General features: G+C 68.1%; 55 protein-coding genes and 1 tRNA gene (1 of these 56 cut by a window edge). 40 read left to right on the top strand and 16 right to left on the bottom strand.

All coding sequences use genetic code 11. The features are described 5' to 3' along the window. From V7D63_RS06505 to V7D63_RS06470, 8 genes are all read left to right on the top strand, one after another. Window positions 1-669, top strand: the 3' portion of a protein-coding gene (locus V7D63_RS06505) for a trypsin-like serine peptidase (protein WP_442882117.1). It extends 153 nt beyond the left edge of the window; 669 of the gene's 822 nt are visible here — the last part of the coding sequence; the start codon falls outside the window, past its left edge; it ends in the stop codon at window positions 667-669. Between the two features lie 190 nt (window positions 670-859). Next, on the top strand, window positions 860-1,333 hold the full coding sequence (rplM, locus tag V7D63_RS06500) for a 50S ribosomal protein L13 (protein WP_333591472.1): 474 nt from the start codon (window positions 860-862) through the stop codon (window positions 1,331-1,333). A 2-nt stretch (window positions 1,334-1,335) separates the two neighbouring features. Beyond that, complete coding sequence (gene rpsI / locus V7D63_RS06495; RefSeq protein WP_333591450.1) at window positions 1,336-1,827, top strand: 30S ribosomal protein S9; 492 nt, start codon at window positions 1,336-1,338, stop codon at window positions 1,825-1,827. Between the two features lie 150 nt (window positions 1,828-1,977). After that, entirely contained in the window at window positions 1,978-2,331 is a 354-nt protein-coding gene (locus tag V7D63_RS06490) for a DUF559 domain-containing protein (RefSeq protein ID WP_333591449.1), read from the top strand. A gap of 81 nt (window positions 2,332-2,412) precedes the next feature. Next, window positions 2,413-3,345, top strand: coding sequence for an N-acetyl-gamma-glutamyl-phosphate reductase (argC, locus tag V7D63_RS06485; RefSeq protein WP_333591448.1), 933 nt, complete (start codon window positions 2,413-2,415; stop codon window positions 3,343-3,345). A gap of 62 nt (window positions 3,346-3,407) precedes the next feature. Then, a complete protein-coding gene (msrB, locus tag V7D63_RS06480) occupies window positions 3,408-3,905 on the top strand; it encodes a peptide-methionine (R)-S-oxide reductase MsrB (RefSeq protein WP_333591447.1) in 498 nt (165 codons plus the stop codon). A gap of 41 nt (window positions 3,906-3,946) precedes the next feature. Next, a complete protein-coding gene (locus tag V7D63_RS06475) occupies window positions 3,947-4,252 on the top strand; it encodes an ETC complex I subunit (protein WP_333591446.1) in 306 nt (101 codons plus the stop codon). 190 nt (window positions 4,253-4,442) lie between these two features. Further along, a tRNA-Arg gene (locus tag V7D63_RS06470) sits at window positions 4,443-4,519 on the top strand. Here the strand turns inward: V7D63_RS06470 and metC are convergent. Continuing rightward, window positions 4,478-5,668: a cystathionine beta-lyase gene (metC, locus tag V7D63_RS06465; protein WP_333591471.1), complete on the bottom strand. Its 1,191-nt coding sequence runs from the start codon at window positions 5,666-5,668 to the stop codon at window positions 4,478-4,480. The genes V7D63_RS06470 and metC overlap by 42 nt on opposite strands. Window positions 5,669-5,748: 80 nt before the next feature. Here metC and V7D63_RS06460 point away from each other — a divergent pair, with 80 nt between their 5' ends. Next, on the top strand, window positions 5,749-6,858 hold the full coding sequence (locus V7D63_RS06460; protein WP_333591445.1) for an amino acid ABC transporter substrate-binding protein: 1,110 nt from the start codon (window positions 5,749-5,751) through the stop codon (window positions 6,856-6,858). Between the two features lie 85 nt (window positions 6,859-6,943). Continuing rightward, the gene (locus V7D63_RS06455; protein ID WP_333591444.1) at window positions 6,944-8,251 is read left to right on the top strand and encodes a dicarboxylate/amino acid:cation symporter; all 1,308 of its coding nucleotides are present in this window, start codon (window positions 6,944-6,946) and stop codon (window positions 8,249-8,251) included. Window positions 8,252-8,373: 122 nt separating this feature from the next. On the opposite strand, the gene sseA is transcribed toward V7D63_RS06455, so the two are convergent. Both sseA and V7D63_RS06445 read right to left on the bottom strand, forming a co-directional pair. Beyond that, window positions 8,374-9,207 (bottom strand): 3-mercaptopyruvate sulfurtransferase, encoded by an 834-nt coding sequence (gene sseA / locus V7D63_RS06450; protein WP_333591443.1) that lies wholly within the window; start codon window positions 9,205-9,207, stop codon window positions 8,374-8,376. After that, window positions 9,207-10,658 carry a cryptochrome/photolyase family protein gene (locus V7D63_RS06445; RefSeq protein WP_333591442.1) on the bottom strand — a complete coding sequence of 484 codons (1,452 nt, stop codon included), beginning with the start codon at window positions 10,656-10,658 and terminating at the stop codon, window positions 9,207-9,209. Before V7D63_RS06445 ends, sseA begins: the two co-directional genes overlap by 1 nt. A gap of 68 nt (window positions 10,659-10,726) precedes the next feature. On the opposite strand from V7D63_RS06445, the gene kdsA reads away from it, so the two are divergent. Genes kdsA through V7D63_RS06425 form a run of 4 tightly spaced genes read left to right on the top strand, consistent with a single transcriptional unit; the run spans window position 10,727 to window position 15,227 of the window. Continuing rightward, a complete protein-coding gene (gene kdsA, locus V7D63_RS06440) occupies window positions 10,727-11,647 on the top strand; it encodes a 3-deoxy-8-phosphooctulonate synthase (RefSeq protein ID WP_442882116.1) in 921 nt (306 codons plus the stop codon). An 18-nt stretch (window positions 11,648-11,665) separates the two neighbouring features. Continuing rightward, on the top strand, window positions 11,666-13,123 hold the full coding sequence (rfaE2, locus tag V7D63_RS06435) for a D-glycero-beta-D-manno-heptose 1-phosphate adenylyltransferase (protein ID WP_333591440.1): 1,458 nt from the start codon (window positions 11,666-11,668) through the stop codon (window positions 13,121-13,123). 8 nt (window positions 13,124-13,131) lie between these two features. Further along, window positions 13,132-14,121 (top strand): ADP-glyceromanno-heptose 6-epimerase, encoded by a 990-nt coding sequence (rfaD, locus tag V7D63_RS06430; protein ID WP_333591470.1) that lies wholly within the window; start codon window positions 13,132-13,134, stop codon window positions 14,119-14,121. After that, on the top strand, window positions 14,118-15,227 hold the full coding sequence (locus V7D63_RS06425; protein ID WP_333591439.1) for a DUF3089 domain-containing protein: 1,110 nt from the start codon (window positions 14,118-14,120) through the stop codon (window positions 15,225-15,227). Before rfaD ends, V7D63_RS06425 begins: the two co-directional genes overlap by 4 nt. Here V7D63_RS06425 and recG read toward each other — a convergent pair. Next, window positions 15,206-17,299 (bottom strand): ATP-dependent DNA helicase RecG, encoded by a 2,094-nt coding sequence (gene recG / locus V7D63_RS06420; RefSeq protein WP_333591438.1) that lies wholly within the window; start codon window positions 17,297-17,299, stop codon window positions 15,206-15,208. The genes V7D63_RS06425 and recG overlap by 22 nt on opposite strands. Before the next feature lie 82 nt (window positions 17,300-17,381). Between recG and V7D63_RS06415 the strand changes: the two genes are divergently transcribed. Further along, on the top strand, window positions 17,382-17,684 hold the full coding sequence (locus V7D63_RS06415) for an FAD assembly factor SdhE (RefSeq protein WP_333591437.1): 303 nt from the start codon (window positions 17,382-17,384) through the stop codon (window positions 17,682-17,684). Beyond that, window positions 17,684-21,127, top strand: coding sequence for a transcription-repair coupling factor (mfd, locus tag V7D63_RS06410; RefSeq protein ID WP_333591436.1), 3,444 nt, complete (start codon window positions 17,684-17,686; stop codon window positions 21,125-21,127). The genes V7D63_RS06415 and mfd overlap by 1 nt, the downstream gene beginning before the upstream one ends. 16 nt (window positions 21,128-21,143) lie before the next feature. On the opposite strand, the gene V7D63_RS06405 is transcribed toward mfd, so the two are convergent. Next, window positions 21,144-22,451, bottom strand: a complete 1,308-nt coding sequence (locus tag V7D63_RS06405; RefSeq protein ID WP_333591435.1) for a diguanylate cyclase domain-containing protein — start codon at window positions 22,449-22,451, stop codon at window positions 21,144-21,146. Window positions 22,452-22,613: 162 nt separating this feature from the next. Between V7D63_RS06405 and V7D63_RS06400 the strand changes: the two genes are divergently transcribed. After that, complete coding sequence (locus tag V7D63_RS06400) at window positions 22,614-23,564, top strand: YihY/virulence factor BrkB family protein (RefSeq protein ID WP_333591434.1); 951 nt, start codon at window positions 22,614-22,616, stop codon at window positions 23,562-23,564. Here V7D63_RS06400 and V7D63_RS06395 read toward each other — a convergent pair. Next, complete coding sequence (locus V7D63_RS06395) at window positions 23,530-23,772, bottom strand: sulfurtransferase TusA family protein (protein WP_442882115.1); 243 nt, start codon at window positions 23,770-23,772, stop codon at window positions 23,530-23,532. The two genes, V7D63_RS06400 and V7D63_RS06395, sit on opposite strands and share 35 nt — an antisense overlap. Next, window positions 23,769-24,260 carry a CinA family protein gene (locus V7D63_RS06390; protein WP_333591433.1) on the bottom strand — a complete coding sequence of 164 codons (492 nt, stop codon included), beginning with the start codon at window positions 24,258-24,260 and terminating at the stop codon, window positions 23,769-23,771. The genes V7D63_RS06395 and V7D63_RS06390 overlap by 4 nt, the downstream gene beginning before the upstream one ends. Window positions 24,261-24,342: 82 nt before the next feature. Here V7D63_RS06390 and V7D63_RS06385 point away from each other — a divergent pair, with 82 nt between their 5' ends. Next, entirely contained in the window at window positions 24,343-26,616 is a 2,274-nt protein-coding gene (locus V7D63_RS06385) for a spermidine synthase (protein ID WP_333591432.1), read from the top strand. A gap of 145 nt (window positions 26,617-26,761) precedes the next feature. On the opposite strand, the gene V7D63_RS06380 is transcribed toward V7D63_RS06385, so the two are convergent. Further along, window positions 26,762-27,904, bottom strand: coding sequence for a bifunctional 2-C-methyl-D-erythritol 4-phosphate cytidylyltransferase/2-C-methyl-D-erythritol 2,4-cyclodiphosphate synthase (locus V7D63_RS06380; RefSeq protein ID WP_333591431.1), 1,143 nt, complete (start codon window positions 27,902-27,904; stop codon window positions 26,762-26,764). Window positions 27,905-28,011: 107 nt separating this feature from the next. Between V7D63_RS06380 and V7D63_RS06375 the strand changes: the two genes are divergently transcribed. The 9 genes from V7D63_RS06375 (at window position 28,012) to V7D63_RS06335 (ending at window position 37,302) form a co-directional block, all read left to right on the top strand. Further along, the gene (locus V7D63_RS06375) at window positions 28,012-28,431 is read left to right on the top strand and encodes an MAPEG family protein (RefSeq protein ID WP_333591430.1); all 420 of its coding nucleotides are present in this window, start codon (window positions 28,012-28,014) and stop codon (window positions 28,429-28,431) included. A 41-nt stretch (window positions 28,432-28,472) separates the two neighbouring features. Next, entirely contained in the window at window positions 28,473-29,528 is a 1,056-nt protein-coding gene (gene dusB, locus V7D63_RS06370; protein WP_333591429.1) for a tRNA dihydrouridine synthase DusB, read from the top strand. Then, complete coding sequence (locus V7D63_RS06365) at window positions 29,525-31,786, top strand: sensor histidine kinase NtrY-like (RefSeq protein ID WP_333591428.1); 2,262 nt, start codon at window positions 29,525-29,527, stop codon at window positions 31,784-31,786. Before dusB ends, V7D63_RS06365 begins: the two co-directional genes overlap by 4 nt. An 11-nt stretch (window positions 31,787-31,797) precedes the next feature. Beyond that, window positions 31,798-33,201, top strand: a complete 1,404-nt coding sequence (gene ntrX, locus V7D63_RS06360; protein WP_333591427.1) for a nitrogen assimilation response regulator NtrX — start codon at window positions 31,798-31,800, stop codon at window positions 33,199-33,201. Then, entirely contained in the window at window positions 33,201-34,064 is an 864-nt protein-coding gene (locus V7D63_RS06355) for a D-amino-acid transaminase (protein WP_333591426.1), read from the top strand. The genes ntrX and V7D63_RS06355 overlap by 1 nt, the downstream gene beginning before the upstream one ends. Before the next feature lie 92 nt (window positions 34,065-34,156). Further along, on the top strand, window positions 34,157-34,402 hold the full coding sequence (hfq, locus tag V7D63_RS06350) for an RNA chaperone Hfq (RefSeq protein ID WP_298697520.1): 246 nt from the start codon (window positions 34,157-34,159) through the stop codon (window positions 34,400-34,402). A gap of 196 nt (window positions 34,403-34,598) precedes the next feature. Beyond that, the gene (gene hflX, locus V7D63_RS06345; protein ID WP_333591425.1) at window positions 34,599-35,903 is read left to right on the top strand and encodes a GTPase HflX; all 1,305 of its coding nucleotides are present in this window, start codon (window positions 34,599-34,601) and stop codon (window positions 35,901-35,903) included. A gap of 128 nt (window positions 35,904-36,031) precedes the next feature. Then, the gene (locus V7D63_RS06340; protein ID WP_333591424.1) at window positions 36,032-36,502 is read left to right on the top strand and encodes a DUF6998 domain-containing protein; all 471 of its coding nucleotides are present in this window, start codon (window positions 36,032-36,034) and stop codon (window positions 36,500-36,502) included. Window positions 36,503-36,759: 257 nt separating this feature from the next. After that, on the top strand, window positions 36,760-37,302 hold the full coding sequence (locus V7D63_RS06335; protein ID WP_333591423.1) for a hypothetical protein: 543 nt from the start codon (window positions 36,760-36,762) through the stop codon (window positions 37,300-37,302). 30 nt (window positions 37,303-37,332) lie between these two features. Here the strand turns inward: V7D63_RS06335 and mazG are convergent, their stop codons facing one another. Both mazG and V7D63_RS06325 read right to left on the bottom strand, forming a co-directional pair. Next, window positions 37,333-38,136, bottom strand: coding sequence for a nucleoside triphosphate pyrophosphohydrolase (gene mazG / locus V7D63_RS06330; protein ID WP_333591422.1), 804 nt, complete (start codon window positions 38,134-38,136; stop codon window positions 37,333-37,335). Then, window positions 38,133-39,488 (bottom strand): MFS transporter, encoded by a 1,356-nt coding sequence (locus V7D63_RS06325; RefSeq protein ID WP_333591421.1) that lies wholly within the window; start codon window positions 39,486-39,488, stop codon window positions 38,133-38,135. Before V7D63_RS06325 ends, mazG begins: the two co-directional genes overlap by 4 nt. Window positions 39,489-39,597: 109 nt before the next feature. Between V7D63_RS06325 and V7D63_RS06320 the strand changes: the two genes are divergently transcribed. From V7D63_RS06320 to ygiD, 4 genes are all read left to right on the top strand, one after another. After that, window positions 39,598-40,443: a D-alanyl-D-alanine carboxypeptidase family protein gene (locus V7D63_RS06320; protein ID WP_333591420.1), complete on the top strand. Its 846-nt coding sequence runs from the start codon at window positions 39,598-39,600 to the stop codon at window positions 40,441-40,443. Beyond that, window positions 40,440-40,907, top strand: coding sequence for a hypothetical protein (locus tag V7D63_RS06315; protein ID WP_333591419.1), 468 nt, complete (start codon window positions 40,440-40,442; stop codon window positions 40,905-40,907). The genes V7D63_RS06320 and V7D63_RS06315 overlap by 4 nt, the downstream gene beginning before the upstream one ends. A gap of 84 nt (window positions 40,908-40,991) precedes the next feature. After that, window positions 40,992-41,600, top strand: coding sequence for an NAD(P)H:quinone oxidoreductase (gene wrbA, locus V7D63_RS06310; protein ID WP_333591418.1), 609 nt, complete (start codon window positions 40,992-40,994; stop codon window positions 41,598-41,600). Continuing rightward, complete coding sequence (gene ygiD, locus V7D63_RS06305; protein WP_333591417.1) at window positions 41,597-42,352, top strand: 4,5-DOPA dioxygenase extradiol; 756 nt, start codon at window positions 41,597-41,599, stop codon at window positions 42,350-42,352. The genes wrbA and ygiD overlap by 4 nt, the downstream gene beginning before the upstream one ends. Here ygiD and V7D63_RS06300 read toward each other — a convergent pair. From V7D63_RS06300 to V7D63_RS06290, 3 genes are all read right to left on the bottom strand, one after another. Continuing rightward, complete coding sequence (locus tag V7D63_RS06300) at window positions 42,349-42,624, bottom strand: hypothetical protein (protein ID WP_333591416.1); 276 nt, start codon at window positions 42,622-42,624, stop codon at window positions 42,349-42,351. The two genes, ygiD and V7D63_RS06300, sit on opposite strands and share 4 nt — an antisense overlap. A gap of 24 nt (window positions 42,625-42,648) precedes the next feature. Beyond that, window positions 42,649-43,044 carry a DoxX family protein gene (locus tag V7D63_RS06295; RefSeq protein WP_333591415.1) on the bottom strand — a complete coding sequence of 132 codons (396 nt, stop codon included), beginning with the start codon at window positions 43,042-43,044 and terminating at the stop codon, window positions 42,649-42,651. A gap of 72 nt (window positions 43,045-43,116) precedes the next feature. After that, window positions 43,117-44,670 carry an AMP-binding protein gene (locus tag V7D63_RS06290; RefSeq protein ID WP_333591414.1) on the bottom strand — a complete coding sequence of 518 codons (1,554 nt, stop codon included), beginning with the start codon at window positions 44,668-44,670 and terminating at the stop codon, window positions 43,117-43,119. 164 nt (window positions 44,671-44,834) lie between these two features. Here V7D63_RS06290 and lipA point away from each other — a divergent pair, with 164 nt between their 5' ends. The 3 genes from lipA to V7D63_RS06275 are packed head-to-tail and all read left to right on the top strand — an operon-like array spanning window position 44,835 to window position 47,257. Next, the gene (lipA, locus tag V7D63_RS06285) at window positions 44,835-45,797 is read left to right on the top strand and encodes a lipoyl synthase (RefSeq protein ID WP_333591413.1); all 963 of its coding nucleotides are present in this window, start codon (window positions 44,835-44,837) and stop codon (window positions 45,795-45,797) included. 7 nt (window positions 45,798-45,804) lie between these two features. Continuing rightward, the gene (locus V7D63_RS06280) at window positions 45,805-46,269 is read left to right on the top strand and encodes a type II toxin-antitoxin system RatA family toxin (RefSeq protein ID WP_333591412.1); all 465 of its coding nucleotides are present in this window, start codon (window positions 45,805-45,807) and stop codon (window positions 46,267-46,269) included. A gap of 49 nt (window positions 46,270-46,318) precedes the next feature. After that, window positions 46,319-47,257: an IS1595 family transposase gene (locus tag V7D63_RS06275; protein WP_333591411.1), complete on the top strand. Its 939-nt coding sequence runs from the start codon at window positions 46,319-46,321 to the stop codon at window positions 47,255-47,257. Between the two features lie 8 nt (window positions 47,258-47,265). On the opposite strand, the gene V7D63_RS06270 is transcribed toward V7D63_RS06275, so the two are convergent. Together V7D63_RS06270 and V7D63_RS06265 are read right to left on the bottom strand one after the other, a co-directional pair. Then, window positions 47,266-47,859 (bottom strand): hypothetical protein, encoded by a 594-nt coding sequence (locus V7D63_RS06270; RefSeq protein ID WP_333591410.1) that lies wholly within the window; start codon window positions 47,857-47,859, stop codon window positions 47,266-47,268. Then, on the bottom strand, window positions 47,856-48,968 hold the full coding sequence (locus V7D63_RS06265; protein ID WP_333591409.1) for a hypothetical protein: 1,113 nt from the start codon (window positions 48,966-48,968) through the stop codon (window positions 47,856-47,858). Before V7D63_RS06265 ends, V7D63_RS06270 begins: the two co-directional genes overlap by 4 nt. A 181-nt stretch (window positions 48,969-49,149) precedes the next feature. Between V7D63_RS06265 and V7D63_RS06260 the strand changes: the two genes are divergently transcribed. Further along, window positions 49,150-49,740: a hypothetical protein gene (locus V7D63_RS06260; protein WP_333591408.1), complete on the top strand. Its 591-nt coding sequence runs from the start codon at window positions 49,150-49,152 to the stop codon at window positions 49,738-49,740. 224 nt (window positions 49,741-49,964) lie between these two features. Here the strand turns inward: V7D63_RS06260 and V7D63_RS06255 are convergent, their stop codons facing one another. Then, window positions 49,965-51,959, bottom strand: coding sequence for a DEAD/DEAH box helicase (locus tag V7D63_RS06255; protein WP_333591407.1), 1,995 nt, complete (start codon window positions 51,957-51,959; stop codon window positions 49,965-49,967). 194 nt (window positions 51,960-52,153) lie between these two features. Between V7D63_RS06255 and V7D63_RS06250 the strand changes: the two genes are divergently transcribed. From V7D63_RS06250 to V7D63_RS06230, 5 genes are all read left to right on the top strand, one after another. Next, entirely contained in the window at window positions 52,154-53,266 is a 1,113-nt protein-coding gene (locus V7D63_RS06250) for an NAD(P)/FAD-dependent oxidoreductase (protein WP_333591406.1), read from the top strand. Beyond that, the gene (locus tag V7D63_RS06245) at window positions 53,259-53,789 is read left to right on the top strand and encodes a GNAT family N-acetyltransferase (RefSeq protein ID WP_333591405.1); all 531 of its coding nucleotides are present in this window, start codon (window positions 53,259-53,261) and stop codon (window positions 53,787-53,789) included. Before V7D63_RS06250 ends, V7D63_RS06245 begins: the two co-directional genes overlap by 8 nt. Window position 53,790: 1 nt before the next feature. After that, window positions 53,791-54,306 (top strand): GNAT family N-acetyltransferase, encoded by a 516-nt coding sequence (locus V7D63_RS06240; RefSeq protein ID WP_333591404.1) that lies wholly within the window; start codon window positions 53,791-53,793, stop codon window positions 54,304-54,306. A gap of 112 nt (window positions 54,307-54,418) precedes the next feature. After that, window positions 54,419-54,601, top strand: coding sequence for a 50S ribosomal protein L32 (gene rpmF, locus V7D63_RS06235; RefSeq protein ID WP_056449735.1), 183 nt, complete (start codon window positions 54,419-54,421; stop codon window positions 54,599-54,601). Window positions 54,602-54,737: 136 nt separating this feature from the next. Further along, window positions 54,738-55,328 (top strand): hypothetical protein, encoded by a 591-nt coding sequence (locus tag V7D63_RS06230; RefSeq protein ID WP_333591403.1) that lies wholly within the window; start codon window positions 54,738-54,740, stop codon window positions 55,326-55,328. Window positions 55,329-55,471 lie beyond the last annotated feature (143 nt).

Here is a 55,471-nt window from a genome sequence, read left to right as displayed (position 1 = left end):
ACCGGCTTTCTGATCGCGGCGCCCAGGCCCGACGGCACGCCGCGCACCGTTCTGGTCACCGCCGCCCATGTGCTGAACCAGATGGCCGACAAACAGGCGCGCATCGGCTGGCGCACGGCCCTGCCGGACGGGGCGTGGAAGTTCGAGCCGCGTCCCCTGGTCATCCGCGATTTCGACGATCAACCGCTGTGGGTGCGCCACCCCGACCGCGACATCGCGGTGATGGAGGTGCAGGCCCCGCCCGAGTTCGCCCGCGCCGCCATCCCCCTGGGCTGGCTGGCCGACGAGAACACCCTGGCGGCCTATCAGGTCGGGCCGGGCGACGAGCTGTTCGCCCTGGGCTTTCCGCGCGGCCTGTCGGCGAACCGGGCCGGGTTTCCGATCCTGCGCGTCGGACGGGTGGCGTCCTGGCCGCTGTCGCCCGTCGCGGCCTTTCCGACCTTCCTGCTGGATTTCACGGTCTTTCCCGGCAACTCCGGCGGGCCGGTGTTCTGGACCCCGGCGGCTCGCAGCGCCCCCGGCAAGCCCGAGCCGGATCACCCCTTCATCGCCGGCGTCCTGACCCAGGAGGTGCTGGTGGGGCAGGACCGGCTGGACCTGGGCGTCGTGATCCACGCCGTCTATGTGCGCCAGGCGATCGCCCTGCTGGACGCCCCGCCGTGGCCGTGAAAAGTCCGAAATGATCGGGTATTTTAATACCGTATATAGAAAACTGCGTAAAATCAATACTGTATAACGAATTACGCGGCGTGATCGGTGTTGACCGGGCCGTCCGCATCCTCTATCAGCGCGCCTTCCGCTCGTCCGACCTCCGGCCGGGCCAGAGTTTTCGCCTCCTCCCAAGGAACCCTCAGTCATGCTGAAGAGCACCACGGCTTCGCTGAAGCCGGCCGAGGTCGAGAAGAAGTGGATCCATATCGACGCCGAAGGCGTCGTGGTGGGCCGTCTCGCGACCTTCATCGCCAACCGCCTGCGCGGCAAGCACCTGCCGACCTACACTCCGCACGTCGATTGCGGCGACTATGTCGTCGTGACCAACGTCGACAAGGTGGTGTTCACCGGCAAGAAGAACACCGACAAGGTCTATTACCGCCACACCGGCCACCCGGGCGGCGTCAAGGAGACCACCCCGGCCAAGGTGCTGGGCGGCCGCTTCCCCGAGCGCGTGCTCGAAAAGGCCGTCGAGCGCATGCTGCCCAAGGAAAGCCCGCTGGCCCGCGCGCAGATGACGCATCTGCGCCTGTTCGCCGGCGCCGAGCACACCCATCAGGCCCAGAACCCGCAGACGATCGACTTCGCGTCGGCGTCGGCCAAGAACACCCGGAGCGTCTGAGCATGACCGACGTCGCCAACACCGAAGCCGCCACCGGCTTCGACGCCCTGAAGGGCATGTCCTCGGCCGCCGAAGACGCCGCCCCCGCCGTCCAGAAGCTGGACAAGCTGGGCCGCGCCTATTCGACCGGCAAGCGCAAAAACGCCATCGCCCGCGTGTGGGTGAAGCCGGGTTCGGGCAAGATCACCGTCAACGGCAAGGAGCTGGCCGCCTATTTCGCCCGCCCCGTGCTGCAGATGATGGTCGCCCAGCCGCTGACCGTCACCGACCGCGCGACCCAGTTCGACGTGATCTGCACGGTCGAGGGTTCGGGCCTGTCGGGCCAGGCCGGCGCCATCCGCCACGGCCTGTCGCACGCCCTGACGCACTATGAGCCGGAGCTGCGCAAGGTTCTGAAGCCGCACGGCTTCCTGACCCGCGACAGCCGCGTCGTCGAGCGCAAGAAGTACGGCCGCGCCAAGGCCCGCCGCAGCTTCCAGTTCTCGAAGCGCTAAGCCGTTTCACATCGGTTTGGATCAGGGCGCTTCGGGGAAACCCGAAGCGCCCTTTTTCTTTTGCCCTTCTCCCCTTGTGGGAGAAGGTGGCAGGCGAAGCCTGACGGATGAGGGGTCGCGCCAGCCTTTCCGTCGCGTTAGCGTCGGAAAATGGACGATTGGCTCACGGCTCGCGCCAAAGAGATGCGCCGTGCACCGGCGCTCTACGAGCGACGGCTTTGGCGGCTGCTCCGGGACCGACGACTGGAAACCCTGAAGTTCCGGCGACAGGTTGTGATCGGTCGCTACATCGCTGATTTCGTCTGTCTTCGTCACCGCTTGATCGTCGAGGCGGATGGTCCATCTCATGAAGATCGCGCAAGCCATGACGCCGAACGAGACGCTTGGTTCACCGACGAGAACTTTCTCGTGCTGAGGTTTTCCAACGGCCAGATCGAGAACCGACCATGGGAAGTCATTGACGCGATCACCACCGCCTCGAAGCGAATGCTCGCCACAGACTGACAGACCCGCGTAACCCCTCATCCGTCAGGCCTTGGGCCTGCCACCTTCTCCCGCAAGGGGAGAAGGGCTAGGAGCCTCGACATGACCCACACCCTCTTCATCGACGGCGAGGCCGGGACCACGGGGCTGGAGATCCGCGAGCGGGTCCAGGGCCGGGCGGATCTAGAGCTGATCCTGCTGGGCGGCCGCCGGCGCGACGTCGCGGCGCGGCGCGAGGCGCTGAACGGCGCCGACGCCGTCATCCTGTGCCTGCCCGACGATGCGGCCAGGGAAGCGGTGGCCATGATCGACAATCCGGCCGTGCGGGTCATCGACGCCTCGACCGCCTATCGCGTCGATCCCGCCTGGACCTACGGCTTTCCCGAACTGGCGCCCGGCTGGCGCGAGCGGATCGCGGCCTCGACCCGCGTCTCCAACCCCGGCTGCTATCCGACCGGCTTTCTGGGCCTGGTCGCGCCCCTGGTGCGCGCGGGCCTGATCCCCGCCGACTGGCCGGTCGCGGTCAACGCCGTCAGCGGCTACTCCGGCGGCGGCAAGGCCATGATCGCCGAGTTCGAGGACGGGACGCCCGACCCCTTCCGCGCCTATGGCCTGACGCTGAAGCACAAGCACGTGCCCGAGATGACGAAACACGCCGGATTGTCGCGCCCGGTGCTGTTCTCTCCGGCGGTAGGAAACTATCGCCAGGGGATGCTGGTCGAGGTTCCGTTGCACCTGTCGGCCCTGCCGGAGCGGCCGTCGATCGAGGTGATCCACGGCGCCCTGGTCGAAGCCTATGACGGCGCCCGCTTCGTCGAGGTCGCGGATCTGGAAGAGACCGAGACCCTGACCGGCCTGACGCCCGAGGGACTGAACGGGACCAACCGCCTGCGCCTGCACGTGTTCGGCGACCGCAACGGCGAACAGGCGCGGCTGGTCGCCCTGCTGGACAACCTGGGCAAGGGCGCCTCAGGCGCGGCGGTGCAGAACCTGAACCTGATGCTGGGCCTGGATGAGGGCGCGGGGCTGCAGTGATCCTTCTCCCCTAAGGGGAGAAGGACTTGAAACCGCCATCTGCATCCCGACGTATCTCCACCATGGAAACCCCGATCCAACGCCGTCATCTGCTGCTGGGTGTTGCGGCTACCGCCATGGGCGCCTGTTCGCCTGGCGCGGCCGATGCGTCCGAGGCGCAATACGCCGCCTCGCCCTTTCGCCGGATCAGCGACGTCGAATGGCGCCGTCGTCTGGACGACGCCTCGTGGCGGGTGCTGCGTCACGAATCCACCGAACGGCCCTTCACCAGCCCGCTGAACGACGAGCATCGGCGCGGGACCTTTTCCTGCAAGGGCTGCGGCCTGGCCCTGTTCCAGTCGCGGTGGAAATACGATTCGGGCACAGGCTGGCCCAGCTTTCACACCGCGATCCGCGAGAACATCGGGACCAAGACCGATTTCGCCATCGGCATCCCGCGCACCGAATACCATTGCGCCCGCTGCCTGGGGCATCAGGGGCATCTGTTCGACGACGGCCCGCGGCCGACCGGCAAACGCTATTGCAACAACGGCGTGGCCCTGACCTTCACGCCCGCCTGACCGGCTGCTATGCACCGGCCGTCCAAGACCTGAGGCCGCCCATGCTCGCTCGCATCTATCGCCCCGCCAAGACCGCCATGCAGTCGGGCAAGGCCAAGAGCCTCGATTGGCGGCTGGAGTTTGAACCGGCCTCGGCCCGGACCCTGGACCCCTTGATGGGCTGGACCTCCTCGACCGACATGAACGGCCAGGTGCGCCTGACCTTCGACAGCCAGGAAGAGGCCGTCGCCTACGCCGAACGCCACGGCATTCCGTTCAGACTGCATGAGCCGAACGATCCGCCGATGATCCTGAAGGCCTATGCCGACAATTTCGCCCCGGGCCGCAAACAGCCCTGGACGCATTGATTCTTGCTGCGCCTAACGCTCGCCGCGCGGCGGCTCGCTGCTTGAGGCGCGTGTTGTGCGCCTAACGCTCGCGACGCGGCCGCTCCGCTGCTTGAGGCGCGTGTTTGTGCGGCTGCCGCTCACGACGCGGCCGCTCGCCACTTGAGCCGCGACGGGGATTCCCCTAGCCACATCGCGTCTGCCTGTGCAGGCGCCCTTAGCTCAACCGGATAGAGCACCCGCCTTCTAAGCGGACGGTTGCAGGTTCGAGTCCTGCAGGGCGCGCCAGGCGGCGAGACCCGCTTCCAGATCGGCGATCAGGTCGGCGGGGTCCTCCAGGCCGATGTGCAGGCGGATCAACTGGCCCTCCAGTGCGGGCGGATGGGCGCGCTGGCTCAGTTGCGGCGTCTCGTGGGTGATCAGGCTTTCGTACCCGCCCCAGGAATAGCCCAGGCCGAACAGGCTCAGCGCCTGCATCAGGGCGTGCGCCTGGGCCGTCGTTCCGCCCTTCATCACCACGCTGAACAGCGAGGCCGCGCCGGAGTAGTCGCGCGTCCAGATCGCGTGGCCGGGATCGCGGGGCAGGGCGGGCCACAGGATGCGCGACACTTCCGATTGCGCCTCCAGCCAGTCGACGACGGCCCGCGCCGACCGGCCTTGCTCCGCATAGCGCACCGACAGGGTCCGCAGGCCCCGAAGGGCCAGCCAGGCGTCGTCGGGCGACACGTGCCAGCCCTGGTCCTCGATGGTCTCGGCGACGGCGCGGCCGATGTCGGGATCGATGACCGAGATCGCGCCCATCAGCAGGTCCGAATGGCCGCCGACATATTTGGTCAGCGGATGGATCGACACGTCCACGCCGTGCGCCAGCGGCCGAAAGGCCAGACCCGCGCCCCAGGCGTTGTCCATGGCCGTCAGCACGCCTCGCGCCCGGCAGGCGGCGGCCAGGGCGGCCACATCGACCATGTCGAAGGTCAGGCTGGTCGGGCTTTCGATCAGCAGCAGGCGGGTGCTCGCGTCGATCATGCCGACGATCTGCTCGGTCGAGGCGTCGGCCGGGTGAAAGCGGGCCGTGATCCCGCGTTGGGCCATCCAGCGCGTCAGGAAGCGGCGGGTCGGGCCATAGACGCCGTCGGTGGCCAGCACCGTGTCGCCCGGTTTCAACAGGGCCATCAGCGGCACGGTCACGGCGGCCAGGCCCGAGGGAACCAGCCAGGTCTCGGCCGCGCCCTCCAGATCGGCGATGGCGGATCGCAACGCCCGCGCCGCACCCGTGCCGTCCAGGCCATAGACGGGACCGTCGGTCGAATCCCACATCCTGGCCGGATCGTCGCTGAGCATGGTCGAGGCGCGCTCGATCGGCGGATTGACCGGGCGGCGGCCCCGGCCGCGCGCGGTGGCCGAGGCGATCAGGCGGGTTCGGTCGGAAAGCGGCACGCTTGTCCCCTCCAAGGGTTGCGGACGCGCCTTCAAAAGCCTCTAAAGCCACGGGGCGCAAGGCGAGCGAGGAGCGACGCATGCGAGGAACGCGATGGATGACGGCGGCGACGGCGGCGATCAGCGCCCTGTCCCTGGCGTCCTGCGAGCGCCCCGCCGAAGACCGAACCGCCGAGACCGCCGTGCGCACGGACGCCGGAAAATCCGACGCCGTCGAACGCATCGCCGCCGGCCCGACCCTGGCCGCGATCAAACGGCGCGGACGCCTGACCTGCGGCGTGCATGAGGGGCTGGTCGGTTTCGCCTATACCGACAATCGCGGGCGTTGGCGCGGGTTCGATGTCGACTTCTGCCGCGCCCTGGCCGCCGCCGTTCTGGGTGACGGGAACGCGGTGCGGTTCGTGCCGCTGAACGCGGCGCAGCGTCTGCCTGCGCTGCGCGACGGCCGCATCGACGTCCTGTGGCGCAACACCTCCTGGACGATGAGCCGCGAGGCGGGCGAGGGCTATGTCTTCGCGGGGGTCAACTATTACGACGGTCAGGGGTTCCTGGTGCGGCGCGCGCTGAACCTGTCCAGCGCGGCCGAACTGGACGGCGCCAGGGTCTGCGTCCAGGCCGGATCGACCACGCGGCTGAACGCCGACGACTATTTCCGCGCGCGCGGCATCACCTATACGCCGGTCGTGACGGCCAGCGAGGAAGAGGCGCGCCGGGCCTATGACCGCGAAGACTGCGACGCCGTCAGCGCCGACATCTCGGCCCTGGCCGCGGCGCGCTCGACCCTGTCGAACCCCCAGCTTCACGCCATCCTGCCCGACGTCGTCTCCAAGGAGGCGTTGGGACCGGTGGTGCGGCGCGGCGACGAACAATGGGTCTCTGTCGTGCGCTGGACGTTGAACGCCGTCATCCTGGCCGAAGAGCTGGGCGTGACCCAGGACAACGCCGCCGCCATGGCGCGGGAAAGCCGCGACCCGCGCGTGCGCCGCCTGCTGGGGACCGAGGGTGACTTCGGCCCGATGCTGACGCTTCGCAAGGACTGGGCGCTGAAAGCCATACAGACTACAGGCAATTACGGCGAGATTTTCGAGCGAAACATCGGCCCGCAATCGCCTCTCGACCTGGCGCGCGGCTTGAACGCACAATGGAACGCACGGCCGGGCGGGCTGATCTACGGCCTGCCGATTCGCTAGGCCGAAATCGGTTCGGTTGGACCCGCGTCCGACTGGGCTTAGATTTCTGTCCGACATAATGAGAGCCGGTCAAAAGGGGGAGCCGATGGAAACGACGAAGCGGGGCGGAATTCCGCTCTACGTATGGATGCTGTTGGGCTTCGCCGTCGGCTTGGGCGGCGGCCTGTACGTCAATCTGAACGGGCTTGAGGTCCTGCCGTGGGCGATGGACCTGATCCAGTCGGTCGGCCAGATCTTCCTGCGGCTGCTGTTCATGCTGGTCCTGCCGCTGCTGTTCGCGGCCCTGGTCACCGGCGTGGCCGAGATGGGCGATCTGAAGGCCCTGGGGCGGGTCGGCTGGAAGACCCTGCTGTTCACCATCATCGTCTCGGGCATCGCCGTGGCCATCGGCCTGGGCATGGTCAACTACTTCCGGCCCGGCGACGGAGTCGATCCGGCCCTGGCCCAGCGCCTGTTGGCCGAGGGCGCGGAAGGCGCCGCCGGCATCGTCGGCAATGCGCCCAAGAGCATCGAGGCCGGCCAGTTCTTCCTGGACATGATCCCCTCGAACGTCGTCGCGGCGGCGGCCGAGAACCAGATCCTGCCGGTGATGATCTTCGCCCTGTTCTTCGGCATCGGCCTGGTCATGGCCAAGTCGCGGGCGACCGACGTGCTCCAGGAGACGCTGCAAGGCGTGCTGGAGGTGATGATGAAGCTGATCAACATGGTCATCAAACTGGCCCCGATCGCCATCGCCTGCCTGATGTTCAACCTGGCCGCCGTGTTCGGCTGGGACCTGCTGGTCCGACTGGGCGCCTATGCCGCCGTGGCCGTGGGCGCCATGGCGATCCACATGTTCGTGGTCTATCCGCTGGCCGTATGGATCGGCGGCGGGATGAACCCGTTCCGCTTCTTCAACGGCGTGCGCGAGCCGATCGTGGTGGCCTTCTCGACCGCCTCGTCCAACGCCACCCTGCCGGTGTCGCTGCGGGTGGCCGAGACCCGGCTGGGTCTGCCGCGCCGCATCTCGCGTTTCGTCCTGACCGTCGGCGCCACGGCCAACCAGAACGGCACCGCCCTGTTCGAGGGGGTGACCGTGCTGTTCCTGGCCCAGTTCTTCAACGTCGACCTCAGCCTGCAGCAGCAGTTGATCGTCATGTTCGTCTGCATCCTGGGCGGCGTGGGCACGGCGGGCGTTCCGGCCGGTTCGCTGCCGGTCATCGCCCTGATCCTGGTCATGGTGGGCGTGCCGGCCGAGGGCATCGGCCTGATCCTGGGCGTCGACCGCTTCCTGGACATGTGCCGCACCACGCTGAACGTCACCGGCGACCTGGTCTGCGCCACCGTGGTGTCGCGCGGCGAAAAGGACGTCCCGGCCTCGGTCGGGCTGGTCCCGACGGCGCCGGGCGGCTAAACCGAAATCGGCCGAGTTGGACGTCGTCCAGCTCGGCTCAGATTTCGGTCCAGCATGATCCTGGAGCCTGGTTCACGGCATCGGCGGAATCGCGAAGCGATTCCCCCTCAACCGATCAGGCTCTAGGGACCCGTCACGACCGCCGTATCCTCGCGCCCGCCCCATTCGGCCCAACTGCCGTCGTACAGGCGCGAGGGGCGGCCCAACTCGGCCAGGCCCAGGCTCAGGATCGCCGCCGTGACGCCCGAGCCGCAGGTGGTGATGACCGGCCGCTCCAGATCGACGCCCGCGTCGCGGAACGCCGCCTCCAGGGCGTCGCCGCGTTTCATTGCGCCATCCGCCGCGATCACGTCTAAAAACGGCAGGTTCAGCGCCCCCGGCATATGGCCAGACCGCAGGCCCGCGCGCGGCTCGGCGGCCTCGCCTCCAAAACGGGCGGCGCTCCGGGCGTCCAGCACCTGAGCGCCCTGGGCGAGGGCGTCGCGCATCTGGCGGATATCGACGACGGCGTCGCGATCCAGAACCGCCCGGAACGTCGCGTGCGGGGTCGGCCGCGGCGCCCCGGTCTCGGTCGCCCGCCCCTCGGCCAGCCACTTGGGCAGGCCGCCGTCCAGGACCCTGACATTTCGCGCGCCCAGCGTTCGCAGCATCCACCAGACGCGCGGCGCCGAGCGTATGCCGACCGTGTCGTAAACGACGACCGTGTCACGCTCGCACACGCCCAGGCGTCCCATGCGCTCGCCGAAGACGTCGGGACTGGGCAGCATATGCGGCAGGGGGCTGTTCGCGTCCGAAGACGCCTCCAGATCGAAGAAGACCGCACCCGGAATTCGCGCCGCCTCGAAATCCGGCCGCCCGTCACGCCCGTCCAGATGCCAGGAGGCGTCGATGATCTTGAGACCCGGCTCGCCCAGGCGCGCCGCCAGGTCGGCGGTCGAGATCAGCGGGCTGGACATCACGGCTCCTCCGGTTTCCGGCTTACGGATTTCAACGCCGCCAGCGCGCGGTCGCGGGCCTGGGCGTGGTCGACGATCGGTCGCGGATAGTCATGCCCCAATCGCACGCCCGCGTCGCGCAGCACCGCGTCGGGCGCGGTCCAGGGCGCGTGAAGCCAACGGTCGGGCAGGCGGGCCAGCTCTGGAATCCAGCGGCGGACATAGCGCCCCTCGGGATCGAACTTCTGTCCCTGGGACACCGGATTGAAGATGCGGAAATAGGGCGCGGCGTCGGCGCCCGATCCTGCGACCCACTGCCAGTTCTGGATATTGCTGGCCAGATCGGCGTCGACCAGCGTGTCCCAGAACCAGGCCTCTCCGCGCCGCCAGTCGATCATCAGATCCTTCACCAGGAAGGAGGCGGCGATCATCCGCACCCGATTGTGCATCCAGCCCGTGGCCCAGAGCTGGCGCATGCCCGCATCGACCAGCGGATAGCCGGTTCGTCCCTGGGTCCAGGCCGCGAACCCCGCCGCATCGTCGCGCCACGGCATGGCGTCGTATTCGGGCCGGAAGGCGCGGTCGGCGACATAGGGGAAATGATGCAGCAGATGGGCCGAGAATTCGCGCCAGGCGATCTCCTTGACGAAGGTCTCGGCCTGGACTGCCGAAACCCGGCCTTCGGCGGCGGCGCGGCGCGCGGCGGCGACGGCCCGCCAGGGGCTGATCTCGCCGAAATGCAGATGCGGCGACAGGCGGCTGGTCGCGGGCTGGGCCGGGCGGTCTCGGCCGTCGGCATAGTCGGCCAGGCCGTGCGTCAGAAAGGCGGACAGGGCGGCGGCGGCGCCGTCTTCGCCCGGCGTCCAGTCGAAGCGCGTGGACCAGTCGGGCCGGGTCGGATGCAGATCCCAGTCGTCGATGCGGTCGCCGTCGATCCCGCTCGGCGTCACGATGGGGTCCGGCGCGGGCAGGGGCGGCGGCGTTTCGAGGGTCTCCATCAGGGCGCGAAAGAAGGGGGTGAAGACCTTGTACGGCCCGCCCGCGCCGGTCACCACCCCGCCCGGCCGACACAGCAATGCGCCGTTCCAACCCCGGCACTCGACGCCCTCGGCCTTCAAGGCGTGGGCGATGTCGGCGTCGCGCGCCGAGGCGTCCGGCTCGGACAGCCGGTTCATGAACACGGCGTCGGCGCCGGTTTCGTCGATCAGACGGCGCAGTTCGGCCTCGCCATCGCCCCGTCTCAGGATCAGCCGCGACCCGCGCGCGCGCAGCGCCGCGTCCAAGGCCCTCAGCGACTTGTCCAGCCACCACCACGACGCCGCTCCGGGCGCGCGGCCGTGGGCGGGATCGAGGATATAGACCGGCATGATCGGCCGCCCGGTCTGGACCGCATGGGCCAGGGCGGGGTTGTCCTCCAGCCGCAGATCGCGACGAAACCACAGGATGACGGGGCGATCAGCCTCTGTGGTCACGGGTCGTTTCCCCCTATAGCTTGAATCCTGACGCGCGCGGCGCCACCTGATCGCCGCACACCTACGCCATGACCCGCGTCCGCGCATTGATCCATACGAAAGTTCCGCCCGTGAGCCGTCCCAACGCCGTCATCGAACTGTCCCAGGGTCTCGCCCGCCCCGTCGTGATCGGCGGCGGCCGCCGCATCGTCTTCATCGCCGGTCCCTGCCAGTTGGAAAGCCGCCAGCACGCGCTGGAGATGGCCCATGCCCTGAAGGAGATCGGTGAACGGCTGAACGTCGGCATCATCTACAAGACCAGTTTCGACAAGGCGAACCGCACCAGCGCCAGCGCCGCGCGCGGCTTCGGCCTGGAAGGCTCGCTGCCGATCTTCGCTGAGATCCGCGACAGCGTCGGCCTGCCGGTCCTGACCGACGTGCATACCGAAGAACACTGCGCCATCGCCGCCCAGGTCGTGGACGTGCTTCAGATCCCGGCCTTCCTCAGCCGTCAGACCGACCTGCTGCTGGCCGCCGCCGCCACCGGCAAGGCGGTCAACATCAAGAAGGGCCAGTTCCTGGCCCCCTGGGACATGAAGAACGTCATCGCCAAGGTGGTCGGCGCGGGCAATCCCAACGTCATGGCCTGCGAACGCGGCGCCAGCTTCGGCTACAACACCCTGGTCAGCGACATGCGCGCCCTGCCGGTGCTGCGCGAGATCGGCTGTCCGGTCGTGTTCGACGCGACCCACAGCGTGCAGCAGCCGGGCGGCCAAGGCACGTCCTCGGGCGGCCAGCGCGAGTTCGTGCCGGTTCTGGCCCGGGCCGCCGTCTCAGTGGGCGTGGACGCCGTCTTCATGGAGACGCACCAGGACCCGGACAACGCCCCGTCGGACGGCCCGAACATGGTGCCGCTGGATCAATTCGAGGCCCTGGCGGCCCAGTTGATCGCCTTCGACGACCTGGCCATCGCCAGCGGCGTCAAGGGACCCGTCGCCAAGGCCGCCTGAATCCGCTAGTCGCAAGACATGGCCGACACCCAAGACCCGCCGTTGGACCTCGGCGCCCTGCAAGGGCTGCTGGATCGCATTCGCGGCGTCACGGTCGCCTGTGTCGGCGATCTGATGCTGGACCGCTTCGTCTATGGCGAGGTCGGACGCATCTCGCCCGAGGCGCCGATCCCGGTGCTGCGCGCCACCCGATCCATCGCCATGCCCGGCGCGGTGGGCAATGTCGCCCGCAATGTCGCGGCCCTGGGCGGGCGGGCGCGGCTGGCGGGCGTGGTCGGCCAGGATGCGGCGGGCCAGGAGCTGGCCGCCCTGATCGCGGCCGAACCCGGCATCGACGATTTCCTTGAGGCGCGGGCCGAGGCGGCGACCATCGTCAAGACGCGTTTCGTCGCCGCCGGTCAGCAGCTTCTGCGGCTGGACGATGAAGCGCAGGGACGACGTGAGATCGAGGCGAGCATCGCATTTTCAAATGCTTCGGTCATTCTTCTTTCGGATTACGCCAAGGGCGGCGTCGGTGAAAAGGCGATCCAGGCCGCCTTGGCCGGCGGCGCGCCGGTGATCGTCGATCCCAAGGGCCGTGACTTCGCCCGCTACGGCGCCGTCGATGTCATCAAGCCGAACGCGGGCGAACTGGCGGCGGCCACGGGCCTGCCGGTCGCGACCGACGCCGAGGTCGAGGCGGCGCTGAAGGCCCTGCTGGACGCCACGACCGCCAAGGCCGTGGTCGTGACCCGCGCGGGCAAGGGCATGAGCCTGATGCGGCGCGGCGGTCCCGTGCGGCATTTCCCTGGCCGGGCGCGCGAGGTGTTCGACGTGTCCGGCGCCGGCGACACCGGCCTGGCGGCGCTGGGCCTGGCGCTGGGTGCGGGCGCCTCGCTGGAACAGGCGACGGCCTTCGCCATCCTGGCCTCGGGCGTGGTGGTCGGAAAGGCCGGCACGGCCGTGGTCACGTCCGCCGAACTGATCGAGGCCGAGATGAGCCAGCACGCCCTGGCCGCCCACGCCAAGGTGACGCCGCTGGACGAACTGGCCGTCGAGGTCGAGACCTGGCGGCGTCAGGGCCTGAGGGTCGGCTTCACCAACGGCTGTTTCGACATCCTGCACCGCGGCCACGTCGCCTATCTGCAGCAGGCCCGTAGCTGGTGCGACCGCCTGATCGTGGCGCTGAACACCGACGCCTCGGTGCGGCGGTTGAAGGGCGACGGGCGTCCGGTCAATGACCTGGAGAGCCGCGCCGTGGTCCTGGGCGGCCTGGCCAGCGTGGACCGGGTGACGGCCTTCGACGATCCGACGCCCATCGCCCTGATCGAACGGCTGCGGCCCGACGTGCTGATCAAGGGGTCTGACTACACGCGTGAGGGCGTGATCGGCGGCGACCTGGTCGAAAGCTGGGGCGGCGAGGTCAGGCTGGCGGATTTCCGCGACGGCTTTTCGACCACCCGGACCATCGAGAAATTGTCAGGAGGCGCGGCGTGACCCGGCGGATGATGGTGGTGACCGGCGGCGCCGGTTTCATCGGCTCGAACATCGTCGCCCGGCTGGCGGCCGAGGACCGCTGGGACGTCGTCGTCTGCGACCGGCTGGAGACGGCCGATCTGGCCAAGTGGAAGAACATCGCCAAGAGCCGGATCGCCGACCTGTGGGCGCCCGAGGAGCTGTTCCAAAAGCTGGAGCAGCATGCCGAGATCGTGGACGCCGTGATCCACATGGGGGCCATATCCTCGACCACCGAGCCGGACGCCGACCTGATCCTGCGCACCAATTTCAGCCTGTCGCGCGACCTGTGGGACTGGTGCGCCATCCGCGACAAGCGGTTGATCTACGCCTCGTCCGCCGCGACCTACGGCGATGGAGAGCGGGGGTTCGAGGACGATGACGCAATTGACGCCTTGTCTTCGCTATGCCCGCTAAACGCTTACGGTTATTCAAAAAGATTGTTCGATGAATACGCCGTGCGCCAGGCGTCCGAGGGGCATGCTCCGCGTCAGTGGGCGGGGCTGAAATTCTTCAACGTCTATGGCCCGAACGAATATCATAAGGGCGGGATGAAGTCGGTCGTGACCCAGATCTGGCCCAAGGTGGCCGCGGGCGAGACGGTCAGCCTGTTCCGTTCGCACAATCCGAACTATCCCGACGGCGGCCAGTTGCGCGACTTCGTCTATGTCGACGACGTGGTCGACATCATCGACTGGCTGCTGGCCACGCCCCAGGTCAATGGGATCTTCAACGCCGGTTCCGGCCAGGCCCGGTCGTTCGCCGACCTGGCCCGCGCGACCTTCGCCGCCGCCGGGAAAGAGCCGTCGATCGCCTATGTCGACATGCCCGAGACGATCCGCGACCGGTACCAGTATTTCACCGAGGCGCGCATGGACCGCTTGCGCGCCCTGGGCTTTTCCGGCCAGTCGACGCCGCTGGAGGAGGGCGTGCGCCGCTACGTCCAGGGCTTCCTGTCCCAGCCGGACCCCTATCGATGAGACCGCCCCGGCTGACCCTGCGCCAGTGGGTCGGCTACGTCGGCTTCGCCGCCGTCCTGATCCTGACGGCCGCCGTCGCCGTGTGGCGGGGCGACATCCTGCGCGCCGGGTTGGACCCGCAGCAGCCGTTCCAGACCTATGAGCCGCCGCCGCCGGCCGCCTATGCCGACGCCCAGGCCTGGGCCATGCGGGACGTGCGGATCGACGGCGCGGGACCGGCGGCGGTCTTCTTCGTGCATCCGACCACCTTCGCGGCCGCCCGCCAGTGGAACGGCCCGATCGGCGACCCGCAGGCCGACGCCTATCTGCGGCGCGTGGTCCTGCCCAACTACGCCGGGCCGTTCGCCCACGCCGGATCGATCAGCGCGCCGCGCTATCGCCAGGCCAGCCTCTACGCCCGACTGACCCTGCGTGACGACGCGCGTGAGGCGCGGGCCTTCGCCTATGCCGATGTCGACGCCGCCTTCACCGCCTTCTTGGCCGCGCATCCCACCGGCCCGATCATCCTGGCGGGGGTGGAGCAGGGCGGGGAGCTGGTGGATCGGCTGTTGCGAAGCCGCATGGCGCCTGACGCCGCGCTGCGCGGACGCCTAGTGGCCGCCTATCTGATCGACACGGTGACGGCGCGGGACCGCGCGCCGATCCCGGCCTGTTCGACGCGGGTTCAGACCGGCTGCATGCTGGCCTGGTCGCAGGTGAACGACGGCGACGAGGGCGCGGCCAGGCGGCGGCTGCGTCGGGCGCTGGTCTGGGACGACCGTGGGCGGCTGGTCGATCTGGGCGGACGGGCGGCCCTGTGCGTCAACCCCGTCACCGGCTCGACCGATGCGGCGCCGGTCCAGGCCCGAAATCATCGCGGCGCCACCAACGCCACCGGCCTGGAATGGGGCGCCCGCCCGGCCTTGATGGCCCGCGAGATGGCCACCCAGTGCCGCGACGGACTGTTGCGCCACACCGCGCCGCGTCGCGAATCTTTCCGCGAGCAAGGGAATTGGACGGAACGCAGAATGGCGCGCCCTTACAACCTGTTCTATGGTGATATTGAAGCTGATGTTCAGACGCGGCTGAGCAATTGGCGGGCGGCTCAGTCGGTTCCGAGGCGCTGAGTCCGCCAGTCGAACAGGGCCTCCAGCACCTGCACCGCCCGGCCGCGCGGCGAGACCAGATCCGGGTCGCGATCCAGCAGCATCCGCGCATCGTCGGCCGCCGCCAGCATCAGCGACCGATGCCGGATCGGATCGGCGAAACGATAGGCCGGGAAGCCGCTCTGTTTCAGGCCCAGCGGATCGCCGCCGCCGCGCAGACGGAAGTCCGCCTCGGCGATCTCGAAGCCGTCCTCGCTGTGACGCAGCATGTCCAGCCGTTCCTTGGCCGTCTCGCCCAGGGTTCCGTCAGGTCCCGCGCCGTACAGCAGGATGCAGGCGCTGGCCTTGGCCCCGCGTCCGACCCGGCCGCGAAGCTGGTGCAGTTGGGCCAGGCCGAAACGGTCGGCGTGTTCGATCACCATGATGGTGGCGTTGGGCACGTCCACGCCCACCTCGACCACGGTCGTGGCGACCAGCAGCGGCAGGCGGCCGTCGGCGAAATCGGCCATGACCCGTTCCCGCTCCGCGCTGTCCATCCGGCCGTGCGCCAGCCCGACCTGGACGCCCAGGATGCGTCGCAGATCGCCGGCCCGCGCCTCGGCGGCGGCCAGGTCGCTGGCCTCGGACTCGGCGACCAGGGGGCATATCCAATAGGCCTGGGCGCCCGTGTCGAGCGCCGCCTTCAGCCGTTTCGCCACCTCGCCGATCCGGGCCAGGGGCAGGACCGCCGTGGTCACCGGCGTGCGGCCCGGCGGTTTCTCGGTCAGGCGCGAGACGTCCAGTTCGCCGTATTGGGTCAGCTCCAGCGTGCGCGGGATGGGCGTGGCCGACATGGTCAGCAGATGCACCCCGCCCAGGCGCGGATCGCCCTTGGCCTGCAGCCGCTGGCGCTCGCTGACGCCGAAACGGTGCTGTTCGTCGACGACGGCCAGGGCCAGCCGGTCGAACCGCACCGCGTCCTGGAACAGGGCGTGGGTGCCGATCACGACCTGGACCGAACCGTCCAGCAGGGCTTGCAGCTTCCGGCGCCGTTCCGCCGCCCCGTCGCGGCCGGTCAGCAGGATGGACGACACCCCCGCCGCCTCCAGCATCGGTCCCAGCCGCTGATGGTGCTGGCGGGCCAGGATCTCTGTCGGGGCCATCAGGGCCGCCTGGAAGCCGCTGGACGCCGCATCGGCCAGGGCCAGGGCCGCCGCCGCCGTCTTGCCGGAGCCGACGTCGCCCTGAAGCAGCCGCCCCATGCGCCAGCCCGAGGCCAGGTCGGCGCGGATTTCGGCTATCGCCTGGGTCTGGGCGCCGGTCAGTGTGAAGGGCAGGGCGGCCAGCAACCGTTCCGACGCCTCGCCCGGGGCGATGACCGGGGCCGGTTCGACCAGGCGTGCGCGGCGACGCCGGGCCAGGGCCAGTTGGTGCGCCAGCAGCTCGTCATAGGCCAGCCTCTGACGCGGCGGCGCCTCGTCGGACAGGTCGAACTCGCTCGTGGGGGCGTGCACGGTCTCCAGCGCGGCGCGCCAGCCGGTCCAGCCGCGCGCGGCCAGCCAGGCCGGGTCCTGCCATTCCGCCAGGTCCGGGGCGGTCGCCAGCGCCGCCTGCGCCAGTTTGCGCACCTGACGCGAGGTCAGGCCCTGCGTCGCCGGATAGACGGGTTCGGCGGCCGGAATCTCATCGGCGCGTTCGGGCGGCAGGATGTAGTCGGGGTGCGGAACCTGCACCTCGCTGTTGAACCGTTCGATCTTGCCGCTGACGACGCGCTCGGTCCCGCGCGGGGCCAGCCGCTCGATCTGCTGGGGCGAGCCGGCGAACCAGATCAGATGCACGAAGCCGGTGTCGTCCGACGCCCGCAGCCGGAACGGCGCGCCGATCTTGTGCGGCGGGATCAGCCGGTCGATCCGCAGGCGGAAAATTCCGACCTCGCCCTCGACGGCGTCGGCGGCGGTCATCGGGCGTCGCCGGATCACGCCCGTGGGCGTCAGAAAGACCAGGTCGCGCACCAACGGTCCCGCCAGCCGTTCGACCAGCGGGGCGACGCGCGGTCCCACGCCTTTCAGGCTGGTGACCGGCGCGAACAGGGGAAAGAGAATCTCCGGCCGCATTTCCGCGCCACCATAGCTGGCGAAACGTCCGGCGGAACGCTATCTGACGCGCCTTGATGATGAAACGGAGCGGGAAAACCGCGTGGCCGAGGATAACGCACGTCTGAACGAGAAACGCGGGCGCATCGCCTTCCGCGCCTGGCGTCGCGGCTTCCGCGAGGCGGACCTGGTGCTGGGTCCGTTCGTGGAGCGCGAAGGCCCGTCCCTGACCGAGGCCGAGCTGGACGAGCTGGAGGCCTTGCTGAACATCGACGACCAGTATCTGTACGCCTGGATCATCGGCCGCGAGCCGACCCCGGCCGAGCATGAGACCCCGTTGATGGCCCGCATCCGCGCCTTCATGCGCGACCATGTCGCCGCCGTGGTGGCCCAGGGCGCGGGCTGATGGACGGATCGGCCGCGCGGCGCATGGACGTGGAGCTGGGCGGCGCGCCCGAGGGGCTGGACGCCCTGATCGTGGCGCGGGCGCTGGCCGACGGCGGCCTGGGCCTGTTCGTCGCGCGGGATTTCCAGCGCGCGGGAAGCTTCACTCAGGCATTCCAGTTTTTCGCCCAAAATATTGAAATTCTGGAATACCCCGCCTGGGATTGCCTGCCCTATGATCGGCTGAGTCCGTCCGCCTCGGTGGCGGCCCAGCGGATGGCGACCCTGACGCGGCTGGCCGAACGCAAGGCGGGCGATCCGCCGCTGCTGGTCGTCGCCACCGTGGCCGGAGCGATCCAGCGCACCCCGCCCAAGGACGCCACCCGGCGCGCCGGCTTCTCGGCCCGTGTCGGCCAGGACCTCGATACGGCGGCGCTGGAGCGGTATTTCGCCGCCAACGGCTATGTCCGCGCCTCGACCGTGTCGGAACGTGGCGAGTTCGCGGTGCGCGGCGGGGTGATCGACGTCTTCCCGCCGGGCTTCGACGATCCGGTGCGGCTGGACCTGTTCGGTTCAGAGCTGGAGTCCATTCGCACCTTCGATCCCGAGACCCAGCGATCGACCGGCCAGCGCAAGGCCGTGGACCTGGCCCCGGTGTCGGAGATCCAGTTGGACGCCGACGCCGTGTCGCGGTTCCGCACCGGCTATCTGAACCTGTTCGGCGCGGGCGGCGACGATCCGCTCTATGTCTCGATCAGCGAGGGCGCGCGCCGCCAGGGCATGGAGCAGTGGCTGCCGCTGTTCTACGACCGGCTGGACACGCTGTTCGACTATCTGCCCGATGACGCCCAGGTGTTCCTGGACCACCAGGCGGAGGGCGCGCGCGGCGAGCGCTGGAGCCTGACCGAAGACGCCTATGAGGCGCGGCGCGAGGCGGCCAAGACCAAGGGCGCGGGCCTGTCGAACCGGGCCTTGGCGCCGCAGCGGCTTTACCTGACGCAGGAAGACTGGAACTCGGCCCTGGCCGGGCGCGACGTGCGCCGGTTCACGCCGTTCAGCGGCGAGGGTCAGGACGCGGGCGGACGGCTGGGCCGCACCTTCGCCGCCGAACGGGCGCAGGACAGCGTCAATCTGTTCGAGGCCGTGGCCCGCCACGCCGAGGCGCTGAAGGCCGAGGGCCGCCGCGTCCTGTTCGCCAGTTGGAGCGAAGGCTCGTCCGAGCGCCTGGCCGCCATGCTGGGCGACCATGGGCTGCAACACGTCATCGCCGTGCGCGACTGGCGCGACGTTCAGGCGGCGCCGCAGGGCGTCTATCTGCGCGGCGTCCTGCCGGTCGAGCACGGCTTCACCACCGACGACCTGGCCGTGGTGTCAGAAACCGACATCCTGGGCGACCGCCTGGCTCGGCCCAAGCGCAAGCGCCGGGCGTCGAACTTCCTGGCCGAGGCCTCGGCCCTGACGGCTGGCGATCTGGTCGTGCACCTGGATCACGGCATCGGCCGCTATGAGGGGCTGAAGACGCTGGACATCCAGCAGGCCCCGCACGACTGCCTGGAGATCCTCTACGCGGGCGAGAGCAAGCTGTTCCTGCCGGTCGAGAACATCGACCTTCTGACGCGCTACGGGACCGACAGCGACGGCGTGCAACTGGATCGGCTGGGCGGCGCCGGCTGGCAGGCGCGCAAGGCCAAGGCGAAGGAACGGCTGCGCGCCATGGCCGAGGGCCTGATCGCCCTGGCCGCCAAACGCGCCCTGCGCACGACCGAGTCCATCACCCCGTCGTCCGGCCTGTTCGACGAATTCTGCGCCCGCTTCCCGTACGAAGAGACCGAGGACCAGCTCAACGCCATCGGCGATGTGCTGGAGGATCTCGGCAAGGGCCAGCCGATGGATCGGCTGATCTGCGGCGACGTCGGCTTCGGCAAGACCGAGGTGGCCCTGCGCGCCGCCTTCGTGGTGGCCATGAGCGGCAAACAGGTGGCCGTGGTCGCCCCGACCACCCTGTTGGCGCGCCAGCATTTCAAGACCTTCTCGGAACGCTTCGCCGGTTGGCCGGTCAAGGTGCGCCACCTGTCGCGCATGGTCACCGCCAAGGATGCGGCTGAGACGCGCGTGGGTCTGAAGGACGGCTCGTTCGAGATCGTGGTCGGCACCCATGCGGTGCTGTCCGATCAGGTCGGCTTCCGCGACCTGGGCTTGGTCATCGTCGACGAGGAGCAGCATTTCGGCGTCAAGCACAAGGAGAAGCTGAAGACGCTGCGCGCCGACGTGCACCTGCTGACGCTCACCGCCACGCCGATCCCGCGCACCTTGCAGATGGCCCTGTCGGGCATCCGCGAGATGTCGATCATCGCCACCCCGCCGGTCGATCGCCTGGCCGTGCGCACCTATGTCACGCCGTGGGACCCGGTCTTGGTCCGCGAGGCCCTGCTGCGCGAGAAATATCGCGGCGGCCAGGCCTACTATGTCGCACCGCGCCTGAAGGATCTGCCGGACATCGAGCGGTTCCTGCGTGAACAGGTGCCCGAGGTGAAATTCGTCGTCGGCCACGGCCAGATGTCGCCGACCCAGCTCGAAGCCGTCATGACCGCCTTCTACGACGGCGAATACGATGTGCTGGTCTCGACCACCATCGTGGAGTCCGGTCTCGACATTCCGACCGCCAACACCCTGGTGGTGCACCGCGCCGACATGTTCGGTCTGGCTCAACTGTACCAGATCCGCGGCCGCGTCGGCCGGTCCAAGGCGCGGGCCTTCGCCTATCTGACGACCGACCCGACCAAGCCCATGACCCTGTCGGCCGAGCGGCGGCTGCAGGTGCTCCAGTCGCTGGACAATCTGGGGGCCGGTTTCCAGCTCGCCAGCCACGACCTGGACCAGCGCGGCGGCGGCAATCTGCTGGGCGACGAACAGTCGGGCCACATCCGCGAGGTCGGCGTCGAACTGTACCAACAGATGCTGGAGGACGCGGTCAACGAACTGCGCGAGGCGGGCGAGGGGGCGCCGGATCGAGGCTGGTCGCCAGCGATCAATGTCGGCGCATCCGTATTGATTCCAGAAAACTACGTCCCAGACCTGAACGTTCGTCTCAGCCTGTATCGCCGCCTGTCGGACGCCGAACGGATGGAGGACCGCGAGGCCCTGGCCGCCGAACTGATCGACCGCTTCGGCCCGCTGCCGGACGAGGCGAAGCAACTGCTCCGCATCGTCGGGATCAAGGCCGCCTGCCGCACCGCCTGCATCGAAAAGATCGACGTCGGGCCGTTGGGCGCCGTTCTGACCCTGCGCGACAACCGCTTCCCCAACCCGGTCGGTCTGGTCGGCCTGATCCAGAAGAACCACGCCTTCTGGAAGATCCGGCCGGATCAGAAGATCGTGGTCAAGGGCGACTGGCCCACGGCCGAGGATCGCTTGAAGGTCGCCGAACGCATCACCGCCGACCTGGCGCGCGTGGCGGGGGCCTGATCGGGGGCGGCGTCCGTCAGCTCGTCTCTATGTGACGGGCCAGATCCATCGACGCCCGTTCCAGCAGGGCGGCCGGGCTTTCCTCGGACCCCAGTTCGGCCACGCCGACATCGAACTCGACCACGAAGGGCGAACGGTCGGGTCCGGCGTCGAAGGCGGTGCAGCCGATCACGGCGGCGATGCGCTCGGCCGCCAGGCGCGCCGCCGGGCCGGGCGTGGCCGGCAGGGCCAGGGCGAAGACCTCGGGCGCCAGCCGCGCCGCCGTATCCTCGACGCGGACCAGGCGCGACACCATGGCCCCGATTTGGGGCATGGCCCGGTCCAGCCAGCCGCCGGCGCGGGCGTGACGCACCGCCTCGGTCTCGGCCACCCGCAGGACGCAGGCCGACATCGGCCGTTTGCGCGCCCGCGCGCCCAGGGCCAGCTTGGCCAGGTGGGCCGCGAACAGTTCGGGCGTGAACAGGCCGGTCGACGGGTCCATCAGGCCCGAGGCGCGCACCCCGTCCAGCGCCCGCCGCACCGCCTGGTCGCGGCGATGGGTGCGGGCCAGGCCCAGCACCCGCTCGGCCGTCTCGTCCTCGGACGTCTCGGCCGTGGCGACGTCGGCCAGGCCCCGGTTGTACAGTTCGCTCAGGTTTATCTCGCCAGTCCCGCGCAGATAGAGGACCAGGGGGATGTGATACAGGCGCGTGTTGCGCTTCATGCCCGAGGCGATGGACAGGGCCGGGGCGTGGTCTTCGGCGCCCCACAGCACCGCCGCGTCAAAGGCGCTCTCATGCAGATAGTCGAAGGCGGTATAGGGCGTCGGCGCCGCCACCACCTCGGCCCCGCGTTCGGTCAGGGCGTTGGACAGGGCCAGGAAGCGTCGATCCGGCGCCCCGGCGGCCAGGATGCGCGGCCGTGATTCGACCCCCGCGTCGGTCTTCAGCGCGACGCCGCGCGCGGCGAAGGTGGCCTGGCGCAGATTGAACTCTTCCTGGGCGATGGCGGCGCGATGCAACTGCTCCAACCGCAGGGCCGCCTGGGCCGGGTGCGGCGTCTGGCTCATCGTCAGGTCGGCGTCGGCCGCTTCGTCCGCGCCGATGACGATCACCGGCAGGCGGCGGGGCAGGGCGGCTTCACGCAGCCGGGCCACGACATCGTCGGCCAGGCCGTCCGCCTCGACCACGGCGGCTTCCAGAGGCAGGTCGCGCAAGGTGGCGGCGGCCGCCTGGATCGAATGGGCCGTCACCGTGCGCCAGCCCAGGGCGTCGAGACCCTGACACAACGGCCCGGCCCGATCATCGGTCGCGGCGACGACCAGAACGCGCGGATCGGACTCCAAGGGCGGCCTCCAGCAGCCCGCCGCCGACTCCCGGTGCGGGCGCGCGGACCATAGCGACGGCGTGCTTGCGGATGCAATGGCGTGTGAGGCGCGCCTGTTGATGACGCTTTCATGGCGCGCGAATTCCGTTAGACTCGTCAGGCGCTGTGTGGGGAAGCCGGCTTGAGTTCCAATGTAAGCGAGATCGCCTCGCCGTCCTTCTGGGGGCGGCTGGCCGTGCGGGCCTTCACCCGCAGTTGGGGCCGCGACGTCATGCTGTACACGGGCGGGGTGTCCTTCTTCGCCCTGCTGGCGGTGTTTCCGGCCATCGCCATCCTGATCGGCATCTACAAGGTCGGTTTGTCGATCGGCCCGGTCAGCCAGCAGGCGGCGGCCCTGGCCGACGTCTTGCCGCACGCGGCGCGGGCCATTTTCCTGGCCGAGATCGAACGTTTGGCCTCGACCTCGGCCGGCACGGTGTCGGCCCAGTCGGCCTTCGCCCTGATCATCGGCGCCTATGCTGCGCATCGTGGTTTCAAGGCATTGTTGGCCGGACTTAATCTCATACATGATGAAACTGAGCCGCACGGCTTCTTCCGGTTCAACCTGCTGGCCTTTTTCGTCGCCCTGTTCGCCTTCGGCCTGTTCACCCTGGTGTCCGGCGCCGTGGTCACCGCGCGGGTGATGATGCACGCGGGCAACGCCGCCGCGGGCGCGGCCGCCGCGGGCGCCGCTCCGGCGTCGGGCGGCCTGCCGCTGGACGGTCTCTTGCCGGCGCTCGGCCTGGCCCTGGGCCTGTCCATGCTCTACCGCTACGCCATGAGCCATCGGACGCGGGTGGCCTGGACGCCGTCGATCACCGGCGGGGTGGTGGCGACCCTGTTGTCGACGATCTCGTCGTGGCTGTGCGCCATCTATGTCGAGCAGATCGCCCAGCTCGGCGCGACCTACGGCTCGGTCGGCGCGGTCGTGGTGCTGCTGATCTGGCTGTCGTGGAACGTCAACGCCATCTTCTACGGCGGGGCCTTCGCCACCGAGATGGAGATCGCCTGGCGTTCGCGCGGCGCCCCCGATGTGGACGAGACCTCGGCCGAGGTGGTCAGTCTGTCGGCGCGGCGGGCGTCTCGACGGTGATCGCCAGGACGCCGTCGGTCTCTTCGACGCCGATCACCGACCCGCCGAGCTGATCGATCAGGAAGGGCGCGTCGATCCGCGCCATCGGATCGGTCGCCAACAGGGTCAGCCGCGCGCCGGGCGCGGCCGTTTCCATCGCCTTGCGCAGCCGCAGGGTCGGCACCGGGCATTTGTGGCCGCGTGCGTCGATGACCGTCGCGGCGATCACCCCAGCCGCTCCAACAGCATCACCAGCGCCTGTTCGACGCTGGCCCGGCGCACCGCCTCGCGGTCGATGTCGCCGAACCGGCGCTCGACGTGAACCAGGCCGCCGTCCGGTCCCGCCGTGGCGAAATGCACCAGGCCCACGGGCTTGTCGGCCGAGCCGCCGCCCGGCCCGGCCACGCCGGTGATCGCCACGGAGATCGCCGCGTCCGACTGTTCGACGGCGCCGCGCGCCATCTCCAGGGCGGTTTCGCGCGACACCGCGCCATGGGCGTTCAGCGTCGCCTCGGCCACGCCCAGCATCCGCGCCTTGGCGGCGTTGCTGTAGGTGACGAAGCCGCGATCCAGCGCCGCCGAAGATCCCGCGATCTCGGTGATCGCCCCCGCGACCAGGCCGCCGGTGCAGCTCTCGGCCGTGACGATCGTCAGGCCGCGTTCGGTCGCGCGGACGACGACGCGGCGGGCCAGGGATTCGATCTCTTCGGGAAACATCTTGGGCTATCCGCAAGCGTGGCGAGTCGGTCTAGCGTCCCATGATGGGCGCTGTCGACCGCGCCGACGCCAGGGGACCCGAATGACCGACGCCGTCGTGACCGCCGCGCCCGGAAAGGGCGACCGGCTGACGCCCGCCCTGTTCGCCCTGGCCATCTTCACCTCGGCCTCGCTGGTCTTCGTGGTCCAGCCGATGGTGGCCAAGCTGGTCCTGCCGATGCTGGGCGGATCGCCGTCGGTGTGGAACACCTCGATGGTCTTCTTCCAGGCGGCGCTTCTGGGCGGCTACGCCTATGCCCACGCCCTGCAACGGATCGGCTCGATCCGGGTGCAGGTGGGCGTGCATCTGGCCCTGTTGCTGGCGGCGGCCCTGTTCCTGCCGCTGCACATCTCGGGCGCCCTGGGCGAGCCGAACCCTTCGGCCCCGATCGGCTGGCTGTTGGCGACCCTGGCGCTGTCGGTCGGCGCGCCCTTCGCGGTGCTGTCGGCGACCGCGCCCCTGCTTCAGGCCTGGTACGCCCGTGTCCGCGCGGGGCATGAGGACGGCCAGAACCCCTATGTCCTGTACGCCGCCTCGAACCTGGGCAGTTTCCTGGCCCTGCTGTCCTATCCGCTGCTGATCGAGCCGCTGGCGACCCTGGGCGGTCAGCGCGGCGGCTGGAGCCTGGGATATGGCGTCTTCATCCTGATGGTCGCGGCCCTGGCCGTCGTGGTCTGGCGCAGCCGCGACGCGGCCGAAGAGCCGCCGCCCCTGGCCGTCAGCGCGCCCATCCCCTGGCTCGACAAGCTGAAACTGGTCCTGTTGGCCGCCGCGCCGTCCAGCCTGATGCTGGGCGTCACCGCCCATCTGTCGACCGACGTGGCCTCGGCGCCCTTTCTGTGGGTCGTGCCGCTGGCCCTGTATCTGCTGACCTTCGTCATCGCCTTCCAGAACAAGCCGGTCATCCCGATCTGGCTGACGCTGATGCTGCAAGGCACGCTGACGGCGGCCTGCATCATGCTGGTGGCCTTCCGCACCGGCTATTGGCCGATGTTGTTCGCCATCCATCTGGCGACCTTCTTCTTCACCGCCCTGATGTGCCATCAACTGCTGGCCGAGCGGCGGCCCGCGCCGGATCGCCTGACCGAATTCTATCTGCTGCTGTCGCTGGGCGGGGTGGTCGGCGGCGCCTTCACGGCCCTGCTGGCGCCGGTGATCTTCGATACGGTGTGGGAATATCCGCTGGTGCTGGTGCTGGTCGGCCTGGCCCGGCCGATGAAGCGGACCCCGGTCGAGAAGTCCGAGATCATCACCTTCGTCGTCGGCCTGCTGATCGCCGCGACGCCGCCGATCCTGTCGGCCGCCTTCCAGGCCGACTGGGACCTGGCCTGGGCCTTCAACCGCCATGTGCCGTGGGACATGCAGCAGTTGTCGATCGCCATCCTGGGCATGGCGGCGATCTGCGCCTTCCTGTTGCGCGACCGGACGCCGGCCTTCGTCATCCTGATCGCGGCCATGGCCCTGTCGTCGCAATACATCGCGCGCGGCTATGAGGCGAAACTGTCGGATCGCAGCTTCTTCGGCGTGTTGAAGGTGGCCGAGACCCAGGACCCGCGCATGGGCGGCGCGGTCCATGTGCTGATGCACGGCACCACCCTGCACGGCGCCCAGCCGCGCGATCCGGTGATGCGCTGCAATCCCACTCTCTATTATGCGCCGTCCACGCCGATCGGGCAGGTCAGCCTGGCCCAGCGCGACAAGCCCGGCGCCGTGATCGGCGTGGTGGGCCAGGGATCGGGCGCCCTGGCCGGCTACAAGCGCGCGACCGACACCCTGACCTTCTTCGAGATCGACCCGCTGGTGGACCGCATCTCGCGCGATCCGAAATGGTTCACCTTCATCTCCGACTGCGCCGACGGGCCGGTGCGCACCGTGCTGGGCGACGCGCGTCTGACGCTCGGCAAGGAGGCCAAGGGGACCTATGACCTGTTGGTCATCGACGCCTTCTCATCGGACGCGGTGCCCACGCACCTGCTGACCGAAGAGGCGATCAAACTGTATCTCAGCCTGCTGAAACCGGACGGCGTCGTCCTGTTGCACCTGTCGAACCGCAACCTGGAGATCACCCTGCCGGCCCAGGCCGCGGCCCAGGCCCTGCATGTCCCGGCCCTGCATCAGATCTATCGCGAAAGCGACCGTGCGCCCGAAATGGCCGAGGCCTCCACCGAGGCCCTGATCCTGTCGCCGACCGAGGCCGGGCTGGCGCGCTATCGCGACGACCCGCGCTGGAACCAGTTGCAGCAGACGCAGGTGCGGCCGTGGACTGACGACTACGTCAATCTGATCGGTTCGCTGTGGCGCCACATCACGCAGTGATTTGATCCGTCACCCTCGGGCTTGTCCCGAGGGCCTATCATTCCACGTCGCTCGACAGCGGATGGGAGAGACCGCTTTGCGCATCATCTTCGGTCCAGAGTGAAGTCGGCATGGGTCCTCGGGACAAGCCCGAGGATGACGGAGTTTATGAGATCGCTGGCAGTTCCACCGTCGCCACGGCCTGAGCCGCCAGGCCCTCGCCGCGCCCTGTGAAGCCCATGGCCTCGGTCGTGGTGGCCTTCACGCTGACGGCCGACAGCGGCAGGTCCAGCAGGGCGGCCAGCCGTTCACGCATCGCTTGACGGTGCGGCTTCACCTTGGGCCGTTCGCAGATCAGGGTCACGTCCACATTGACGATCCGCCCGCCGCGCGCCGCCACCAGACCGGCGGCGTGGGCCAAGAAGCGGTCGGAAGACGCCCCCTTCCATTGCGGGTCGGTCGGCGGGAAGTGATCGCCGATGTCGCCGTCGCCGATGGCGCCCAGGATGGCGTCGGTCAGGGCGTGCAGGCCCGCGTCGGCGTCGGAATGGCCGATCAGGGTCTGGTCGTGCGCGATCTCGACTCCGCACAGCCAGACCGAGCCGCCCGGTCCCCAGCGGTGGGCGTCGAAACCCATGCCGACGTGGGTCCGGCGCGCGATCAGGGCCTCGGCCATGGCGAAATCCTCGGGATAGGTCAGCTTCATCAGGCGCGGATCGCCCGCCACGGCGACGATGCGGGCCCCGTTTGCGCGCACGGCCTCGGCCTCGTCGGTCGGCGGCTCGGCGCCGGTCCAGGCGGCATGGGCGGCTTCGACCGTCGTGCGGCGAAAGGCCTGGGGCGTCTGGGCGCGGACCAGGCCGTCGCGGGCCACGCTGTCGCCGACGGCGCCGTCATCGACTTTTCGCAGACTGTCGGCCACGGCCAGGCCGGGCAGGGCGCCGTCGGCGGTCTCCAGCGCCGCCAGCAACCGCGCGATCACCTCGTCGGACAACAGGGGCCGCGCCGCGTCATGGATCAGCACCGGCTGGTCCGGCCCGCACGCCAGGGCCGCCAGCCCCGCGCGCACCGAGGCCGCCCGCGTCGCGCCGCCGGTCACGGCCCGCCAACCGCCCAAGCCGCTCAGCGCCGCGTCCAGCGCCGCCTGCGCCCCCGGTGCGATGACCACGATCACCTCGTCCGCCCCCGCCGCCGCCAGCGCCTCGACCGACCAGCGCACGACCGGACGTCCGGCCAGCGGCCGCCACTGTTTGCCGCCCCCGGCGCGAGACCCGCTTCCGGCGGCGACGATGACGGCTGAGAACTGCATGAGGCGCTTCTAACGTCCGGCTTCGCTCGTGACGAGGGGGCCTCCCGCACGCTTTACAGCCGTCCTGATCGCGCCCAGCCTCCGCCTTCCTGGGGGGAAGCGCGATGATGGAATCCATATTGGCGCCGGTGACGGCCCTGGTGCTGTGGTCGCTGGTCATCTGGGTGTGGATGTACGCCACGCGCCTGCCGGCCATGTCCCGGGCGCGGATCAAGCTGGATCCGACCCTACCGTCGGGACAGTTGCTCAGTGGACTGCCCCCCGACGTGCGCTGGAAGGCCGACAACTACAACCACCTGATGGAGCAGCCGACCCTCTTCTACGCCACGGCCCTGACGCTGGCCGTCGCCGGGGGCGGTCTGGACGCCGTCAACATCGGCCTGGCCTGGGCCTATGTCGGTCTCAGGGTGGCGCACAGCCTGGTTCAGACTACGGTCAATGTGATCGCGGTGCGGTTCGGGCTGTTCGTTCTGGCGACCCTGACCCTGGCGGCCCTGGCGCTGCGGACGGCGCTGGTCGTCTTCTGAGGCGTGGACCGGGGCGGGCGGACGCCCTATCTGGCTGCGGCATGAGCCGTGACCTTCAGATCGGAGACGTGACCATTCCCGGCCGGGTGCTGGCCGCGCCCATGACGGGGATCACCGACCTGCCGTTCCGTCGGCTGGCGGCGCGGCTGGGCGCGCCCTATGTCGCCACCGAAATGGTGGCCTCGGCCGAGCTGGCGCGCGGGCGGCCCGACGTGGTGCGGCGCGCGGCGGTGGGGCAGGGCCTGCCCCTGACGGTCATCCAACTGGTCGGCGCCGACGCGGGCAAGATGGCCCAGGGGGCGCGCATGGCGGAACAGGCGGGCGCCGACATCATCGACCTGAATTTCGGCTGCCCGGCCAAGGAGGTCACCGGCGCCGCCTGCGGTTCGGCCCTGATGCGCGACCCCGATCAGGCCTGCCGCATCATCGCGGCGGTCGTGGGCGCGGTCAGCCGTCCGGTCACGGTCAAGATGCGCCTGGGCTGGGACGAGACCACCCGCAACGCCGCCGACATCGCCCGCCGGGCCGAGAGCATCGGCGTCGCCGCCGTCACCGTGCACGGCCGTACGCGCAAGCAGTTCTACACCGGCGCCGCCGACTGGGCCGCCGTGGCAGAGGTCAAGGCGGCGGTCGGCGTTCCGGTCATCGTCAACGGCGACATCCTGAGCGCGGATGACGCGCGGGCGGCGCTGGCCGCCTCGGGCGCCGACGCCCTGATGCTGGGCCGGGGCGTCTATGGGCGGCCGTGGCTTCCGGCCTATCTGGAGCGGGCGCTGGCCGACGGGACGATGTTGGAGGAGCCGGGCAGGGCGGATCGCCTGGCCATCGTGATCGACCACCTGCGCGCCTCGGTCGCCTTCTACGGCCTGCCGCTGGGCCTGAAGATGTTCCGCAAGCATCTGGGCTGGTACGTCGAACAGGCCCCCTGGCCCGCCGATCCGCTCGAACGCCGCGCCGCCAAGGCCAGCCTGTGTCGTTTGGACACGCCGGACGAGGTCGAGGCGGCCCTGGAAAGCCTGTGGTGCGGGAGCGTGACGCAAGGCTGCAACTCCGGTGTTGATTTGTCGTCACAGTCGAGAGAAGCTGCCGTGGCATGACCGCCACGCCCGCCGCGCTGGAAGCCTCGGAACCCGCCGCCTCGCGCTGGGCGTGGCTGACCAGCAGCCGCTCTCGCGCGGCCTTCGGTCTGGCCTATCTGGCCGCGGTGCTGATCACCTGTTTGGCGATCTGGCTGGTGGCCGTGGCTCCCGGCGACACGACGGGCGGCGCGCGCGCCCAGGCCAGCCGCGCGGTGCTTTACATTCTTCTGGCCAATCTGGTGGTCATCGCCGGTCTGGCGGTCGTGGCGGCGCGGCGCGTGCGCCGTCTGGTGCGCGACAGGGCCGATCCCGGCGCGCGCCTGCACCTGCGGTTCGTCGCCATCTTCTCGGCCGTGGCCCTGGCGCCGGCCATCCTGATCGCCTTGGTGTTCGGTGTTCTGGTCAATCGAGGCGTCGACCAGTGGTTCAGCGACAATGTGCGTTCGGCGGTCGACAACGGCGCCGAGATCGGCCGCGCCTATGTCAACGACGTCGGCTCGGGTCTGGAGCGCGACCTGGACGCCATGGCCAATGAGCTGGGCGGCGTTCGCGGCGTCTTCGGCAACCGCATCCAGTTCTCCAGCGCCCTGATCCAGGTGGCGGACTTCTTCGGCTATCCGGCCGTCTATATCCTGGACAGCCGGGGGACGGTGCTGGCCCAGGGGACGCTGCCGGGCGCCCCGCCCTATGTCGCCCCGCCGCACGAGGCGTTCGAGACGGCGGCCCAGGGCGAAAGCGCGCCGGTCGAGGTGACTGAGAACCCCGACGTCATCCGCGCCGTCTATCCCTTGCCCGACTATGGCGACGCCTATCTGTACGTCGTGCGGCCGTTGGCGCCGGGCCTGGTCGCGCGGATGCGCAACGGCGCCGATTCCATCGCGGCCTATCGCGAGGCGACCGAAAGCCGCGCGCGCATCCAGACGGCCTTCGCGCTCAGCTATCTGGAGACGGCCCTGCTGGTCCTGGTCGGCGCCGTGTGGCTGGGTCTGTCGGCGGCGGGGGCGATCTCGGCCCCCATCGCCCGCCTGGTCAAGGCGGCCGATCAGGTGGCGGGCGGGGATCTGACCGCGCGGGTGGACGCCCAGAACGATCCAGGCGAAATTGCCGTCTTGTCCAACGCTTTCAATCGTATGACAGGCGATCTTCAGGCTCAGCAAGAGGCGTTGCGCGCCGCCAGCGACGACGCCCAGGCCCGCAGCCGCTTCATCGAGACCGTGCTGTCCGGCGTCAGCGCCGGGGTCATCGGCCTGGACCGCCGGGGCCGCATCTCGGCCATCAACGACAGCGCCCTGCAACTGCTGGCCATCTCCGAGACCGACGTCCACGGCAAGGCCCTGGCCAAGGTCTCGCCGGAACTCAGCGATCTGGTCGGCCGGGCCGAGGCGCATATCGAGGAAGACATCGACGTCAGCCGCGAGGGCGAGACGCGGCGCCTGCGTGTCCGCATCGAGGGCGGCCTGGGCGGCGAGATGGTGCTGACCTTCGACGACATCACCCGCCTGGTCACGGCTCAGAGGAACGCCGCCTGGCGCGACGTGGCCCGCCGCATCGCCCACGAGATCAAGAACCCGCTGACCCCGATCCAGCTTTCGGCCGAACGTCTGCGCCGCAAATACCGCGCCCGCATCGCCGACGACGTCGACACCTTCGACCGCTGCACCGAGACCATCATCCGCCAGGTCGGCGACATCGGCCGCATGGTCGATGAATTCTCGGCCTTCGCGCGGATGCCCGCGCCGCGTTTCGCGCCCGAAAATCCCGCCGAACTGCTGCGCCAGGCCGTCTTCGCCCAGCGCGTCGCGGCGCCCGAGATCCTGGTCGAGATCGCCGAACCCCTGCCCAAGGCGGTGCTGAACTGTGACGGCCGCATGGTCGGCCAGGCCCTGACCAACATCCTGAAGAACGCGGGCGAGGCGGTGGCCGCGCATCGCGCCGCCAAGGGCATGAGCTTCGACCGCGCCCATCCGGGCGTCATCGCTCGCCTGGAGGTCGAGGACGGCGTCGCCGCCTTCGTCATCGAGGATGACGGCGTCGGCCTGCCCGCCAAGGACCGCGACCGCCTGACCGAACCCTATGTCACCACGCGCGAGAAGGGCACGGGCCTGGGCCTGGCCATCGTCAAACGCATCTGTGAGGACCATGGCGGCGAGCTGCGGCTGGCCGACGCCGCACGGCTGGGCGGCGCGCGAATTTCTCTGACCTTCCCCCTGCAACCGACCGTCAAGGCCGGCCGCGACGAGGCGTCCAAGGGCGCCGGCGCGGTCGCCGCCGAATAGCGAGCGAACCCATGCGATCCACTGGAGCCGACATTCTGGTCGTCGACGACGAGGCGGACATCCGCGATCTCGTCTCGGGCCTATTGGAGGACGAGGGCCACGCCGTGCGCACGGCCTCGAACTCGGACGAGGCCCTGGCCGCGATCCGGGCCAGAAAGCCCTCGCTGGCCGTTCTCGACATCTGGATGCAGGGCGGCGGCCTGGACGGGCTGGAGCTGCTGGACGTGGTCCAGGGGCTGGACCCGGACCTGCCGGTCGTCATGATCTCGGGCCACGGCAATATCGAAACCGCCGTCAGCGCGTTGAAGCGCGGGGCCTATGATTTCATCGAAAAACCGTTCAAATCCGACCGTTTGGTTGTGGTTATTGATCGGGCGCTGGAAGCCGCCTCGCTGAAGCGCGAGAACCGGCGTCTGCGCGCCCAGGCCATGGCTCCGGTGGGATTGATCGGTAAGTCGGCCGCCGCCCAGCTATTGCGCACCACCATCGCCAAGGTGGCCCCCGCCAACAGCCGCGTCCTGGTCTCCGGCCCGCCCGGATCGGGCAAGGAGCTGGTCGCGCGCCAGATCCACGAGGCCAGCCCGCGCTCGCGCGGCGAGTTCGTGGCCATCTCGGCCGCCGGCATGACGCCCGAACGCCTGGACGTCGAACTGTTCGGCGAAGAGGGGGCCGACGGCCGCCCGTCCAAGATCGGCGTGTTCGAGCGCGCCCACAACGGCACCCTGTATCTCGACGATGTCGCCGACATGCCGCGCGAGAGTCAGAGCCGCATCCTGCGCGTTCTGGTCGAACAGCGCTTCCGCCGCGTCGGCGGCGAACAGGACGTCCAGGTCGATGTGCGGGTCGTCACCTCGACCTCGCGCGACCTGAAGATCGAGATCGCAGAGGGGCGGTTCCGCGAAGACCTGTTCCACCGGCTGAACGTGGTGCCCATCCGGGTGCCGCCGTTGTCGGAACGGCGCGAGGACATCTCGGACCTGATCGACTATTTCATCGACTCCCTGGCGGCGTCGCAGGGGCTTCAGCGTCGCCGCGTGGGCGAGGACGCCATCGCCGTGCTTCAGGTCCACCCCTGGCCCGGCAACGTCCGCCAGTTGCGCAACAACATCGAACGGCTGCTGATCCTGTCGACCGGCGACGCGGATGAGGCGATCACCGCCGACATGCTGCCGCAAGAAGTCGCCACCGGCGGATCGCCGGGCATGCTGGGCGCCGAAAGGATCATCGCCCTGCCGCTGCGTGAGGCGCGCGAAGTGTTCGAGCGCGAGTATCTGGCCGCCCAGATCATGCGTTTCGGCGGCAACATCAGCCGCACCGCCGCCTTCATCGGCATGGAGCGGTCGGCCCTGCATAGAAAACTGAAGTCGCTGGGCGTCTCGCCCGCCCGCGGCGGAGAGGATGAGGATCTGGCCTGATGTCGCGCGTCGCCTATGTGAACGGCCAATATGTTCGGCACGGCCAGGCCGTGGTCCATATCGAGGATCGCGGCTTCCAGTTCGCCGACGGGGTCTATGAGGTCTGGTCGGTGTTCGACGGCCGCCTGGCCGACTTCGACGGCCATCTGACCCGCCTGTGGCGCAGCCTGGACGAGCTGCGCATCGACCATCCGATGAGCCGCGAGGCGCTGGAGACGGTGCTGAAGGAGACCCTGCGCCGCAACCGCATCGTCGAGGGGCTGGTCTATATCCAGGTCACGCGCGGCACGGCCCGGCGCGACCATCCGTTCCCGGCCGAGGGCACGCCGCCCAGCGTGGTCATCACCGCCCGCTCCCTGCCGCTGTCCAAGGGCAACGCCCAGGCGGCCAAGGGCGTGGCCGTCATCACCCAGCCGGACATCCGCTGGGGCCGCTGCGACATCAAGACGGTCGGCCTTCTGCCCAATGTCCTGGCCAAACAGGCGGCCAAGGAACGCGGCGCGGCCGAGGCCTGGATGGTCGACGAAATGGGTCTGGTCACCGAAGGCTCGTCCACCAACGCCTGGATCGTCGATGAGAACGGCCGCCTGCGCACCCGCGACGCCCAGTCCAACATCCTGCGCGGCATCACCCGCGCCGCCGTCATCGCCCTGATCGCCGAACAGGGGCTGGAGCTGGAGGAGCGCGCCTTCTCGGTCGATGAGGTCAAGCGCGCGAAGGAGGCCTTCTACACCTCGGCCACCGGCTTCGTGATGCCGGCCGTCTCCATCGACGGGGCCAAGATCGGCGACGGCAAGCCGGGTCCGATCGCGACCCGTTTGCGCGCCCTGTATCTTGAAGCGGCCGAGCGCGACGCCATCTAACGCATTGCGGGCGCGGCGGGGGGCTGTCTAAAGTCTCGGTCGCACCCGCTCCTCCCGGCGCGAACAATCAAAAGAACAGGGGCCAACCCGCCATGTCGCAAGACAAACGCCAAAACCTTCAGGACGCTTTTTTGAACAGCGTCCGCAAGACCAAGACGCCGCTGACCATCTTTCTCGTCAACGGGGTCAAGCTTCAGGGCATCGTCACCTGGTTCGACAATTTCTGCGTCCTGCTGCGTCGCGACGGTCAGTCGCAACTGGTCTATAAACACGCCATCTCCACCATCATGCCGTCCGCGCCGGTTCAACTGTACGAGCCGGACGCCGACGAGGACTGAACGCCCTCCATCGCGCTCCATCCCGATTAAACTCCGTCATCCTCGGGCTTGACCCGAGGGCCAGACGCGGATGGAAGCCCAGCGTCGGAAGATGGCCCTCCGGCCGGTGTGCGCCTATCTCTGTCCGCTCACCAGATAATCTGATCCTCGGGTCAAGCCCGAGGATGACGGTTTCAATGAAAGCGTATTCCTCCATTTGACCCATCTCATCGACCACGCCGTCCCCCTGATCCGGGCTGTCGTCGTCCACCCGGACGGCCGCAGCGACAGCCCGCGCCAGGCGCATGAGCGGCTGGAAGAGGCCGTGGGTCTGGCCCGCGCCCTGGACCTGGACGTGTGCGCCGAAGAGATCGTGCGCTTGCGAAAACCTGCGCCCGCCACCCTGTTCGGCGCCGGCAAGGTCGAGGAGCTGGCCGCCCTGGTCCGCGCCGCCGAAGCGGAAGCCGTCGTCGTCGACGACCAACTGACCCCGGTGCAACAGCGCAATCTGGAGAAGGCCTGGGACGCCAAGGTCATCGACCGCACCGGCCTGATCCTCGAAATCTTCGGCCGCCGCGCCCGCACCAAGGAGGGCCGGCTTCAGGTCGAACTGGCCCGTCTCGACTACGAACGCTCGCGCCTGGTCCGCACCTGGACCCACCTGGAGCGGCAACGCGGCGGCACCGGCTCGACCGGCGGCCCCGGCGAGACCCAGATCGAGATCGACCGCCGCCTGATCGCCGACCGCATCGTCAAGCTGAAGACCGAGCTGGAGGAGGTCCGCCGCACCCGCGGCCTGCATCGCAAACAGCGCCAGAAGGTCCCGTTCCCGACCGTGGCCCTGGTCGGCTACACCAACGCCGGCAAGTCGACCCTGTTCAACCGGCTGACGGGGTCCGAGGTGCTGGCCAAGGACCTGCTGTTCGCCACCCTGGACACGACCCAGCGCACCATCCGCCTGCCCCAGGGGCGCCCGGCCATCGTCGCCGACACCGTCGGCTTCATCTCCGACCTGCCGCACGAACTGGTCGAAAGCTTCCGCGCCACGCTGGAGGAGGTGGGCGAGGCCGACCTGATCCTGCACGTGCGCGACATCGCCTCACCCGACACCGCCGCCCAGGCCGCCGACGTCGAGGCGGTGCTGAAACAGATCCCCGCCGTCGAGGGCAAGACCCGGCGCGTGCTGGAAGTCTGGAACAAGATCGACCTGCTGGACGACGATGCGAAAGCCGAGGTCGTCGGCGTCGCCGAACGCCTGTCGCACGACGGCCGCGCCGTCGCCGTCTCGGCCTGGACGGGGGAGGGGATCGACGCTCTTCGCCACGCCATCACCGGCCTGATCGACGACGAACCCGAAAGCGAGATCGTGCTGGAAGCCCACCAGGGCGAGGCCCTGGCCTGGCTGTACGAGAACGGCCGCGTCACCGGCCGCGAAACCGACGACCAGGGACGCTTCCACATCACCGTGCGGCTGCATCCGGCGGCGCTGGGGCGGTTCGAGCGGCGGTTTCAAGCGGGGTAGGAAGGTTCGCGAGTCAGGTCGGAGACGTCTGCTTTCGGAGCGATGCCTGATGCGGCTTCCGCTCCAATGCTGTCATTGACCAGCTAACGTGTTGCCGTCGTATGCTCCCCCTTTTCGTGAGGGTCGAAATGAGTAACGCCCACAAAGACGTAGCGGAAGGATTGCGCCTGATCTTCGAGGGGATAAGGCATCTCCAAGGCAATTGCGGCACCCGGCACCGCTTCACCATTGATGGTCGTCTTGTTGGCGATATCGGCGAACTGATCGCCGAGCGCGAGTTTGAAATTCGTCTCGATGAGGTGAGCCGCGCAGATTACGACGCAGTTACTGAGCGGACTGGGCAGAATGTTCAAATAAAAGCGGGCTTTAAGAACAGCCTAACATTCAAGAAAATCCCTGAGCTATACCTTGGCCTACGCCTGAATGAGGACGGTTCGCACGAGGTCGTATTCAACGGACCGGGTGAGGTAATTGCCAGGGAAATCAAAGCTCGAGCGGGCTTCGGTGAAAAGTTGCTCTCTGTTTCGATGTCGAAGCTGCGGGCATTGAATGCTCAGGTTGAGCCAAGTCAGCGCATCTCAGCCCGTAGATCGTGCTGACGAAGCCGATTGGCTGTTGATTTTGACTATTGGCGCAATCGCGATTGCAGCCTTTGCGGCTTGATCGGTGAACGCCTTTAGCCGTTCCGCGAACTCATCCAAGAGTGACGACCCAACAGTCTTCCAACCAGTTTCCTTCTCGATCTTCAACCGAAGCTGCTCGATTCCCTTCAGGTCGAACGCACAATGTAATGTCCTCTTGTTCCCAACCGTCACCCCCGTCCGCTCCTGACGCACCCGCATGCTAAGCGCCCCGCATGCCCTCCAACACCCAACTCGATCCCGTTGATCTCGACGACTTCGGCGGAAACCTCTGGGACCACGCCCGGCGCGAATATCTGGCCGGGGTGACGGCGGTCAGCATCTGTCAGCGGTACGGCGTGTCGCTCAGTTCGTTCCGGCTCCATGCGCGGGTCGGCGGCTGGCGGCGGATCGACCAGCCCGCCAGCGACATCGCGCCCGAACCCGGCGAATATCACCCCGATGACAATGTCAGCTTCGCCGACCTGGCCGAGGAGGCCTTCCTGAACATCCGCCGCGCCCTGGGCACGGGGCGCGCGGCCGAGGCGTCGAGCTGGATGCGCCTCTATGACAAGCTGGCCGACCGCGCCCGCGCCCAGGTCATGGCCGACCTGCCCGACCTGGCGCCGCCCCGGCTGGCGTTTAAACGCGAGCCGCTGAGATTGGCCGCCGTCGATAATGCGAACATCAACGATTTAAACGGGATGGCTGAAATTTTTGAAACTGAACCGCAACAATTGGACTCCTTGCACCCTGTTTTTTCGCAGTCCGATCCGTAGTCCAGCCTCCCTCTCCCACGGGGAGAGGGATCACGATCCCATCGCCGTCCCCGATCGCTCCGCCGCCTTGGCCGCGTTCCACAGGGCGTCCATCTCGGCCAGGTCCGACTGCTCCGGCGTGCGCCCGTCCTTGGCCAGTTCCGCCTCTATGAAGGCGAACCGCCGCACGAACTTGGCGTTGGTCCCGCGCAGGGCGTCCTCCGGCTCGACGTTCAGCTTGCGCGCCAGATTGGCGACGACGAACAGCAGGTCGCCCATCTCCTCGCGGGCCTTGTCCAGGTCGCCGGCGGCGATCTCGGCGCGCAGTTCGGCGACCTCTTCGGCCAGCTTGTCGAACACCTCGTCGGTCGAGGGCCAGTCGAAGCCGACCCGACCGGCGCGTTCGGTCAGCTTGGCGGCCCGCGCCAGGGCGGGCAGGCCCACGGGCACGTCGTCCAGCACCCCGTGCTGGGACCGCGCCTTGCGCTCCTCGGCCTTGATGTCCTCCCAGCGGGCCTTCTGCGACCAGGCGTCGGGCCTGGCGTCCTCGACCCCGAAGACGTGCGGATGGCGCCGCTCCAGCTTGTCGGCGATGGCGTTCGCCACGTCGTCGAAGGCGAACAGCCCCTGTTCCTCGGCCATGCGGGCGTGGAAGACGACCTGGAACAACAGGTCGCCCAGCTCGGACCTCAGCTCGTCGAAGTCGCCGCGCTCGATGGCGTCGGCGACCTCATAGGCCTCCTCCAGCGTATAGGGGGCGATGGTGGCGAAGGTCTGCTCCACGTCCCACGGGCAGCCGCCGACGGGGTCGCGCAGCCGCGCCATTATGGCCTTCAGCCGGTCGATGGGCGTCATGCCGCCTCGCCGTCGCGGGCGGCCAGTCGGGCGCGGACCTCGGCGTGCCGCTCGGGCGTCAGCGGATAGATCCGCAGCACCAGGGCCGAGACCAGCAACAGCACCACCGGCGCGGCGATGAACAGCCATTGCAGACCCAAGATCACCCCCGGCGCATTGACCGCCCCCGGCGCGGCGTCGAAGCCGATCCACTCCAGCACCGCGAAGGCGCCGACCGAGACGGCGTAGCCCATCTTCGACGTCGCGTTCAGGATCGAGAACAACAGCCCCGTACGATCCGCCCCGTCATCCAGCCGCACCGCGTCGGACGCATCGGCCATCATGGCCCGCAGCAACAGGTCCGCCGCCCCGAAGGCCAGGCCGGTCATGAAGATGGCGCCGATGGCCGCCGGGAAGTTCCCGGCCGGGACCAGCAGGGTCGCCGCCGCGAAGCTGACGGCGAAGTACACGCTGCCGACCGCCAGGGCGCGGTGCTTGCCCATCCGCGTCGCCAGCGCCGCCCACACCGGCGCGCCCACCAGGCCGGCGACGAAATAGACCAGCAGCAGGATCGAGGTCTGCTCACGCTCGAACCCCCGCGCCTGCTCGAAGAAGTAGAAGAACAGCACCCCGATCAGGCCGCGCGCGGCGCCCAGCATCAGGTCCGAGATCAACAGGCGGCGCAGCACCGGCTTGGCCACCATCTTCAGCGTCGCGCCCAGTCCGCCGTGCGGCGGCGGCGTGACGTTGCGCGGCTCGGGCGTGAACAGGAAGGTGATCAGAAGGGCGACGGGCAACAGACCGACGATGAAGCCGCCCTGCATCCGCACCGCCTCGACATAGGAATGGCCCATGGCCTGGGCGGCGACCGGGATCAACAGAACCGCCAGCACGCCCAGGATGTTGAACACCTGCCACCAGCCATAGATGCGCGACCGCTGGTCATAGTCGGGCGACAGCACGGCGGCCCAGCTCATCTGGCTGAGCAGGCTGATGGAATAACCCAGGTACATGACCACCAGCCACACCGCCAAATGGGTCGCCGAAGCCCCCTGGGCCACGAAGAACAGCATGGCGACCGACAGCATCAGGATCGGCGCCCCGATCGCCATCCACACCCTGTACCGGCCCCATCGAGTCGAGGTGCGGTCGATCACCATGCCCAGCACGGGATCGACCACGATGTCGGCCAGCCGCACGATCAGGAAGATCAGGCTGACCGCCGCCAGCGGCACCCCCACGTGGCTGGCGTAGAACTCGGGCAAGGTCACATAGACCGGCAGGCCCAGGGCGGCGTAGGGCAGGCAACTGGCGGCGAAGGCGGCCAGGGTCGCATTGCTGCGTCGACCCGTCGGCGTGGCGGCGTCGGACATCCCAGACTCCCTGACATCAACCGCCCGAGTCGGTCGGCGATCCACCCTGCCAGCAATCGTCAGGCGATGCAGCCTTGCCGTCGCCGCAAGTCCGGGGTCTCCTGCCGTCATGCGCGCCATCTGGCCCCTGCTGAGTCTGTTCGTCGCCCTGTTGGCGGTCTCGCCCGCGGCGGCCCAGACGCGCGACCGTTGCCAGGACGGCGAGGAGCAATGGGCGGGCCAGGCCTTCGCCAACGCCATTTCGGTCTATTCGCTGGAATGGTCGCCGTTCGGGTCGCAGGAATGGGGCTGGGAGACCTATCTGCCGCTGATCCAGAAGGAGCTGGGCACGGAGTGCGCGCCCACCACCCCAGTCTTCGCCGAGGCTCTGTCACGGCTTCAGGCCCGCTACAACCTGCCGGCCACCGGGGTGTTCGATCAGCCGACCTTCCAGGTGCTGCGCGGCGTCTGGCAGGAGCGGCGGCCCTTCATCATGGCGCGGGTCAACGGTGGCCCGTGTCCTGATCCGCCGCCGCTGAACCAGTTGGGCTATCTGGTCGCCGAGGAGGAGCACGCCGACCGCCTGACCCGCCTGTTGCGGCGCGACGTGCTGGACGCCTACCGCCGCATGGTCGCCGCCGCCCGCGCTGAAGTGCCCGAGGTCGCGCGCGATCATGAGCTGTTGCAGATCTTCTCGGGCTTTCGCGACCCCGAAGCCGACGCGGCCCGCTGTGCGGAACAGGGCAATTGCGACGGCGTGCGCCGCGCCGTCTGTTCGCCGCACCGCACGGGCACGGCCATCGACCTCTATGTCGGCCAGATCGAAGGCCTGGGCGTCGATTCCACCAATCCCGCCAGCCGCCAGCACATGACCCGGGGCGCCGCCTATCGCTGGCTGGTTCAGAACGCCGGGCGTTTCGGCTTCGTGCCCTATGTCTATGAACCCTGGCACTGGGAATGGGTCGGCGAGCGGTGATCCGCGCCCTGACCGAGGGCGAAAAGGCCCTGGCGGCCGAGGTCTTCGCCGACGACCTGAACCTGGACGACATCCGCATCCTGAGCGCGCCGTGGCCGATCGCGCGCGTCTTCGTACCCGGCCGCTGGTTCAGGCTCGACTGGATCGTCTGGCCGCGTGGAACCCTGGTCCCGGACATCGCCGCCGCCGACCTGAACCGCCAGGCGACCTTCATTCACGAACTGGTCCATGTCTGGCAGGCGCGGCGGGGCGTGAACCTGTTGACCGGCAAGCTGAAGGCCGGGGATCGGCGCGAGGCCTATGTCTATGCCGTGTCCGACGACTGCGCCTGGGCAGGCTTGAACATCGAGCAGCAGGCCATGGTGGTCGAGCACAAATTCCGCCTGTCGCGCGGCGCCGCCGTTCCCGCCGATCCGGCCTTCTATGATCGGGTGTGTCCGATCGGGCGGCGCATGGAAATCTGACCAAGGGTCTTGCGGCGGACGGATGCGGCGCCATGTTCGCATCCGAACCTGTTACAGACAGGCGACACGCATATGGAGGGCGCCATGCCGAAGATTCTGGTCCTTTATCATTCCACCTACGGCCACATCGAAAAGATGGCCGAGGCCGTCGCCGAGGGCGCGCGGTCGGTCGAGGGCGCGGTCGTCGACATCAAGCGCGTGCCCGAACTGGTGCCCGAGGACCTGGCCAGAAAGAGCGGCTACAAGCTCGATCAGGCCGCGCCCATCGCCAAGCCCGAGGACCTGGCCGACTATGACGCCGTCATCATCGGTGCGGGCACCCGCTACGGCACCGCGGCGTCGCAGATGCGCAACTTCCTGGACCAGACCGGCGGCATCTGGATGAAGGGCGCCCTGGTCGGCAAGGTCGGCGCGGCCTTCACCTCCACCGCCACCCAGCATGGCGGCCAGGAGACGACGCTGATCGGCCTGATCCAGACCCTGTTGCATCACGGCATGCTGATCGCGGGCCTGCCCTACGCCTGGGCCGGCCAGACGCGGTTGGACGAGGTCACCGGCGGCAGCCCCTATGGCGCCACCACCATCACCGGCGGCGACGGCAGCCGCATGCCCAGCGACAACGAACTGGACGGCGCCCGCTGGCAGGGCCGCTATGTCGCCGAAACGGCCAAGAAGCTGGCCGTCGGATCGTGACCCAGCCGGCGATCTTCTTCGGCCACGGCTCGCCCATGAACGCCCTGGGCGGGCCGTTCGCCGACGGCTGGCGCCGCGTCGGCCAGGCGATGGACAAGCCCCGGGGCATGGTCATGGTCTCGGCCCATTGGGAGACGCAAGGGTTGGGTGTGACGGCGATGGAGCGCCCCGAAACCATTCACGACTTCGGCGGCTTCCCGGCCGAGCTGCACGCTATGCAGTATCCGGCGCCCGGCTCGCCCGAGTTGGCGGCGCGCGTCTCGGACCTGACCGGGGCGACGCCGACGGATCAATGGGGCCTGGATCACGGGACCTGGTCGGTGCTGGCCCACGTCTGGCCCCAGGCCGACGTGCCGGTCGTGCAATTGTCGCTGGATCGACGCCTGGACACGCGCGGCCACTACGACCTGGCCCGGCGGCTGAGCGCTCTGCGCGACGAGGGCGTGGTCATCGCCGGCTCGGGCGACTTCGTGCACAATCTGCGGACCTGGAAACGGGCGGGCGGCGATCCCTATCCCTGGGCGACGTCGTTCAACGAGGCGGTGAAGGCGGCCTTCGCGCGCGGCGATCACGAGGCCCTGATCGACTGGGTCGGCCTGGCCGAGGACGCCCAGCTCAGCGTGCCGACCGACGAACACTATCTGCCGCTGCTCTACGTCGCCGCCCAGCAGCGACCGGGCGACGACGTGAGCTTCTTCAACGACGTCATCGAGGGCGGCTCCATCTCGATGACGGGGGTGCGGATCGATTAGGTTTGGTCGGTGTCGCCGCCGCAATGCGTGCAGTAGCGGCCAGGCAATTGCGTCCAGCCCCTCATCTCGATCGCGCCGAGCGTCAACCGCGGTCTTACGATGGCTTCGCCACAATACGGGCAGCGGAATTGTAGCGAAAGGAACGGTGAAGCCAGCGCCGTTATGTAGAAAAGGGCAACGAACCAGCCGCCGAAAACATATGGGCCGACGAGAAACAGAAACAGCAGCCAGACGATAAGGCCGAGAAGGAAGACGTAGTAGCGTTTGCGCATACGTCTTCCTCTATCACGACCTGATCAGCCCTTCTTGCCGATCATGTTGTCGACGGCCCAGGCGCCGGGACCGGCGGCGGCGATGTACAGCCAGACGAAACAGTACAGGGCGATGGTCTCGCCGCCGTTCTGGATCGGCATGAAGGACTGCATCCCGTGCACGGCCCAATAGCCCACCGCACAGAAGCCCGAGGCCAGGAAGGCCGCCGGACGGGTGAACAGGCCCAGCACCAACAAGGCGCCCAGCACCAATTCAAACGGCCCGGACAGGCCGCCCAGGCTCAAACCGGGCGCGGGCAGGCCCTCGATCGCGGGGAAACCCAACACCTTGGCCGTGCCGTGGCTGACGAACAGCAGGCCGGCCATGATCCGCAACAGCGACAGCAGTTGCGGCTGATAACGCGAGAACGACGCAAACATCGAATCCCTCCTCCCAAGGTTTCAGGGAGGGGGAGGGTGGAACAGTAACCGTTCCAGTTCAACCGCTAAGGGTCAGGCGGCCTTGTCCATCTCGGCCATCTGCTGGATGGCGACATAGTCGGTCTTGCCCGTGCCCAGCACCGGCACCTCGGCCACCCGCATGATCTTCTTGGGCACGGCCAGTTCCGGTGCGCCGTGGCTGCGCGCCCATTCGGCCAGGCGGCCGACGTCGGCGTCCTCGCGGTCGGTGACCAGCACCAGCTTCTCGCCCTTGCGGGCGTCGGCGATGGAGACCACGGCGTGGCGCGCCTCGGGCCAGACGGCGCTGGCCAGGCCCTCGACGGCGGTCAGGCTGACCATCTCGCCGCCGATCTTGGCGAACCGCTTCACCCGACCCAGGATGGCGACATAGCCGTCGCGGTCCACGTCGACGATGTCGCCGGTGTCGTGCCAGCCGCCTTCCAGCGGCTCGATGACCTCGGGATCGTCGGCCGACAGATAGCCGCGCATGACGTTCGGCCCGCGCAGATACAACCGCCCGCCCGTCTCGATGCCCGGAACCGGCGTCAGCTTCCATTCCATGCCCGGCAGCATCTGGCCGACCGTGCCCGGCCGGTTGCGGTCGGGGTGGTTCACGGCCACGACCGGCGCGGCCTCGGTGGCGCCATAGCCTTCCAGCAGCTTCAGCCCGCCGAACTTGGTGTTGAACAGGTGATGGGTCTCGTCGCGCACGCGTTCGGCGCCCGCCACCACGAACTTCAAGGTCGAGAAGTCGTCCGGCCCGGCGACGCGGGCGTACTGATTCAGGAAGGTGTCGGTGGCGAACAGGATCGAGGCCTTCACCTCGGGCAGCAGCTCGACGATCTGTTTGGCGTGCAGCGGCGACGGATACTGGAACGCCTTCATCCCGCACAGAAGCGGCAGCAGCACCCCGCCCGTCAGGCCGAAACAGTGGAAGGTCGGCAGCGGATTGAACATCACCCAGTCGGGGTTCAGGTCGATGTGGGCGGCCACCTGGCGGACGTTGGCGGTCAAGTTGGCCTGGCTCAGCACCACCCCCTTGGGCGCGCCGAAACTGCCCGAGGTGAACAGGATGACGCCGGGGTCATCCAACTTCGTCCGCACACGGAACCTGCGCGGCGCCATGCCGGCCAACAGGCCGTAGATCTTGTCCTGAAGCCCGATCGTCTTGCGCACATCGTCCAGCCAGACGATTTCGGCGACCTTCGACAGGTCCTCGACCAGGCCTTCCAGCTTGGCCTGCTGGATGAAGCGTTTGGCGGTCAGCACCTTCTTGACGCCCGCGGCCTTGATGGCGGCCTTCAGGTTCCGCTCGCCCGAGGTGAAGTTCAGCATCACCGGCGTGCGCCCATGGGCGTGCAGCCCATAGAAGGTCACCACCACCCCGGCGCTGGACGGCAGCAAAATGCCCACCCGCTCGCCCGGCTCGGTCATGGCGGCCAGCTTCCTGCCCAGGACGAAGGCGGCGCGGATCAGGCCGGTGTAGGTCAGGGGCTTGCGGTCCTGATCCTCCAGAATCTCCTTGTCGCCGAACCGATCGCGCGCGCTGATCAGCGCGTCGAAGATCGGTTCCTGCCCCGCAAGCAACTCAGCCGAAACGCCCAAGCCGTTCCTCCATTGCGGGTCTTGGCCGCCCGCGTTCTGATGGGTGAAACTAAAGGCCCAATGCGCCGAAGAAAAGATGCGTAACGCGCCGTGATGTTCGCTGGGGTCGTCCGTCCTCGGCGCAACTTGCCTTTGCGGCCGCGAAAGCCGACATAGCGGGCGAAATGGTCACCCTGATCGACACGCTCAAAGCCTCTCCGGCCACGCTCCGCCACCCGGAGAAGCAGAACCGCCCCGACAGCCCGGTGCTGCGCAAGCCCGACTGGCTGCGCGTCAAGGCGCCCGGCTCGGGCCAGTACAACGCCACTCGCGCCATCGTGAAGGAAAAGGGCCTTCACACCGTCTGCGAAGAGGCCGCCTGCCCGAATATCGGCGAGTGCTGGAGCCAGAAGCACGCCACCCTGATGATCATGGGCGACACCTGCACGCGGGCCTGCGCCTTCTGCAACGTCAAGACGGGCCTGCCCCAGCCGTTGGACCCCGAAGAGCCGGCCAAGGTCGGCCTGGCGGTCGGACAGATGGGCCTGAACCATGTGGTCATCACCAGCGTCGACCGCGACGACGTCGATGACGGCGGCGCCGCCCACTTCGCTGAGGTGGTGCGCCAGATCCGTCTTCAGGCCCCCAACACCACCGTCGAGATCCTGACGCCCGACTTCCTGCGCAAGGACGGCGCGGCCGAGGTGATGATCGACGCCAAGCCCGACGTCTTCAACCACAACCTGGAGACCGTGCCGCGCCTGTATCTGAAGATCCGGCCCGGCGCCCGCTACTTCCACTCGCTGCGTCTGCTGCAGATGGTCAAGGAGCGCGATCCGAACCAGTTCACCAAGTCCGGCATCATGGTCGGCCTGGGCGAGACCCGCGAAGAGGTCATGCAGGTGATGGACGACATGCGCTCGGCCAACGTCGATTTCATCACCATCGGCCAGTATCTCCAGCCGACCCGCAAGCACGCCGCCATCGACCGTTTCGTCACGCCCGAAGAGTTCAAGGCCTACGAAGCCATCGCCCGCGCCAAGGGCTTCCTGATGGTGTCGTCCAGCCCCCTGACCCGCAGTTCGCACCATGCGGGCGACGACTTCGCCCGCCTGAAGGCGGCGCGGCTGGCGCAATCGGGTCGCTGAGCCGCATTTGGCCGTCCATCGCGTCACCAAGATCCTGCCCTGGACGCCGCGGCAGTTGGCGGCCCTGGTCGCGGATGTGCGCGCCTATCCCGACTTCGTGCCCTGGATCACCGCGATGCGGGTCTGGAACGAACGAGAAGAGGCGCCGGGCGTCAGCCTGCTCGACGCCGAGGCCGGGGTCGGTTTCGCCATGTTGAAGGAGCGGTTCGCGACCTGGGTGCGCCATGACACGAACCGTCAGGTGGTCGAGGTCGGCCTGATCCGCGGGCCGTTCAAACACCTGAAGAACCGTTGGGAATTCCATACTGATCCAAAGGGAACACGCGTGGAGTTCATGATCGACTTCGCCTTCAAGTCGCGCATCCTGGACGCTATGCTGCACGCCAATTTCGACCGCGCGGTCGAACGGCTGATGACGTGTTTCGAGACCGAGGCGAGGCGGCGACATACATCTGACAACCCTCTCCCATAGGGGGTAGTTATATACTTGACAAAGCAGCCTCCTGATATAGGGTAGCTGCATGAACCTCACCGACCCCATCTTCGCCGACGCCGACAAAGCCCGCGCCCATCTGGAGAAGACCCGCTGGCCCCATGGCCCGGTCTGCCCTCACTGTGGCGTGGTCGATGAAGCGACCGAACTGAAAGGCCGCGCGCACCGCGCTGGCGTCTATCAGTGCAACGCTTGCCGCGACCAGTTCACGGTCACGGTTGGGACGGTGTTTGAGCGCTCCAAAGTGCCGCTGAACAAGTGGCTGCTGGCCACCTACCTCATGTCGTCGTCAAAGAAGGGCATCAGCGCCCACCAGATCGGTCGCACCCTTGACGTGACCTACAAGACCGCGTGGTTCATGTGCCACCGCATCCGCGAGGCCATGACCGACCGTGGCGGCACTCCCATGGGCGGCGAAGGCAAGTTCGTCGAAGCCGACGAAACCGTCATCGGCGGCAAGGAAAAGAACAAGCGCCTGTCCAAGCGCAATCCGAAGAACATCGGCGCAGTCGGCAAACAGGTCGCCTTCACTCTGGTTGAGCGCAACGGTCGCGCCCGCTCGTTCCATGTCGCCAACGTCACCGGCAAAACCCTGCGTCCGATCATCGTCGCCAATGTGGACCGCAAGTCCGCCCTGATGACCGACGACGCTGGCCAGTACCGCCCCATCGGCAAGGAGTTCGCCAGCCACGAAACCGTCAATCACGGCATTGAGGAATACGTGCGCGGCAACGCCCATTCCAACACCGTTGAAGGCTTCTTCTCCATCCTCAAGCGCGGGATCAACGGCGTCTATCACCACGTCTCGGAAGCGCACCTGTCGCGCTATCTGGCCGAGTTAGACTTCCGCTATTCCAACCGTTCAGGCCTTGGCGTCAGCGACACCATGCGTACGGACGAAGCCCTCCGCATGATCGCCGGGAAGCGCCTGATGTATCGGCGGGCTGACGAAGCCGCGTACGCTTAAGCAGAAGGTCAGGCGTTTGCTGGTGCTGCGTCGCCGCGATCCGTCTTGAGCGCTGGCGACGACCCAAGGTCCACATAGCGACCGACGGCCTGAATAGATTGAGCGCCCGCCAGCGCCATATCATTGACCCTCCGTAGAAGGGTCTGACAGCCCGCCACATCCAGCTTGCCGTCGAGGGATTGGCTTACCGCAAACGCGTTATTCTGGAACCGCTGGAGAATACGGCGCTGGTCCTTCGGCAGCATCGCCGCTGTTTCGATGATCTTCCAGTTCAGCTTCGCCAACGTCTCACGCGCTTTGGTGATGTTCTCTTTTGGCGCTTCGCCACCCGCCGCCACCGCATAGTTGATCGCGGTGACCTGCACATAGACTTCCGAGATCAGTCCGTTCAACTCGCGCAAGTTCGCCAGAACATACTCCGAGCGCATGCGCTGGCGCTCGAACTTCTCGGTCACGATAGGCGACAGCCACGCCGCCGCGACCGCCAGTCCCACGGTGACGATTAGGGGCGTCTCGGCCCTCCAAAGGAGGTTCCACAGTTCGAGAAAACCGTGGCCGATCCATTTTCCAGCGAACTTGATGGATTGGGAAAGGCGGTTCATCGCCTGACCTGAGCGGGCGGGCGCATTCCGAGCTTCCTGTTAGCCTCTGTCGCTTGCGACTCCGCTCTTGCCAAGACGGCGCCTCCCGCCGACTGGCCGGCCATGTTGATCATGTCCGTCAACTCTCCTGTCGCAGGGTCGTTTGGCGCCTGACTATTCGTGAACTCGACATGATCACCGGCGCTACACGCCGTCAGCGCACCAGCCATGGCCAAGGCCACAAAGCCGTTGATGAACTTAGCGAGCTTGGCGTCCTTGTCCTTGAGATTGTAGCGCCCCGGCGACGCAAACCGAAGCTGGGCCTCGGCTAACGCCTCTTCATCGTAGAAGCGTGTGATGATCTCATCGTACGTCAGACCGGAAATATCGGCCTTGGCCTCCATCGCACGGTACAGAGCGACGGCGAGGGCCAGCAACTGTGCAGGGGGGACGAGGCTCAGGAAATCCGAGCCATCATAGCGCGGCGCGTCCAGCGATACCCACGAGCGGCTTGCTGTGCTGTACGCATTGTAAGCGAAATCGAAGAAGCCTTCGGAGAACCTATCCCGCCCAACCTCGGCAATCGCCGGGGGCTTCTCAAAATACCGTACGAGGTGCGAAGGCAGGTCGAGCTTTGATCGCTGTTGAAGCCATTTTACCCGGCGAACTGGCGTATCCGCATAGGGCATCCCCGGCGCCCACACCGTCTGCTGCGGGAAGAATGAACCCTCGATCTCTCCGAAAAGAACCAGTCCTCCGGCCCCACGGCCCGGAACAATCACCAGATCGCCTTCGGTCATTCGGGACGTAAGGTGCTTGACGGTCCGCAGGTGAACCGAAACGTCCGTTCCGGCTCCTCCGTGAAAATCGGCGAGGCGAATGGGCGACCCGTCATCCCTCGTGACGCCCTTGTTGGCCTTCACGGCGATAGACTGCCGAATCCGTTGCCTCAGAAGCGTGTCGTCTTCGATGATCTCGGGACGCAGCGAAAGCCCCGGGAACTCCAAAAAGACCGCCCCCTCAGCAGCGAAAGTGTCGATGTGGCTGCGGTTTCTGCCCGGATGAACGATCCAGATTCTCTGGTCGGGCAGAATGACCTTTGAGTTGAGATCAACCGTAATTGTGGCCATGCACGTCCCCCGTCGGGGCCAAGTGCTACAGCCGAGCTACGGCGTTGTCTAATTTTCGCGCTTAGGCTGTTCGCGTGGCTGCTTTTCGTTGTGCGGCTTGTGAGACGTGTTGACGAGGTTCCGCAGAACCCGGTCAAACTCTTCGTCTGCTTTCGGCGAATCCGGCTTGGGGTCTTCTGCCATGAACACCGCTCCAGACGTCATCTACGACTTCGATCCGGGCAACCTACCACCCGAACTGCTGCAAGCCATCGGGCGAATGGCCATGTGTGCCGCTCAGACGGAAAGCGTCATGCAGTCCTTCATCGGTGCGGTTCTCGAAATCGACAACCTGGAAACGGTCGCCCTCACAGCCCACATGGCCGCTCCGCTGAAAGACCACGTTGCCCGCGCGCTGATCGAACTCAACGGCGCCAACGTCGAAACCATCGACTTGGTGGATGACCTGCTGGACGCCATCTCGACCGCCGCCGAGAAACGAAACGTCGTCATCCACAACTCTATTCTGCGCCACCCCCAGACCGGCGAGCTTTTCAGCTACCGCCAAACGGCGAGGGGAAGCCTTCAGGTCTCCCTACAGCCGGTCAGCGTTGAGGAGATCGAGAAGGATGCGACGCTGATCTATGAAGCCGGGATGGATCTCGTCCGCTTCATGATCCTCAACAATATCACGCCCAACAACCGAACCCGTCCCGTCCGCCGTCCGGTCAACCGCCGGAAGAAGGCTAGAGAGGAACGCATTCAGCGTCGAAGGTCCGCAAGAGCGGGGTAGCACCGGCCTGTCAGTCGGAATATCCGATTCGGGCGGCTGCTTTGTCAAGTATATAACTCTCCCCATAGGGAGAGGGCTTGAGGCTCGCAGAGCGAAGCGATGCGCCAGCCGAAAGGGTGAGGGGTTCAGGTCTCACCGTTTCGCACCGAAACCCCTCACCCTTTCGCGCAAGAACGACGGCTGTCGCCGCCGTGCGCTTAAGCCCTCTCCCAACGGGAGAGGGATCACGGGCGCGGAGGCTTGGCCTTGTATTTCGGCTTGCCCTTATCGGCGTTCGACGAAGGCTTCTTGGCCCACGGCTTGTCGCCGCCTGCCTTCTTCGCCCACGGTTTGTCGCTGTCCGGCTTGGGTCCGCGCGGGCCCTTGCTCCACGGCTTGTCGCCACCGGCCGGGGCCGCGTCGTTGCCGCGCGACTTCTTCTCCCAAGGCTTCTTGGCGCCGTCGAACGATCCGCCCTCGGCCCGGGGTTTCTTCTCCCAGGGTTTCTTGGCGCCGTCATAGGACCCGCCCTCGGCGCGCGGCTTGAAGGGCTTGCGGTCGTCACGGCGATCGTGGCTGCGGGCCTCGGGCGGCGGACGATTGCCGCGCGGCGGGGCCGTGCGCTCCTTGGGCGCCGGGGCCACGGTCGGCTCGATCTTCATGCCGTCCTCGGCAGGGACCTGGATGGCCTGGGTGAAGCGTTCGACGGCCGAGCGGGTGATCTCGAACTTGGTGTCGCGCTCGAAGATGCGGATCGCGCCGATGTCGCGCTTGGTCACATGGCCCAGGCGGCAGATCAGCGGCAGCAGCCATTTCGGATCGGCGTTCTTCTCGCGGCCCAGATTGATGCGGAACCAGTCGCAATCGGCGTCGCGGGCGAAGTCGACGAAAGGCTCGTCCTTGGTCCGCACCTGATCGCGCTTCATGCGCTCATCGTCATAGACCTCTTCCGGCTCGGGCATGCCGGCCTTGCGGGCGCGGATCAGCAGGGCCGCGATCTCTTCGGCCGAGCGACGGGTCAATAGGTCGCGGGCCAGCGCCGTCTCTTCGTCCGAGAAGGTCTCGGCCGCCGTCAGCCCGTCCAGCAGGCGCGCCTTGTCCTTTTCGCGAATCTCCTCGGCCGAAGGCGGGCCGCTCCACACCGCGTTCAGCCGGGCCTCGGCCAGCATCCGCTCGACCTTGCGGCGGCGGGCGTAGCTGACCAGCAGCACCGACACCCCCTTCTTGCCCGCCCGGCCGGTGCGGCCCGAACGGTGCAGCAGGGCCGCCTGATTGATCGGCGGCTGGGCGTGCACCACCAGGCCCAGGTCCGGCAGGTCCAGCCCGCGCGCCGCTACGTCGGTCGCCACGCACACCCGCGCGTGGCCGTCGCGCAAGGCCTGCAGCGCATCCGACCGCTCGCGCTGGCTCAGTTCGCCCGACAGGCCCACGGCCTGAAAGCCGCGCTCGCGCAGGGCGGCGTGCAGATGGTTCACCGCCTCGCGCGTGTTGCAGAAGACGATGGCGCCCGGCGATTCGAAATAGCGCAGCACGTTGACGACCGCGTGCTCCATGTCGGTCGGAGCGATGCGCATGGCGCGGTATTCGATGTCGCCGTGAGGCGTGCCCTTGGACGTGGCGTCGATGCGCAGGGCGTCGCGCTGATAGGTCTTGGCCAGGCCGACGATCTCACGCGCCAGGGTGGCCGAGAACATCAGGGTGCGGCGATCCTCAGGCGTGGTGTCCAGGATGAACTCCAGATCCTCCTTGAAGCCCATGTCCAGCATCTCGTCGGCCTCATCCAGCACGACGACGCGCACGGCCGACAGGTCCAGATTGCCGCGCTCGATATGGTCGCGCAGGCGGCCCGGCGTGCCGACCACGACATGGGCGCCGAAATTCAACGTCCGGGCTTCTTTGCGGGCGTCCATGCCGCCGACGCAGGACACGACCCGCGCCCCGGTCTCGGCGTACAGCCAGTCCAGCTCGGTCTGGACCTGCAAGGCCAGTTCGCGCGTCGGGGCGATGACCAGGGCCAGGGGCGCGTCCGCCTTGTCGAACCGTTCGGCCTCGCCCAACAGGGTCGGCGCCGCCGCCAGACCGAAGGCCACCGTCTTGCCCGATCCGGTCTGGGCCGAGACCAGGAGGTCGCGCCCCAGCGCCTCATCGGCCAGCACGGCCAGTTGCACCGGGGTCGGCGTCTCATAGCCGCGGCCGGCGATGGCGCGGTCCAGAGAGGGGTGCGAGGGCGGAAAGGGCATGACGACAGGTCCGAAACGGCGAGGGCGCCATGGCCGAGGTCGGCCGGGGCGGATAAGACAGGCGAAAGAGGAAGGCGAAGCGACGGCGGGCGGGACGGGCGGTTGAAGGACCGCGGTTCATCGTCCGTGGCGGCTCATACGCCCTTTGCCCGCCTCTGAGGGTTTTTTCTGGGCAGGATGCGGGGCAGGGCCGGATGAGTTTCGATTTCGACGCCGTTGTGGTCGGGGCCGGGGCCGTGGGCCTGGCCTGTGGGCGCGCCCTGTCGCGGCGCGGCCTGTCGGTGCTGGTGCTGGAGGCCCAGCCGCATATCGGCCAGGGCGTGTCGTCCAGGAACTCCGAGGTCGTCCACGGCGGTCTCTATTATCCGACCGGTTCGCTGAAGGCCCGGTTCTGCGTCCAGGGGCGGCGCACCCTCTACGCCTTTCTGGACAGTCACAAGGTCGACTACCGCAAATGCGGCAAGCTGGTCGTGGCGACGGAAGAGGGCGAGGTTTCGCGCATCGAGGCCATCTTCAACCAGGCCGTGACCAACGAGGTCGAGAACCTGGAGCACCTGACCGGCGCCCAGGCGCGCGCGCTGGAACCCGCCCTGAACGCCCACGCCGCCATCCTGTCGCCCGAGAGCGGCGTCTTCGACAGCCACGGCTATATGCTGGCCCTGCAGGGCGAGATCGAGGACGCGGGCGGTTCGGTCGTGGTCTCCACGCCGTTCGAGCGGGCCGAACCATTGCCGGACGGCAGCTTTCGCGTCACGGCGGGCGGAGAGGGCGGGGCGGTTCTGACCACGCGCCTGCTGGTCACCGCGCCAGGCCTTCAGGCCCAGGCCGTCGCCGCCCGCATCGACGGCTATCCGGCGAACGACATCCCCGCGCGTCATCTGGGCAAGGGCGTCTATTTCCGCCTGACGGGAGCGGCGCCGTTCGACCGGCTGATCTATCCGCCGCCCATCGCCGGGGCGCTGGGCACCCACTATCGCCGCGACCTGGGCGGGCAGGGGGTGTTCGGTCCCGACCTGGTCTATGTCGAAACCGAGGACTATTCGGTCGATCCGGCCAAGCGTGACGAATTCGCCCGCTACATCCGCCGCTTCTGGCCGGGTGTGGAGACCGAGCGGCTGACGCCCGACTATGCGGGCATTCGGCCCAAGCTGCATGGACCGGGCGAGCCGCAGCCGGACTTTCAACTATGGGGCCGCGACGTTCACGGCCTGGACGGTCTGGTCGCCCTGTTCGGGATTGAAAGTCCGGGCCTGACCAGTTCACTGGCGATCGGAGAGGCCGTCGCGGGGATGTTGGCGCATGATTGAGGTGATCTTGCGCGAGGCGGCGTCCGACGACATCCCGGCCCTGCACGCCCTGGTCGAAAGCGCCTATCGCGGCGAAGCCTCTCGCGCCGGCTGGACGACCGAGGCCGATCTGTTGGACGGCCAGCGCACCGATCCCGAAGAACTGGCCGAGATCATCGCCGACCCGGCCCAGGCGTTGCTGACCGCCTGGCGCGGGGAGGCGTTGGTCGGCTGCGTCCAGATCGCCGATCACGGTCACGGGATCGGCTATTTCGGCATGCTGTCGGTCAGCCCGACTGTACAGGCGGGCGGATTGGGCCGCCGCCTCGTGGCCGCGGCGGAAGCCGAGTTGGCGAGCCGATTCGGCGCCGCGCGCGTTCGCCTGACGGCCTTCCCGCAGCGAGAGACGCTGCGCGCCTGGTATGAACGGCTGGGCTATCGCGACACCGGCCGGACCCTGCCGTTCGACTATGGCAATCCTCGCCTAGGACTGCCGCTGTGCGAGGGTCTGCATTTCATCGTCATGGAAAAGGAGATCGCCTGACATGCGGATCGAGACAGCCCGGCTGGTCCTGCGTCCCGCCCGTGAAGGCGATCTGGACGGCATGCACGCGGTCCTGTCGAACCCCCAGGCCATGCGCTGGTGGTCGACGCCCCCGCACGACGCGTTGGACCAGACGCGCGAATGGCTGGGAGCCATGATCGCCGGGGGCGGTCCCGGGCTGGATCTGGTGATCGAGCGAGAGGGGCGGGTGATCGGCAAGGTCGGATTCTACCAGCCGCCGGACCTGGGCTATATCCTGCACCCGGATCACTGGGGTCAGGGGCTGGCGACCGAGGCCCTTTCGGCGGCCTTGGATCGCCTGTTCGCGACGACGGACCACGCCCAGGCCACCGCCGACATCGATCCCGACAACGCCGCCTCTCTGCGCCTGGTTCAGAAGCTCGGCTTCATCCGCACCGGCTTCGCCGAGCGCACCTGGGACGTCGGCGGCGAGTGGAAGGACAGTGTTTATTACGCCCTGCCGCGTGAGGCGTGGCTGGCGCGCACGCGGCCTTGAAATCGCCCACGGCTTCATGCATAAGCCCGCGCTCGCGTGGCGGCCCGACCTGGCCGCCGCTACTGTTTTCGCGCCCGACTGCGGCGCCCGACCTAAGAAGATTGAGACGGACATGGCCGTTCCGAAGCGCAAAGTATCTCCCTCGCGTCGCAACATGCGCCGCGCCCACGACGCCCTGGGCACGAACGCCTATGTCGAGGACAAGGACACCGGCGAGCTGAAGCGCCCGCACCACATCGACCTGAAGACCGGCACCTATCGCGGCCGCCAGGTCCTGACGCCCAAGGAAGACTAAGGGCTTCAGAATTCGTCACCCCGGTCCAGGCGGCGCGCTGCGTCGCCGCCGAACCGGGAAACATTTGACGGCGCGCGACTGGGTCCGCGCGCCGTTTTCGTGCGTTATGGCGGCTGGACCTGCACGAGGAGCCGCCATGATCCGCCGCCTGCTGCTGACCGCCGTCGTCGTTTCACTGACCGCCTGCAATGCGCCCGAACCGGCCCAGCCCGTTCCGGGGACGCCGTCAGGGGAACAGTCCGCCCCGACCGTCCCGGCCGGCGACAGGCTGACGGCCAACGGCTTCGGTCCCTTGCGCATCGGCATGACCAAGGCCGAGGTCGAGGCGGCGCTGGGTCTCGATTCCGACCCGAATTCCGTCGGCGGTCCCGATCCGGCGAGTTGCGACATGTTCCGCCCGACGCGTGCGCCCGAGGGCCTGCTGGTCATGCTGGAAGGCGGGGTCCTGACCAGCATCTGGGCCACCCGAAACGCGGTGCTCGAAACAGACCGCGGCCTGAACATCGGCGATTCCGCCGACGAGGTTCGGCGCGTTTACGGTCCCGTCGTCGTCTCCGAACCCCACAAATACGTCGAAGCCCCGGCCGAGTATCTGACGATCTGGTCCACGACCGATCACGCCAGTCCGGCGGCGCGCGGCGTGAAGTATGAGATCGACTCGGACGGCAGGGTCCAGTCCATCGCCGTCGGCGGCCCGTCCATCGAATATGTCGAGGGTTGCGCCTGACGGCCCGAGGTTGGCGATTCGCCCTCGGCTCGGCTAAATCGCGCCCAATCCTTTAACTCGCCAGACCGAAGGCCCCGCCATGACCGACATCGCCGACATCGTCGCCCGCCAGATTCTCGACAGCCGGGGCAATCCGACGGTCG

It is taken from the genome of Brevundimonas sp. (assembly GCF_036732845.1).
Classification (GTDB): Bacteria; Pseudomonadota; Alphaproteobacteria; order Caulobacterales; family Caulobacteraceae; genus Brevundimonas.
Note: the sequence above shows the minus strand (reverse complement) of the source record. Positions and strands in the feature narration are given on the sequence as shown.

What these genes read in the sequence shown, in the direction of transcription:
- wrbA (WP_333591418.1), top strand. Translation starts at nt 40,992, where the DNA reads ATGCCGAAGATTCTGGTCCTTTATCATTCCACCTACGGCCACATCGAA.
- V7D63_RS06265 (WP_333591409.1), bottom strand. Translation starts at nt 48,968, where the DNA reads ATGGCCACAATTACGGTTGATCTCAACTCAAAGGTCATTCTGCCCGAC.
- argC (WP_333591448.1), top strand. Translation starts at nt 2,413, where the DNA reads ATGACCCACACCCTCTTCATCGACGGCGAGGCCGGGACCACGGGGCTG.
- V7D63_RS06325 (WP_333591421.1), bottom strand. Translation starts at nt 39,488, where the DNA reads ATGTCCGACGCCGCCACGCCGACGGGTCGACGCAGCAATGCGACCCTG.
- V7D63_RS06490 (WP_333591449.1), top strand. Translation starts at nt 1,978, where the DNA reads ATGGACGATTGGCTCACGGCTCGCGCCAAAGAGATGCGCCGTGCACCG.
- kdsA (WP_442882116.1), top strand. Translation starts at nt 10,727, where the DNA reads ATGACCCGCGTCCGCGCATTGATCCATACGAAAGTTCCGCCCGTGAGC.
- V7D63_RS06230 (WP_333591403.1), top strand. Translation starts at nt 54,738, where the DNA reads ATGATCCGCCGCCTGCTGCTGACCGCCGTCGTCGTTTCACTGACCGCC.
- recG (WP_333591438.1), bottom strand. Translation starts at nt 17,299, where the DNA reads ATGCGGCCGGAGATTCTCTTTCCCCTGTTCGCGCCGGTCACCAGCCTG.
- V7D63_RS06475 (WP_333591446.1), top strand. Translation starts at nt 3,947, where the DNA reads ATGCTCGCTCGCATCTATCGCCCCGCCAAGACCGCCATGCAGTCGGGC.
- V7D63_RS06245 (WP_333591405.1), top strand. Translation starts at nt 53,259, where the DNA reads ATGATTGAGGTGATCTTGCGCGAGGCGGCGTCCGACGACATCCCGGCC.
- V7D63_RS06275 (WP_333591411.1), top strand. Translation starts at nt 46,319, where the DNA reads ATGAACCTCACCGACCCCATCTTCGCCGACGCCGACAAAGCCCGCGCC.
- V7D63_RS06385 (WP_333591432.1), top strand. Translation starts at nt 24,343, where the DNA reads ATGACCGACGCCGTCGTGACCGCCGCGCCCGGAAAGGGCGACCGGCTG.
- V7D63_RS06335 (WP_333591423.1), top strand. Translation starts at nt 36,760, where the DNA reads ATGCCCTCCAACACCCAACTCGATCCCGTTGATCTCGACGACTTCGGC.
- rfaD (WP_333591470.1), top strand. Translation starts at nt 13,132, where the DNA reads ATGATGGTGGTGACCGGCGGCGCCGGTTTCATCGGCTCGAACATCGTC.
- rpsI (WP_333591450.1), top strand. Translation starts at nt 1,336, where the DNA reads ATGACCGACGTCGCCAACACCGAAGCCGCCACCGGCTTCGACGCCCTG.
- sseA (WP_333591443.1), bottom strand. Translation starts at nt 9,207, where the DNA reads ATGTCCAGCCCGCTGATCTCGACCGCCGACCTGGCGGCGCGCCTGGGC.
- msrB (WP_333591447.1), top strand. Translation starts at nt 3,408, where the DNA reads ATGGAAACCCCGATCCAACGCCGTCATCTGCTGCTGGGTGTTGCGGCT.
- V7D63_RS06300 (WP_333591416.1), bottom strand. Translation starts at nt 42,624, where the DNA reads ATGCGCAAACGCTACTACGTCTTCCTTCTCGGCCTTATCGTCTGGCTG.
- V7D63_RS06270 (WP_333591410.1), bottom strand. Translation starts at nt 47,859, where the DNA reads ATGAACCGCCTTTCCCAATCCATCAAGTTCGCTGGAAAATGGATCGGC.
- V7D63_RS06320 (WP_333591420.1), top strand. Translation starts at nt 39,598, where the DNA reads ATGCGCGCCATCTGGCCCCTGCTGAGTCTGTTCGTCGCCCTGTTGGCG.
- V7D63_RS06250 (WP_333591406.1), top strand. Translation starts at nt 52,154, where the DNA reads ATGAGTTTCGATTTCGACGCCGTTGTGGTCGGGGCCGGGGCCGTGGGC.
- V7D63_RS06380 (WP_333591431.1), bottom strand. Translation starts at nt 27,904, where the DNA reads ATGCAGTTCTCAGCCGTCATCGTCGCCGCCGGAAGCGGGTCTCGCGCC.
- mazG (WP_333591422.1), bottom strand. Translation starts at nt 38,136, where the DNA reads ATGACGCCCATCGACCGGCTGAAGGCCATAATGGCGCGGCTGCGCGAC.
- V7D63_RS06355 (WP_333591426.1), top strand. Translation starts at nt 33,201, where the DNA reads ATGTCGCGCGTCGCCTATGTGAACGGCCAATATGTTCGGCACGGCCAG.
- V7D63_RS06255 (WP_333591407.1), bottom strand. Translation starts at nt 51,959, where the DNA reads ATGCCCTTTCCGCCCTCGCACCCCTCTCTGGACCGCGCCATCGCCGGC.
- V7D63_RS06295 (WP_333591415.1), bottom strand. Translation starts at nt 43,044, where the DNA reads ATGTTTGCGTCGTTCTCGCGTTATCAGCCGCAACTGCTGTCGCTGTTG.
- V7D63_RS06240 (WP_333591404.1), top strand. Translation starts at nt 53,791, where the DNA reads ATGCGGATCGAGACAGCCCGGCTGGTCCTGCGTCCCGCCCGTGAAGGC.
- V7D63_RS06375 (WP_333591430.1), top strand. Translation starts at nt 28,012, where the DNA reads ATGGAATCCATATTGGCGCCGGTGACGGCCCTGGTGCTGTGGTCGCTG.
- rfaE2 (WP_333591440.1), top strand. Translation starts at nt 11,666, where the DNA reads ATGGCCGACACCCAAGACCCGCCGTTGGACCTCGGCGCCCTGCAAGGG.
- V7D63_RS06460 (WP_333591445.1), top strand. Translation starts at nt 5,749, where the DNA reads ATGCGAGGAACGCGATGGATGACGGCGGCGACGGCGGCGATCAGCGCC.
- hfq (WP_298697520.1), top strand. Translation starts at nt 34,157, where the DNA reads ATGTCGCAAGACAAACGCCAAAACCTTCAGGACGCTTTTTTGAACAGC.
- dusB (WP_333591429.1), top strand. Translation starts at nt 28,473, where the DNA reads ATGAGCCGTGACCTTCAGATCGGAGACGTGACCATTCCCGGCCGGGTG.
- ntrX (WP_333591427.1), top strand. Translation starts at nt 31,798, where the DNA reads ATGCGATCCACTGGAGCCGACATTCTGGTCGTCGACGACGAGGCGGAC.
- V7D63_RS06390 (WP_333591433.1), bottom strand. Translation starts at nt 24,260, where the DNA reads ATGTTTCCCGAAGAGATCGAATCCCTGGCCCGCCGCGTCGTCGTCCGC.
- V7D63_RS06455 (WP_333591444.1), top strand. Translation starts at nt 6,944, where the DNA reads ATGGAAACGACGAAGCGGGGCGGAATTCCGCTCTACGTATGGATGCTG.
- rpmF (WP_056449735.1), top strand. Translation starts at nt 54,419, where the DNA reads ATGGCCGTTCCGAAGCGCAAAGTATCTCCCTCGCGTCGCAACATGCGC.
- V7D63_RS06260 (WP_333591408.1), top strand. Translation starts at nt 49,150, where the DNA reads ATGAACACCGCTCCAGACGTCATCTACGACTTCGATCCGGGCAACCTA.
- V7D63_RS06365 (WP_333591428.1), top strand. Translation starts at nt 29,525, where the DNA reads ATGACCGCCACGCCCGCCGCGCTGGAAGCCTCGGAACCCGCCGCCTCG.
- V7D63_RS06425 (WP_333591439.1), top strand. Translation starts at nt 14,118, where the DNA reads ATGAGACCGCCCCGGCTGACCCTGCGCCAGTGGGTCGGCTACGTCGGC.
- mfd (WP_333591436.1), top strand. Translation starts at nt 17,684, where the DNA reads ATGGACGGATCGGCCGCGCGGCGCATGGACGTGGAGCTGGGCGGCGCG.
- V7D63_RS06340 (WP_333591424.1), top strand. Translation starts at nt 36,032, where the DNA reads ATGAGTAACGCCCACAAAGACGTAGCGGAAGGATTGCGCCTGATCTTC.
- lipA (WP_333591413.1), top strand. Translation starts at nt 44,835, where the DNA reads ATGGTCACCCTGATCGACACGCTCAAAGCCTCTCCGGCCACGCTCCGC.